This window comes from Streptomyces filipinensis, from assembly GCF_014649495.1.
In the GTDB taxonomy this organism is placed as follows: Bacteria; Actinomycetota; Actinomycetes; order Streptomycetales; family Streptomycetaceae; genus Streptomyces; species Streptomyces filipinensis.
The window spans coordinates 515,303-572,572 of the sequence record NZ_BMTD01000003.1 but is presented as its reverse complement, the minus strand read 5'-3'; the positions used below and the strand labels follow the sequence as shown (position 1 = coordinate 572,572).

General features: G+C 73.2%; 39 protein-coding genes (1 of these 39 running past the window's edge). 17 read left to right on the top strand and 22 right to left on the bottom strand.

Features of this window, described 5'->3' with window-relative positions:
- The 5 genes from IE244_RS10890 to IE244_RS10870 all read right to left on the bottom strand — a co-directional run.
- On the bottom strand, window positions 1-3,770 hold a 3,770-nt coding region (locus IE244_RS10890; RefSeq protein WP_191872874.1), incomplete at its 3' end, for a non-ribosomal peptide synthetase.
- A gap of 119 nt (window positions 3,771-3,889) precedes the next feature.
- Window positions 3,890-5,146 carry a glutamate synthase-related protein gene (locus IE244_RS10885; RefSeq protein ID WP_191872872.1) on the bottom strand — a complete coding sequence of 419 codons (1,257 nt, stop codon included), beginning with the start codon at window positions 5,144-5,146 and terminating at the stop codon, window positions 3,890-3,892.
- On the bottom strand, window positions 5,143-6,132 hold the full coding sequence (locus tag IE244_RS10880) for an asparagine synthetase A (protein WP_191872870.1): 990 nt from the start codon (window positions 6,130-6,132) through the stop codon (window positions 5,143-5,145). The genes IE244_RS10885 and IE244_RS10880 overlap by 4 nt, the downstream gene beginning before the upstream one ends.
- Window positions 6,129-7,409, bottom strand: coding sequence for a methylaspartate mutase (locus tag IE244_RS10875; RefSeq protein WP_444545076.1), 1,281 nt, complete (start codon window positions 7,407-7,409; stop codon window positions 6,129-6,131). Before IE244_RS10875 ends, IE244_RS10880 begins: the two co-directional genes overlap by 4 nt.
- Window positions 7,406-7,855 (bottom strand): cobalamin B12-binding domain-containing protein, encoded by a 450-nt coding sequence (locus IE244_RS10870; protein WP_229854042.1) that lies wholly within the window; start codon window positions 7,853-7,855, stop codon window positions 7,406-7,408. Before IE244_RS10870 ends, IE244_RS10875 begins: the two co-directional genes overlap by 4 nt.
- A gap of 231 nt (window positions 7,856-8,086) precedes the next feature.
- Here IE244_RS10870 and IE244_RS10865 point away from each other — a divergent pair, with 231 nt between their 5' ends.
- Both IE244_RS10865 and IE244_RS10860 read left to right on the top strand, forming a co-directional pair.
- Complete coding sequence (locus IE244_RS10865) at window positions 8,087-8,380, top strand: hypothetical protein (protein WP_191872868.1); 294 nt, start codon at window positions 8,087-8,089, stop codon at window positions 8,378-8,380.
- Window positions 8,381-8,418: 38 nt separating this feature from the next.
- On the top strand, window positions 8,419-8,631 hold the full coding sequence (locus IE244_RS10860) for an MbtH family protein (RefSeq protein ID WP_191872866.1): 213 nt from the start codon (window positions 8,419-8,421) through the stop codon (window positions 8,629-8,631).
- A gap of 57 nt (window positions 8,632-8,688) precedes the next feature.
- On the opposite strand, the gene IE244_RS10855 is transcribed toward IE244_RS10860, so the two are convergent.
- Together IE244_RS10855 and IE244_RS10850 are read right to left on the bottom strand one after the other, a co-directional pair.
- Complete coding sequence (locus tag IE244_RS10855) at window positions 8,689-9,615, bottom strand: ornithine carbamoyltransferase (RefSeq protein ID WP_191872864.1); 927 nt, start codon at window positions 9,613-9,615, stop codon at window positions 8,689-8,691.
- A gap of 158 nt (window positions 9,616-9,773) precedes the next feature.
- Window positions 9,774-11,120 carry an AAA family ATPase gene (locus tag IE244_RS10850; RefSeq protein WP_191872862.1) on the bottom strand — a complete coding sequence of 449 codons (1,347 nt, stop codon included), beginning with the start codon at window positions 11,118-11,120 and terminating at the stop codon, window positions 9,774-9,776.
- A gap of 255 nt (window positions 11,121-11,375) precedes the next feature.
- On the opposite strand from IE244_RS10850, the gene IE244_RS10845 reads away from it, so the two are divergent.
- Window positions 11,376-14,345 (top strand): AfsR/SARP family transcriptional regulator, encoded by a 2,970-nt coding sequence (locus IE244_RS10845; protein ID WP_191872860.1) that lies wholly within the window; start codon window positions 11,376-11,378, stop codon window positions 14,343-14,345.
- Window positions 14,346-14,493: 148 nt separating this feature from the next.
- Here IE244_RS10845 and IE244_RS10840 read toward each other — a convergent pair whose 3' ends face one another.
- Together IE244_RS10840 and IE244_RS10835 are read right to left on the bottom strand one after the other, a co-directional pair.
- Window positions 14,494-14,706, bottom strand: coding sequence for a hypothetical protein (locus IE244_RS10840; RefSeq protein WP_031169032.1), 213 nt, complete (start codon window positions 14,704-14,706; stop codon window positions 14,494-14,496).
- A gap of 166 nt (window positions 14,707-14,872) precedes the next feature.
- Complete coding sequence (locus IE244_RS10835; RefSeq protein WP_191872858.1) at window positions 14,873-15,229, bottom strand: hypothetical protein; 357 nt, start codon at window positions 15,227-15,229, stop codon at window positions 14,873-14,875.
- Between the two features lie 221 nt (window positions 15,230-15,450).
- On the opposite strand from IE244_RS10835, the gene IE244_RS10830 reads away from it, so the two are divergent.
- From IE244_RS10830 to IE244_RS10800, 7 genes are read left to right on the top strand one after another with little or no spacing between them, the layout of a single operon-like run.
- A complete protein-coding gene (locus IE244_RS10830) occupies window positions 15,451-16,830 on the top strand; it encodes an MFS transporter (protein ID WP_191872856.1) in 1,380 nt (459 codons plus the stop codon).
- Window positions 16,814-20,371 carry a non-ribosomal peptide synthetase gene (locus IE244_RS10825; RefSeq protein WP_191872854.1) on the top strand — a complete coding sequence of 1,186 codons (3,558 nt, stop codon included), beginning with the start codon at window positions 16,814-16,816 and terminating at the stop codon, window positions 20,369-20,371. The genes IE244_RS10830 and IE244_RS10825 overlap by 17 nt, the downstream gene beginning before the upstream one ends.
- On the top strand, window positions 20,356-21,411 hold the full coding sequence (locus tag IE244_RS10820) for a MupA/Atu3671 family FMN-dependent luciferase-like monooxygenase (RefSeq protein ID WP_191872853.1): 1,056 nt from the start codon (window positions 20,356-20,358) through the stop codon (window positions 21,409-21,411). Before IE244_RS10825 ends, IE244_RS10820 begins: the two co-directional genes overlap by 16 nt.
- A complete protein-coding gene (locus IE244_RS10815; protein ID WP_191872851.1) occupies window positions 21,408-26,141 on the top strand; it encodes a non-ribosomal peptide synthetase in 4,734 nt (1,577 codons plus the stop codon). Before IE244_RS10820 ends, IE244_RS10815 begins: the two co-directional genes overlap by 4 nt.
- On the top strand, window positions 26,138-29,977 hold the full coding sequence (locus IE244_RS10810; protein WP_191872849.1) for a non-ribosomal peptide synthetase: 3,840 nt from the start codon (window positions 26,138-26,140) through the stop codon (window positions 29,975-29,977). Before IE244_RS10815 ends, IE244_RS10810 begins: the two co-directional genes overlap by 4 nt.
- A 3-nt stretch (window positions 29,978-29,980) precedes the next feature.
- Window positions 29,981-33,223 (top strand): non-ribosomal peptide synthetase, encoded by a 3,243-nt coding sequence (locus tag IE244_RS10805; RefSeq protein ID WP_191872847.1) that lies wholly within the window; start codon window positions 29,981-29,983, stop codon window positions 33,221-33,223.
- Window positions 33,220-35,346 (top strand): beta-ketoacyl synthase N-terminal-like domain-containing protein, encoded by a 2,127-nt coding sequence (locus IE244_RS10800; RefSeq protein WP_191872845.1) that lies wholly within the window; start codon window positions 33,220-33,222, stop codon window positions 35,344-35,346. The genes IE244_RS10805 and IE244_RS10800 overlap by 4 nt, the downstream gene beginning before the upstream one ends.
- Before the next feature lie 66 nt (window positions 35,347-35,412).
- Here IE244_RS10800 and IE244_RS10795 read toward each other — a convergent pair whose 3' ends face one another.
- The 4 genes from IE244_RS10795 to IE244_RS10780 all read right to left on the bottom strand — a co-directional run bounded on the left by IE244_RS10795 (window position 35,413) and on the right by IE244_RS10780 (window position 37,455).
- On the bottom strand, window positions 35,413-36,150 hold the full coding sequence (locus tag IE244_RS10795; RefSeq protein WP_191872843.1) for a thioesterase II family protein: 738 nt from the start codon (window positions 36,148-36,150) through the stop codon (window positions 35,413-35,415).
- Between the two features lie 177 nt (window positions 36,151-36,327).
- Window positions 36,328-36,813 carry a hypothetical protein gene (locus IE244_RS10790; protein WP_229854041.1) on the bottom strand — a complete coding sequence of 162 codons (486 nt, stop codon included), beginning with the start codon at window positions 36,811-36,813 and terminating at the stop codon, window positions 36,328-36,330.
- Between the two features lie 10 nt (window positions 36,814-36,823).
- Window positions 36,824-37,066: a hypothetical protein gene (locus IE244_RS10785; RefSeq protein ID WP_191872841.1), complete on the bottom strand. Its 243-nt coding sequence runs from the start codon at window positions 37,064-37,066 to the stop codon at window positions 36,824-36,826.
- 104 nt (window positions 37,067-37,170) lie between these two features.
- Window positions 37,171-37,455, bottom strand: coding sequence for a hypothetical protein (locus IE244_RS10780; protein ID WP_191872936.1), 285 nt, complete (start codon window positions 37,453-37,455; stop codon window positions 37,171-37,173).
- Between IE244_RS10780 and IE244_RS10775 the strand changes: the two genes are divergently transcribed.
- Window positions 37,397-38,692: a phosphatase PAP2 family protein gene (locus tag IE244_RS10775; protein ID WP_191872840.1), complete on the top strand. Its 1,296-nt coding sequence runs from the start codon at window positions 37,397-37,399 to the stop codon at window positions 38,690-38,692. The two genes, IE244_RS10780 and IE244_RS10775, sit on opposite strands and share 59 nt — an antisense overlap.
- Before the next feature lie 79 nt (window positions 38,693-38,771).
- Window positions 38,772-39,137 carry a hypothetical protein gene (locus IE244_RS10770; protein ID WP_191872838.1) on the top strand — a complete coding sequence of 122 codons (366 nt, stop codon included), beginning with the start codon at window positions 38,772-38,774 and terminating at the stop codon, window positions 39,135-39,137.
- Window positions 39,138-39,185: 48 nt separating this feature from the next.
- Here IE244_RS10770 and IE244_RS10765 read toward each other — a convergent pair whose 3' ends face one another.
- Together IE244_RS10765 and IE244_RS10760 are read right to left on the bottom strand one after the other, a co-directional pair.
- Window positions 39,186-43,568 (bottom strand): caspase, EACC1-associated type, encoded by a 4,383-nt coding sequence (locus IE244_RS10765; protein ID WP_191872836.1) that lies wholly within the window; start codon window positions 43,566-43,568, stop codon window positions 39,186-39,188.
- Window positions 43,565-43,936: an effector-associated constant component EACC1 gene (locus tag IE244_RS10760; RefSeq protein ID WP_191872834.1), complete on the bottom strand. Its 372-nt coding sequence runs from the start codon at window positions 43,934-43,936 to the stop codon at window positions 43,565-43,567. Before IE244_RS10760 ends, IE244_RS10765 begins: the two co-directional genes overlap by 4 nt.
- Window positions 43,937-44,148: 212 nt before the next feature.
- Here IE244_RS10760 and IE244_RS10755 point away from each other — a divergent pair, with 212 nt between their 5' ends.
- Entirely contained in the window at window positions 44,149-44,967 is an 819-nt protein-coding gene (locus tag IE244_RS10755) for an SDR family NAD(P)-dependent oxidoreductase (RefSeq protein WP_191872832.1), read from the top strand.
- 43 nt (window positions 44,968-45,010) lie between these two features.
- Here the strand turns inward: IE244_RS10755 and IE244_RS10750 are convergent, their stop codons facing one another.
- The 6 genes from IE244_RS10750 to IE244_RS10725 form a co-directional block, all read right to left on the bottom strand.
- Entirely contained in the window at window positions 45,011-46,171 is a 1,161-nt protein-coding gene (locus IE244_RS10750; protein WP_191872830.1) for an MAB_1171c family putative transporter, read from the bottom strand.
- Window positions 46,158-46,679, bottom strand: a complete 522-nt coding sequence (locus tag IE244_RS10745; RefSeq protein ID WP_191872828.1) for a regulator component — start codon at window positions 46,677-46,679, stop codon at window positions 46,158-46,160. The genes IE244_RS10750 and IE244_RS10745 overlap by 14 nt, the downstream gene beginning before the upstream one ends.
- A 165-nt stretch (window positions 46,680-46,844) precedes the next feature.
- Window positions 46,845-47,849, bottom strand: a complete 1,005-nt coding sequence (gene meaB / locus IE244_RS10740; protein ID WP_191872826.1) for a methylmalonyl Co-A mutase-associated GTPase MeaB — start codon at window positions 47,847-47,849, stop codon at window positions 46,845-46,847.
- 7 nt (window positions 47,850-47,856) lie between these two features.
- Window positions 47,857-50,031 carry a methylmalonyl-CoA mutase gene (gene scpA, locus IE244_RS10735; protein ID WP_191872824.1) on the bottom strand — a complete coding sequence of 725 codons (2,175 nt, stop codon included), beginning with the start codon at window positions 50,029-50,031 and terminating at the stop codon, window positions 47,857-47,859.
- The gene (locus IE244_RS10730; protein ID WP_191872822.1) at window positions 50,031-51,830 is read right to left on the bottom strand and encodes a methylmalonyl-CoA mutase family protein; all 1,800 of its coding nucleotides are present in this window, start codon (window positions 51,828-51,830) and stop codon (window positions 50,031-50,033) included. Before IE244_RS10730 ends, scpA begins: the two co-directional genes overlap by 1 nt.
- An 85-nt stretch (window positions 51,831-51,915) precedes the next feature.
- Window positions 51,916-52,425, bottom strand: coding sequence for a MarR family winged helix-turn-helix transcriptional regulator (locus IE244_RS10725; RefSeq protein ID WP_191872820.1), 510 nt, complete (start codon window positions 52,423-52,425; stop codon window positions 51,916-51,918).
- A gap of 112 nt (window positions 52,426-52,537) precedes the next feature.
- Between IE244_RS10725 and IE244_RS10720 the strand changes: the two genes are divergently transcribed.
- On the top strand, window positions 52,538-53,053 hold the full coding sequence (locus tag IE244_RS10720; RefSeq protein WP_191872818.1) for a YceI family protein: 516 nt from the start codon (window positions 52,538-52,540) through the stop codon (window positions 53,051-53,053).
- A 27-nt stretch (window positions 53,054-53,080) separates the two neighbouring features.
- Here IE244_RS10720 and IE244_RS10715 read toward each other — a convergent pair whose 3' ends face one another.
- On the bottom strand, window positions 53,081-54,790 hold the full coding sequence (locus tag IE244_RS10715; protein ID WP_191872928.1) for a hypothetical protein: 1,710 nt from the start codon (window positions 54,788-54,790) through the stop codon (window positions 53,081-53,083).
- A 279-nt stretch (window positions 54,791-55,069) separates the two neighbouring features.
- On the opposite strand from IE244_RS10715, the gene IE244_RS10710 reads away from it, so the two are divergent.
- From IE244_RS10710 to IE244_RS10700, 3 genes are all read left to right on the top strand, one after another.
- On the top strand, window positions 55,070-55,459 hold the full coding sequence (locus IE244_RS10710; RefSeq protein WP_031169080.1) for a cell division protein SepF: 390 nt from the start codon (window positions 55,070-55,072) through the stop codon (window positions 55,457-55,459).
- 298 nt (window positions 55,460-55,757) lie between these two features.
- Entirely contained in the window at window positions 55,758-56,960 is a 1,203-nt protein-coding gene (locus IE244_RS10705; RefSeq protein ID WP_191872816.1) for an AAA family ATPase, read from the top strand.
- A protein-coding gene (locus tag IE244_RS10700; RefSeq protein WP_191872815.1) for a nucleotide pyrophosphohydrolase crosses the window boundary here: on the top strand, window positions 56,957-57,270 show its 5' portion. The gene runs 55 nt beyond the window's last position; 314 of the gene's 369 nt are visible here — the first part of the coding sequence; the start codon lies at window positions 56,957-56,959; its stop codon lies beyond the right edge, outside the window. The genes IE244_RS10705 and IE244_RS10700 overlap by 4 nt, the downstream gene beginning before the upstream one ends.

The following is a 57,270-nucleotide window of genomic DNA, read 5'->3' as shown; positions in this document are numbered from 1 at the left end:
AGGTCGGCGACGTTGCGGTGGGTGACCGCGACGCCCTTCGGGATGCCGGTCGAGCCGGACGTGAACATCGCGTACACCGGCTGGTCCGGGTGGACCCGCACCGCCGGGTCGCTCGCGTCCGTGCCGGTGCCGTCCAGGCCGGCCACGTCGAAGAGCCGTGCGCCGGGCGGGAGCTGGAGGCCCGCGAGGTCGGTGTCCGTGAGGAAGAAGCCGATGCTCGACTGGGCCACGATCAGCTGGACGCGGTCCACGGGGTAGCGGGTGTCGAGCGGGACGTACACCGCGCCCGTCTTCACCACGGCGAGGGTGGTGACGACCGCGTTCACCGACCGTTCCTGGAAGAGGGCGACCCGGCTGCCGGCGCCGACGCCCTCGGCGATCAGCCGGTGGGCGAGCCGGTTCGCCCGCTCGTCGAGTTCCCGGTACGTCAGCTCCTGATCGCCGTGGACGACGGCCACGGCGTCCGGGGTCCGGGCCGCCTGCGCCGCGAACAGCTCGCCGAGCCCCGCGTCGGCGCCCTCGGTGACCGTTCCCGCCCACCGCTCCAGCAGCAGCTCCTGCTCGCCGCCGGACAGCAACTCCAGTTCCGCGACCGGCAGGTCGGGAGCCGCGGCCGCCGCCCGCAGCAGCCGTACGAGACGGTCCGCTGTCGCCTCGATGGTGCCCGCGTCGTAGAGGTCGGTGGCGTACTCGACGGTGATGTCCAGGCCGCCGGGTGCGCCGTCCGCGCCCCGGTGCTCGGCGAAGGAGAAGGTCAGGTCGAACTTGGCGGCCTGCAGCCAGGTGAACTCGGCGTGGGCGTCGAGACCCTCGGCGACCAGGGTCGGGGTGGCCGCGTCGGTCAGGGTCAGCATGACCTGGAACAGGGGGTGCCGGGACGCGGACCGCTCCGGGTTGAGGACCTCCACCAGCCGGTCGAAGGGCAGGTCCTGGTGGGCCCAGGCGGCCAGGTCGGTCTCCCGGACCCGGGTCAGCAGCTCGCGGAAGGTCGGGCTGCCGCTCAGGTCGGTGCGCAGGACGAGGGTGTTGACGAAGAAGCCGACCAGGTCGTCGAGCTTCTGGTCCGTGCGGCCCGCGATCGGGGAGCCGAGCGGGATGTCGTGGCCGCCGCCGGACCGCGACAGCAGGGTCGACACCGCCGCCTGCGCCACCATGAACACCGACGCCCCGGCCTCGCGGGCCAGCCCGGCCAGCGTCGCGTGCACCGCGGGCGGGCAGTGCACGGTGTGCGTGGCGCCCCGGTAGGAGGCGACGGCGGGCCGCGGCCGGACAGCCGGCAGGGTGGCCTCCTCCGGCAGATCGGCCAGGGCCGAGCGCCAGAAGGCGAGTTGGTCCTCCTCGCACCCCTCCAGCAGCTTCTCCTGCCACAGCGTGTAGTCGGCGTACTGCACCGGCAGCGGCTCCCAGGCCGGACGCTGACCGCGCGCACGGGTCGTGTAGGCGGTGCTCAGATCCCGCATCAGGGGCTGGTAGGACCAGCCGTCCGACACGATGTGGTGCATCACCACGAGCAGTACGTGCTCCCGCTCGTCCAGACTGAACAGAGCGGCCCGCACCGGGAGTTCGCCGCCGAGGTCGAAGGTCCGCGCCGCCTCGGCCGCCAGCAGGCCCGGCACCGTCGCCTCGCTCGCCGCCGTGACCGGCAGCTGCACGCGGACCGCGTCCGCGGGCAGCACCCGCTGGTGGGTCCGGCCGCCCTCGGTGCCGAAGAGCGTGCGCAGGCTCTCGTGCCGGCCCACCACGTCGGTGAACGCCGTTTCCAGCGCCCGCACGTCGAGTTCGCCCGTGATCCGCACGGTCAGCGGGATGTTGTACGTCGCCGAGGGGCCCTCCAGCTGGTCCAGGAACCACAGCCGCTGCTGGGCCGCCGACAGCGGAAGCAGCCGGGGCCGCTCCTCGGCGGCCGTCAGCTCGGGGCGCCCGGAGCCGCCGCCCTCGGTGGCGATGTACTCGGCGAGCAGGGCCACCGTCGGGTGCTTGAAGAACTCCCGCAGGGTGAGCTGGACACCGAGCGTGGTGCGGACGCGGCTGACCAGGCGGGTGGCGAGCAGGGAGTGGCCGCCGACGGCGAAGAAGTCGTCGTCGATGCCGACCGAGGGCAGCCCCAGCGCGTGCGCGAACAGGCCGCTCAGCACCTCCTCGACGCCGTTGCGCGGCGCCCGTCCGTTCGCCTTCGTCCCGGCGCCGGGCGCGGGCAGGGCACGCCGGTCCAGCTTGCCGTTGGGGGTCAGCGGCAGTGTGCCGAGCGGGACGATCGCCGACGGGACCATGTACTCGACCAGCTCCTGGCCGGCGTACCGCAGCAGCTCGGCGGTGTCGACGACACCCTCGACGGCCGGGACGACGTACCCCACCAGGCGCTTGTCGCCGGGGCGGTCCTCGCGGACGATCACCGCGGCCTGGTTCACGGACGGGTGGCCGGTCAGCACCGTCTCGATCTCGCCCGGCTCGATGCGGTTGCCGCGCAGCTTGATCTGCTGGTCGGCGCGGCCCTGGAAGACGATCTCGCCGTGCTCGTTCCAGGCGGCTAGGTCGCCGGTGCGGTACATGCGGCTGCCGGCCGGGCCGTACGGGTCGGCGGTGAAGCGCTCGGCGGTGGTGCCCGGGCGGCGGCTGTAGCCCTGCGCCAGGTGCGGGCCGGCGACATAGAGTTCCCCGGTCTCGCCGGGCGCCGTGTGGCACAGGTCGGCGTCCAGGACGTACATCGCGGTGTTGGCCATCGGGATGCCCAGGTGGAGGCGGTCCAGGGCGCGCACGTCGGGGGTGAAGGCCTGGTAGCTGCAGAAGACGGTGGCCTCGGTCGGACCGTAGACGTGCACGACCGTGGTGGCCGGGCAGTGGTCGAGGACCTTCTGCAGGGCGGTCGCCGACAGCACGTCGCCACCGGTCCAGATCTCCCGCAGCCGGGCCAGTCCCTCGATGGCCTCGCCGGCCATCGCGTCGAAGAGGGCGGTCGTGAAGTAGGCGGCGGTGACGTCGTACCGGGCGACGGCCTCGGCCAGCTCACCGATGTCGATCTTCGGGGAGGACAGCACGACGGCCAGCCCGCCGCGCAGCAGCGGCACCCACAGCTCGTACGTCGAGGAGTCGAAGGCCAGCGGCGAGTAGGCGAGGACCCGCTCGTGGGCCATGGTGCCGAAACCGGGGTCCAGGGCCAGCTCCACCACGTTGCGGTGGGTGTTGACGACACCCTTGGGGGTGCCGGTGGAGCCGGAGGTGAACATCACGTACAGCGCCTGGTCGGGGTGGACCTCGACCCAGGGCGCGGGAGCGGGGTCGTACGCGATCACGCTCGCGTCGCTCACCCGCAGCACGGGAAGCTCCCCCGCGAAGGAGGTCTCCTCCTCGGCCTGGCGGTCCGTCACCAGCAGCACGGCGGAGGTGTTGTCGAGGATCCAGCTCTGCCGCTCGGAGCGCTGGCGCGGGTCCAGCGGGACGTACACGCCGCCGGACTTGAGGACGGCCAGCACGGTGACGACATAGGCGAGGGACCGGTCGAAGAGCAGGCCGACCGCGTCCGCGGGGCCCACACCGGCGTCGATCAGCCGGTGCGCCAGGGCGTCGGAGGCCCCGTCCAGCTCCCGGTAGGTGAGCCGGCGCTCCCCGCTCACCAGGGCGACCGCGTCCGGGGTGCGGGCGGCCTGCGCGGTGAACAGCTCGTGCAGGGCACCGGCGGGGAGGTCCACCGCCGTGTCGTTGTACGCGGCGATGTGCGCGGGCACGCCGTCGGCGCCCGTGGAGAGAGCCGGTTCGGCTTGCTGCTGGGACATCTCGACACCTTCTCGGGAAGCTCGGTTGGCTGGTCTCGCGGCGGGCCGGGAGACCGACGGGAGCCACGACGTGTACGAAAACGGTGGAGCTTGTTAAGTCAGGGGAATCTCAAGGGCGTTCAGGAGGGCGGCAGCAGGACGTCCTTCGCGTCCAGCGCGTCCACCCGGTACTTGCCGAGCGCGCTGATCAGCAGCCGCAGCTCCAGCGCGATGCTCTCGACGAGCCGGACGAGACCGTCTCCGGCGTCCTCGTCGACCGCGAGCAGGGCGGCCCGGCCGAGTCCGACGGCGTGGGCGCCGAGCGCCAGCGCCTTGACGGCCCGGGTGCCCTCCCACATGCGCCCGCTGGCCAGCAGGCAGTTACCGGTGCGGCCGATCCGGGTCAGGCACTCGCCGAGGGGGAGTCCGACCTGGCCGAGGAACCCGCTGGGGGCCCAGGCCGTGCCGCCCTCGGCGCCGTCGACCGTGACGGAGTCCGCGCCGGCCGCCCACGCGGTGGCCGCCGCGAGCGCGACATCGCGGCCGGGGTGCAGCTTCACCCACACCTTCACCCGCGGGAAGTTGTTGCGCATCAGCCGGATCTGCTGGCGCAGGATCTCCTCGGTGAAGGTGCCGGGGCTGCTGATCCGCAGCACGCGCTCGTCCCCGGCGCCGAACACCTCGTCGGTGGCGTACTGCTCGGCGACCCTCCCGGCGGCCTCGCGGCCCAGGACGGTCAGCCCGCCCAGACCCGGTTTGGCGCCCTGGCCGACCTTCAGCTCGAAGGCCAGCCGGCCGGAGGCCAGCAGGGGTTCGCAGACCGGGTCGCTGTAGACGAGGTTCCACACCTCGGCGTCCGCGTCCTCGGTGGACTGCTGGACGACGACACCGCCGAACTCCTCGTTGCCGCCGGCCGCGGCGGCCTGCGTGTACGCGGCGATCCGGCCCAGCAGCGGCGAGACCTCGGCCTCGGCCGCGGCCCGGTAGCCGTTGACCGGGACGACGTTCTCGCCGATGACCATGGGGATGCCCAGCCGCCCCGCCTGCCGGCCCGCCGCCTCACCGAGGTCGCGGCTGGCGACCTGGGTGGAGCCGAACGCCGACACGTACAGCGGCAGCCGGGAGGCGAACCCGCCGACCGCGGCGTCCAGTTCGACGTCCGTGTACAGCGGTTCGCGGGCCAGCTCGATCAGCTTCTTCAGCCGCTCCGGCATGAACACCGGCGGCACGATCCGGGCCCGCTCCAGCAGGTCGTACGGGTCCTGCCCGGCCGGGACGGCGCCGAGCAGGCCGCTGCCGTAACCCTCCAGGGCGGGGAAGGCGGCGGCCGCGCCGTGCCGGGCCCGGTGCCGCACCTGCTCCTCGGGGAAGCCGGTGGCGCTCAGTACGGTGCTCATGCCGACACCACTCCCGGGACCTTCGGGTAGGCGCTGGCCTCCCACACCGCGGTGCGGCCGGTGACGTAGCGGGTGAAGCGCTCCAGGCCGATGCCGAAGCCGGAGCTGGCGGGGATGCCGCGCCGGGCCAGGTCCAGGTACCAGCCGTACTTGGCCGGGTTCTCGCCCGTCTCCCGCATCCGGGTCACCAGGGCCGCGTAGTCGTGCTCGCGCTCGCTGCCGCTGGCCAGCTCGCCGTACCCCTCGGGCGCGATCAGGTCGAAGTTGCGCAGCACGCCGGGCTGACCGGGGTCCTCGCGGTCGTAGAAGCCGCGCGAGCCCTTCGGGTAGTCGACCACGAAGAACGGCCGGCTGCTCTTCGCGGAGATGATCTCCTCGCCCTGCCAGTCGATCTCGGCACCCGGATCCTGCGGGTGACCCAGCGCCACCAGGTCGGCGGTCGCCTCCTTGTGGGTCGTCCGGCCGAAGACGCCCTGCACCACCTCGCGGAACGCGTCCGTGTCCCGGCCGAGCAGCTCCAGGTCGCCCGGCAGTTCCCGGACCACCTCGTCGACGACGTACGCCACCAGCTGCTCGGCGACCTCCATCGCGTCCTCGCGGCGGGCGTCGCGTATCTCCACGTCGATCTGGTGGAACTCGGCGAGATGACGGTGCGTGACCGCTGTCTCCAACGGCTCCAGACGGACGTTCGGTGCGATGTAGAAGATCTTGTCGAAGGCGAGCAGGGATGCCTGCTTGTACAGGATCGCGCTGGTCATCAGCTTGTACTTGTGGCCGTAGAAATCGACGTCGACCTGCTTGGAACCGCGGATGCCCGGGTCGGTGACCGGACCGATCACCGGCGGCAGCAGCTCCTGGAAGCCGCGCCCGGTCAGGAACGCGCGGGTCGCGGCCAGCATCCGGGACTGGATGCGCAGGGTGGCGCGGGTGTTCTCCCGCAGCAGGTGCTCGTCGGGCGAGGACGGGAACGCGGGCGTGCTGGTCATGCTGCTACCTCCTGGGTCTGAGGGGTGTCATGGCGGCGCTGCACGAACGACAGCGCGTCGTACAGGCCCATCGCCGTGAGCCGGCGGCCGCGCCGTGAGACGTGGCCGATGGGCATCGCCCCGATCTCCGACCACACGAGCCGGCCGTCGCGGTCGATGGCGCTCCTGGTGCGGCCCGCGTTGTCGGGATGCAGGCAGTAGGGGACGTCGAGCAGACCGCGGGCGAACGCCTTCAGCAGCGCCCGGCCGAGATCCGCGTCCAGGTCGAGTACGGCGTCCACGAGGGCGCGGGCCTCCGCGTAGACGGGGTTGTCGGCGAGGTCGGCGCGCGGTGGGGGTGCCGCGACGTGCCGGGCGGCCGCCCGGGACGCGACACGCAGCGCCTCGGCGTTCTCCGCCACCGTCGGGATCCGGTGCGACTCGGCCGTCGTCTTCACGATCAGCCGCGCCGCGCCCGTCTCCACGGCCAGCTCGGCGGAGCGCTCAAGGAGGTCGAGGGCGCCGCGCCGGGTGCGGGGGTACAGGCCCATGTAGGTGTACAGGACGATGTGCCAGTCGGTGTCGGGCAGCAGTTCGCCGGCCAGCCGGCGCAGCGCGTGCACCGCCTCACGGTCCTGGGCGGGGCTGGTCTGCTGGGCGTAGCTGAGCGAGATGCTGCGCAGGCCCGCCCGGTGGAAGAACAGTGCCTCCAGCGCGCTGATCGCCACCAGCAGTCCTGGCGGACACAACTGGCCGAGCATGCAGCCGCCGAACGTCTCCAGGTGCGGCTCCGCGCCGGACGCCCGCAGCGCCGCCAGCGCCTCGCAGCTCTCCCGCCAGTTGCGCACCGAGTCCAGCAGCGGCGTGCGCCCGTACGGCAGGCAGTACGACACCGGCCCGCCCTCGGTGGCGTCCAGGCCGAGCAGGGCCAGCGCGGCGACGATGCCCTGGGGGCGGGCCGAGCCGTGCCGCACCTGCACCGGGAAGGAGGCGTCGCGTACGCCGTCCAGCACCCAGGACGCGGTGTGCGGGCTGTAGGAGGTGATCGGGAAGCCGTTGAGCGGGACCTGGTCGTGCAGCGCCCGCACCGCCGAGGGTTCGTCGCCCACCCGCGTGTAGCTGTCGATGGTGAGGGTGCCGACGACCGCGTCCGCCGCCCCCTTGGTGGCCAGCAGGCCGGCCCGCATGAGCGCCGGGTCCGAGAACCCCATCCGCGGCTGCACCACGAGCGCCCCGCGGGCCTGCGCCTCGGCGACGAACCGGCCGAAGGAGCGCGGGCGCCGGTGCAGCGCGTTCACCGTGTCACCGCCAGGGAGCCCACGAAGGACGTGAAGGCGGCGAAGCCGGGCTCGTCGCCGGTCCCGTCCTGGAACACCGCGTCGAAGCCGGCCCGCATCAGCTCGCCGGCCTGCTCCCGCTCACCGCCGCCGACGCCGAGCTTGCCGCCGATGACGGCCGGCAGGCCCGCCAGCTCCCAGCGGGACCTGACCGCCTCGATGAGCGGCCGGGCGTCGTTGAAGCCGTGCCCGTTGACACTGCTGACGACCAGCAGGTCCGGCTCGAACTTGCAGCAGGATTCCACGATTTCGTCCTGGGGAACGCACGGACCCAGGTTGACGACCTTGTGCCCGAGGTCTTCGAGCAACAGCTGGATGAATACCAGATTCCAGGTGTGCGCATCGGACGGCAGTCCGGTAACGACGACGTCCAGCGGCCCGGATCGAGGGCGATCCGCCCATTCCACAGGCTTCATTGTTCGTTTCGTCCACATCATGGGATGACAGGGGAGAAAGAGGTTCCGGCGATCCCGGAACTCCCTTTCGGACAACACCGTAGATTCACGCCACGGCCGTATCCGGCGCCCGGGGCGGCAACCGACAGGCAGCCGGGCAGCAGTTGGCGACCGGCTGCCGCCGCCGGCCTCCACGGGCCCCGACACTGGGGTGCACGAGACACCCGAGTGAGGAGCGAGGACATGACGGACACGCTGGAGGACGTGCTGGACCGGGCGCGCGAGGGCATCGACCGGAGCGAGGCCCTGGGGGAGGCCCAAGTCGCCGTGCTGGAAGCGGCGTTGAGTCTCGTGCGGGCGGGCCGGCCGCCGGTCGCCCAGGCCCCGTCGGAGCGTGCGGCGCTGCTGCGCGAGGCGCTCGCCTCGGTCCGCGCGGCCACCGTCGCCACCGGGATCGCGGTCACCCGCGCGCACCGCAGCCCGGTTGCCGCCCAACTGCCCGGCCTCCTGCCCGGCAAGGCGGCCACGCGGATCTAGCGTTTTCCCCACAACCCGACTTCACAGAGGTGGACATCATGGCAACGAACCCGTTCGAGGACGCCGAGGGCCGCTACGTGGTGCTGGTCAACGACGAGGGGCAGCACTCCCTCTGGCCCGCCCGTATCGAGCACCCGGCCGGCTGGGAACTCGTGAAGGAAGAGAGCGGAAAGCAGGAATGCATGGAATTCATCGAGGCCAACTGGACGGACATGCGCCCGCGTTCCGTGGTCGCCGCGCTGGCAGGCTGAAACGACACAAGGGCCGGGCGGGCTGGAGAATTCCAGCCCGCCCGGCCCTTTTCCTGTTCAGTTCCCGGGCGAGACCACGCACCACTCCAGCACCGCCATCGCGGCCGTCATCTTGTGGTACGCCTGCCGCCAGGCGACGCTGCGCGGCCCGTCCAGCACCTCGTCCGTGACCTCCTGACCGCGCACCGCGGGCAGGTCGTGCAGGAACACGGCGTCCGGGCCGCCGAACCGGTCGAGGAAGGCGTCGTCGATCTGGAAGCCCTCGAAGTCCTTCAGCCAGTCCGGGTTGGCCTTGGCCACGCCCATCGTCTGCCAGCGGCTGGTGTACACCGCGTCGACCGGCCCCTCGACCTCGTCCGGATGCGTGACCTGCGTGACCGCGGCCTTGCCGCCGGCGAGCTCGTCGGCGAGGTCGAGCTTGTCCTTCGGTACCTCGTAGCCGCTCGGGCACAGCAGGGTCAGCCGCAGCCCCGGGCTGAGCGCCGTGGCCAGCGCCAGGGCGGCGCCGGAGCTGTTGCCCTCGCCGACGGCGAGGAGATGCAGCCCGTCCAGCGAGCCGAACCGCTCGGTGAGCGTGGCCAGGTCCGCGATCGCCTGGGTGGGGTGCTCGTCCAGGCTCAGCGCGTTGACGACGGCCAGATCCGGGCTGCTGCCGAGCCGTCGTATCTCCTCCACGTCCTCGTTGGTGCGCACCACCAGGGCGTCCAGGTACTGCCCGAGCACTCGCGAGGTGTCCTCGACGGTCTCGCCGGTGGACAGCTGCAGCTCGTTCGGACCGTACGTGATGACGTCGGCGCCCAGCCGGGTCGCCGCGCTCCAGAACGACGTACGGGTACGGGTCGAGGACTTGCGGAAGTACACGCCGACCTGCTTGCCGGCGAGCGACCTGCGGTCGACACCCTCGCGGCCGAAGAACACGGCCCGCCGCACGATCCGGTCGAGCTCGGCGGGCGTCAGGTCGGCGAGGGAGATGAGGTTGCGCATGGGTGGGGTGCCTTTCGTGGAAAGGGTGGCCGGGGAGTGAAGCGGGATCGGGTGTCGCGTAGACGGGATCGGGTGTCGCGCCGGCCGGTTGTTCCGCCGGTTCGGTGTCGCGGCCGGGTGTGGTGCCGGTCCGGGGGCGCGCCCCGGGGGCGGGTGCCTCAGTCGGAGGCGCCGACCAGGTCCGCGGTCGGTCGTCGCGCGGCCATCAGCTCGCGGACCAGGTTCAGCACCGTGAACCCCACGGGCCCGCCCGGCTCCGCCGGGTGCTGGCGGATCAGGCCCCGCAACAGCAGGTCGTGCACGTCCCGGGCGGTCTCGCTCAGCGGCCTGCCGCCCGCGCGGGCGGCGGCGTCCACCGTCCACGGCTCGGGAAGGGCCGCCAGGGTGGTGAGCAGGGCGGCCGCACGGGCGTCCAGTTCGGCCAGTGCGGCGCCCAACTGCTCGCTGAGCGTGGCGCCGGGGTCCGAGGTCGCCGGCGTGACGCCGTCGACGAGGAGCAGCGGGGTCGAGCGGGCGATCTCCAGGAGCTGGTCCGGTGAGTAGAGCAGCAGCCAGGAGGCGGCGGCCTCCAGGGCCTGCGGTATGCCGTCCAGGCGGTGGCAGATGTGCGCGACGGCGGTCGTGACGGTGTCGGTGGGCAGCAGGTCGGGACGCATGTGGCTGACGTACGACAGCATCAGCTCGACGGCGGGCCGGCCCGCGACCAGTGAGTCGCCGGGCAGCGTGGACCCGGCGGTGTGCGGAGCGGGTGCCGGCAGGGGGCCCAGCGGCAGCAGACGACCGGCCGGGGGCCGGGTCACCCGCCGCGAGGTGACGATGATCTTCAGCCGTTCGCAGGCGCGCAGCAGGTTCAGCAGGACGGGCACCGCGGGCGCCGAGTCGTCGAGGCCGTCCAGCACGATCAGGGTCGGCTTGGACCCGATGACCGAGGTCAGCTCCTCGAAGCGGTCGCCGTCGCGGATCAGCGAGCGGACCCACTCGGCCAGCGGCGCCTGCGGCCCCTGCTCCGGGCCGGCGTCGGGGCCGTGGGCCATGGGGACCCACAGCACCGGCATCCGGTCCCGGGTGTGCAGCACGGTCGCGGCCTCCTGGGCCAGCCGGGACTTGCCCACTCCGGCCAGGCCCACCAGGGTCAGCAGCCGGTCGTGCCGGTTGTCCAGCCGTTCCGTCAGCGCCTCCAGTTCGGCGCGACGGCCGGTCAGCGGGCGCAGCGGAGTGGGCGGGGCGGCCAGTTCGGCGCTGTAGAGGGACTGCAGGACCCGGCCCGCCGCATGGGCGTCGGCCGCCAATTCCAGCTCGACGCGCCGGGCGTCGCTCATGCGCATGGCATCGGCCAGCAATCTGAGAGTTTCTTTACGAGGGTTTCGTACGCGCCCCTGCTCCAGGTCCCGGATGGCGCGCACGCTCACTGTGGCAAGCCCGGCGAGCTGCGTCTGGGTGAGCCCCGCCCGCCGCCGTGCATTCTGCAGCAGCACATCGAGACCGGGTGTGGACTCGGAGTTCATCGGTGTCTCCTTAATCCTCAGATTCTTGGCTGAATGCCAGGTAGGCGACCCGAGGCGATGAGGTGCCTGCCAACGAGGAAGAGACTCGACGAAGTGCTTCCCGAACGATTCCCCGTTCAGTACCGCAGCGTTCCGCATGCCGTTACGATCTCCTCCGGCGCGAAGCGGACTGCTTTAGGGGAGCGCGACCCAGGGGGGAGGCTGTCGGTGACGGCGGCGTCAGGAGATCAGCTTCGGTTCAATATCCTCGGCCCGATGGAAGGATGGTCGAATGGTGTTCGGCTGAAACTCGGCGGAGTCATTCAGGAGCGAGTTCTGGCCACCTTGCTGCTGGAGCCGGGGAAGGTCCTCCCGGTCTCCCGGCTGGTCGAGGCCGCCTGGGACGAGGACCCGCCGGCGACCGCGTCCCACCAGGTCCGCAAGGCGGTCGCCGACCTGCGAAGACGGATACCGGGCGGCGCCGGCGTGCTGCTCACGGAGGGCCCCGGCTACCGGGTCGTCATCGACGAGACCCAGAATGACCTGTCCGAATTCGGAATGCTGATACGCACGGCGAAAACGGCCGTGGCCGAAAGTCGACTCTCCGATGCGGCCGAAATTCTGCGCGGAGCCCTGGCGTTGTGGCGCGGCCCGGTGCTGTCCGGTATCGGGGGACCGGTCATCGAGGCGGCCGCCACCAGCATCGAGGAACGCCGGCTGGCCGTGTGGGAAGAGCATCTCGGCCTCCGCCTCACCCTCGGCGAGTCCGGCGAGCTCATCCCGGACCTCAGGGAGCTGGTCGCCCAGCACCCGCTGCGCGAGACCCTGCGCGGCCAGCTGATGCTCGCCCTGTACCGCTCCGGACGGCAGGCCGAGGCCCTGGAGGAGTACGGCAAGGTCCGCGAACTCCTCGTCGAGGAACTCGGCGTCGACCCGGGCCCGCACCTGACCCGGCTGTACGAAGGCATCCTGCGCGAGAGCCCGGAACTGGCCGGTCCGGAGCCCGCCGCTCCGGCGCCCGTTCCCGCCCCGCTCCCGGCCGAGCCGCCCTGCACCCTGCCCTACGACCTCGCCGACTTCACCGGCCGCGAGGTCGAGATGGCCGAACTGCTGCGCTGCGCGACGCAGAAAGGGGAGCAGGGGCCGAAAATCGTGGCTCTGGACGGCATGGGCGGCAGCGGCAAGACCTCGCTCGCGGTGCGCGCCGCCTACCAGCTCGTCCCCGAGTACCCGGACGGCCAGCTCCATATCGACCTGCGCGGCTACACCCCGGGTGACCAGCCGGTCTCCGCCGGCACCGCGCTGGACAGCCTGCTGCGGGCGATCGGCATCCCCGGCGACCGCATCCCCGACGACACGGCCGGCCGCACCGCCCTGTGGCGGGCCACGCTCAGCGGCAAGCGGCTGCTCATCCTGCTCGACAACGCGGCCGACGCCGCCGGTATCCGTCCGCTGCTGCCCACCACCTCCGGCTGCCTGGTCCTGCTCACCAGCCGGGGCCGTCTCGTCGACCTGGACGGTGCGCACTGGATCTCCCTGGGCGTGATGTCCCCGCGCGAGAGCGCCGCCCTGGTCGCCGAGACCCTCGGCGCCGGACGCGTCGCCGCCGAGCCCGAGGCCGCCGCCGAACTGGCCCGGCTGTGCGACCACCTCCCGCTCGCCCTGCGCATCGCCACCGCCCGGCTGCGCAACCGGCCCCGCTGGACCCTGCAGTACCTGGCCGAACGGCTACGGGACGAGACCCGCCGGCTGGACGAGCTCAGCTCCGGCGCCCGCAGCGTCTCGGCCACCCTGCGCCTGTCGTACCAGGCCCTGGACGAGGAGAGCCGCACGGCCTTCCGGATCCTCTCCCTGCACCCGGGCGGTGACATCAACGTCCACGCGGCGGCCGCGCTGCTCGGCTCCGGCATCTGGGACGCCGAGGACGTGCTGGAACGCCTGCTGGACGTGCATCTCGTGCAGCAGCCGGAGATCGGGCTGTACTCCTTCCACGACCTGGTGCGCAGCTTCGCCCAGAGTCTCTTCGACGCCGCCGACCAGGACGGCCGCGAGGCGGCGGCCGCCGTGGAACGACTGCTCTGCTACTACCTCACGGCGACCGAGGTGGCCTGCGACGTCCTCTACCCCGGCCGCCGCCACCGCCCCACCGGCATCGAGAAGTCCACGGCCGATCTGCCCTCCCTCGGTGACGCCGAGCAGGCCCAGACCTGGTTCACCCGCGAACAGGACGCGCTGCTCGCCGCGGTCACCCTGGCCGAACGCCGGGGCCTGGACCGGTATGTCGTCTGCCTGAGCCGCAACCTCGTCTTCCAGCTCAACGCGCGAGGGCAGCTGGAGGAGTTCGGGGCGCTGGGGCGGGCCTCGGTCGCCGCCGCGAAGCGCCTCGGCGATCTCGCCCTGCTGGGCATGAGCCTGTCGAACCTCGGCGTGGCGTGCTGGCGTCTGGGCCGCTTCGAGGAGGGACTGGAGGCGGCGAGGGAGGGCCGGGACGTCGCGGCGCAGCTCGGCGACCGGCACACCGAGGCGCACAGCGAGGGCACCCTCGGCCAGTTCAACAGCCTGCTCGGCAACTTCCCCGAGGCGCTGGTCCATCTGGAGCGGGCCACCGCCTACGAGCGGGAACTGGGCATCGCCCGGGCGGAGGCCGACAGCCTCACCCTGCTCAGCACGCTCTACGAGCAGTGGGGACGCTACGAGGAGGCCAGGGCGGCGGCCCAGCGCGCGGTCGAACTGCAGGGCGGCCTGGGCAAGTTCGAGAACCAGTTCTCCGCCTTCACCGACCTCGCCTTCGCGCAGGCCGGCCTCGGCGAGTACGAGTCGGCCGCCCGCAGTCTGGAACGGGCCCGCACCCTCGTGGACGACGGCGCGGATCCGGGGAACGTGGCGCTGACCCTGGCCCTGTCGGCCGACGTCGACCAGCACCTGGGCCGGCCCGTGCGCTCTCCCGACCTGGCCGAGCAGGCCCTCGAACTGGTGGCGTCCAACGCCTCGCCGCTGCGCCGGGCCAAGGTGGAGAACATCGTGGGCCGGCTGCGCCGGCGGCAGGGGGAGCGGCGGGCCGCTCGCGAACTGCACGCCGACGCCCATGAACTGGCCTCGGCGATGAGCTACCGCATCGAGGAGGCGTACGCGCTGTGCGGGCTGGCGGACGCCGAGGACGACGCCGCGGCCGCGGCCCGGCACCGGGCCGCGGCGGAGGAACTGTTCGCGCGCATGGGGGTGGCGGAGGACCGGCGCCGCCGCTGAACGGGCCGAGAACAGGCGCTGAAAGGTTTCTTCGCCGGGAGCGGCCCAGGGGGAGAAGCAGGAGCAGGACAGCCGGGGGAACGCGCAGTGCCCCGCCCGGAGATCCGGACGGGGCACTGTCGCGAGACGTGCAGCCTGGGGCGTGGGCTCAGCGCGCGGCGATGACCGTGGGGTTCTGGTTGTCGGCCAGGACGACCGTGGTGGTGCCGGTCGGGTTCTGGTTGTCCGCGAGGACGGTGGTGACGCCGGTGGGGTTCTGGTTGTCCGCCTGGAACATGCCCGGCTGGACGGTGTGGCCGCCGTAGCCGAGGACCAGGGTGGCGGCGATCAGACCGATGAACCCAGCGACCTTGCGTCCCATTGTCTGCCCCTTTTGTGGTGTCTGTGCGTTTCGCGGTGTTTTCCGCTTCCTGACGCCACTGACTTTCCTGGGGGCCGTTCCCGGTGGGTTCCTCGTGCGTTACCGCCCTGCGGGAACGCATGGGGAACGGCCCCGGGAACACCCGGGGCACGTCTTTGACCTGCGGTTACCTACTCAGACTGCACGCCACCACCCGGGGCCCCGCAGGGGTCAGTACCACCTGGGTGCGGGCCGGTCCCGACTCATGGCCGGCCAGGTCGAGCAACGAGCGCACCAGCGAGCGCATGGCGGCCCGCTCGGCCTCGCCGGAGGGGAGCGGGGCGATCCGGGCCACGTTGTGCATCCCGTCCACCGTCTCCGTGTCGACGCTGAACCGGGGGCCGTCGACGGGGCCCTGGAGGGTGTACGGCGGCACCTGGCCGTCGGTGGCCGCCCGCTCCGCCCAGCGCTCCACGGAGGACAGGTCCTGGAGCGCGTGCGCCAGTCCCGTGCCGTCCGGCGAATGGTCCCGCGGATCCTTCACGGCAGTACTCCTTCTGCGGGTTGTGCAGACAACGACCTTGGGACCGTGACGCGGACGGCTCCCGATCCCGTCCCGATCCGTTCCCGTCCTGATCCTTTTCAGACGTTCGCGATGGGAACGCGTCGGTAATCGGCCCCCGCATCATGGCGGCCATTCGACAGCGGACCCGGCCCCACGAGCCCGGTGCCCTGACCGCACGCGACCGTCCTGGGGGCAGTGCAGTGACAGCAACTCCAACCGATCCGAGCCCCGGCCGCTTCACCGGCCTCGGGCCGCTCATGCTGGTCTGGTCGGGCCAGGCCGTCTCGCTCGTCGGCAGTGCGGCGGTCCGGTTCGCCTTCGTCGTCGACGTCTGGTCCAGCGGGGAGCGGGCGAGCGCCGTCACCGCGCTCTCGCTGTGCGCGCTGCTCCCACAGGCGCTCCTCAGCCCCATTGCGGGCGCAATTGTCGACCGTATGCGAAAGCGGTCCGCGCTCCAGCTGGCGGACGCTGGCGGCCTCCTCGTCGTGGGCTGCCTGGCACTGCTGCACTATCTCGGCCTGCTGCACTCCTGGCAGATCTACGTCGCCACCGCCCTGCTCGGCGCCTGCGCGGCCTTCCAGCTCCCGGCCCTGGCCTCGGCCGTGCCGCTGCTCGTCCGCAAGGACCAGCTCGGCCGCGCCAACGGCCTGCTGAGCGGCGCCAAGAGCGCGGCGAGCATCGGCGGCCCGGCCCTGGGCGGCATCCTGCTCACCCTCTTCGGGATAGGCCCGACCCTCCTGGCGGACCTGGCGAGTTACGTGCTCGCCCTGATCGGCGTACGACTGGTGCGGCTGACCGGAGACCGGCCCGCGCCGCCCACCGGGCCGCGCCGCGGCATCACCGCGGAGGCCGGGGAGGGCCTGCGCTATCTGTTCCGCACGCCCGGCCTGCGGGACCTGATCGTCAACTTCTGTGTCGTCAATCTGGTGATGGTCTTCGGCTTCGCCCTGATCCAGCCCATGGTCCTGCTGCGGGCCGACAGCGCCGCGCTCGCCACGGTCAACACCGCCATCGGCGTCGGCGGGGTCGCCGGCGGCCTGCTGATGGCCGCGTGGGGCGGGCCGCGCGACCGGGGCCGCGGCATGATGCTCGGCGTCATCGGGATGTGCCTGTCCGCGCTGGTGGGCATGGCGTTCGCCGGCGGGGTCGTCGGCTGGTCGGTGGCCGTGCTGATCGGCGCCCTGCTGATGACGGTCGTCAACTCCCAGATGAACGCCGTCGTGCAGACCAAGGTCCCCCAGGAGTGGCAGGGCCGCGTCTTCGGCGCGGTGATGTGCCTCGGCTACATCTCCGTCCCGCTGGCCACCGCCCTGTCCGGCCCGCTCGCCGACCACGTCTTCGAGCCGCAGGCCGCCCACGGCACGGGCCTGTTCACCGTCCTCGGCCCGCTCTTCGGCGACCGGCCCGGCAGCGGGATGGCCGGGATGTTCTTCCTCGCCGGCCTGGCGGGCATCGGGGTCTCCCTGTGGGGGCTGGCGAGCCGGAACATCCGGGAGATCGACCTGGTGATGCCGGACGCGGACGACGACGCGCAGGGCGTTCGGGAACACGAAGGGGTCCGCGATGAAGTGCGTGCATGAACTCATCGAGCACCAGGCGCGGTCGGCACCCGACGCCCTCGCCCTGATCGACGGCGGCGACCGCCTGACGTACGCCGAGCTCGACGCGCGCGCCGCCCGGTGGGCCGCACTGCTCGCCCGGCACGGCGTACGGCACGGCGACACGGTCGGCGTACACCTGGAGCGGTCCACCGAGCTGGTCGTGACCGTCCTCGGCGTCCTCAAGGCCGGCGCCTCCTATCTGATCCTCGACCCCGGCTTCCCGGCGGCGCGCCTCGGCGCGATGGCGACGGACGCGGCCGTCAGCGCCGTGGTCGCACCCCGCGGCGCGCACCTCACCGGCGTCGAGGCCCCCGTGGTCCACCCCGAGGACGCCCAGAGCGCGACGCCGCTGCCGCACGGCACGGTCGCGGTAGGCCCCGCCGACCGCGCCTGCGTGATGTTCACCTCCGGCTCCACCGGCCGCCCCAAGGGCGTCGCCGCCCCGCACGAGGCGATCACGGCCACCCTCACCGGCCAGGACTTCGCCTCCTTCGGCCGGGGTGCGGTCTGGCTCCAGTGCGCGCCCCTGTCCTGGGACGCGTTCGCCCTCGAACTGTGGGGTCCCCTCGTGAACGGCGGCACCTGTGTGCTGCACCCCCCGGGCCGCCCCGAACCCCTCGTGATGGCACGCCTGATCGCCGGGCACGGCGTCACGTCCATGTACCTGTCGGCATCCCTGTTCAACGTCGTCGTCGACGAGTACCCGGACGCCCTCGACGGACTGCGCGAACTCCTCGTGGGCGGCGAGGCACTGTCGCCCCCGCACGTCGCCCGCGCCCTCGCCCGCCGGCCCGGCCTGAGACTGAGCAACGGCTACGGCCCCGTCGAGTGCATGGTCTTCCTCACCACCCACCCGGTCACCCCCGAGGACCTGCGCACCGGCGGGCCCCTCCCGATCGGCCGCCCGCTCGCCGGAAAGCGCCTGTACGTCCTCGACGAGCGGCTGCGGCCCGTCCCCGACGGCGGTACGGGCGAGCTGTACGCGGCCGGCGCGGGCCTGGCCCGGGAGTACACCGGCCAACCCGCCCTCACCGCCGAACGGTTCGTCGCCGCCCCCTCGGGCGAACGCCTCTACCGCACCGGCGACCTGGTCCGCCGCCGCCTCGACGGCGTCCTGGAGCACCTGGGCCGCGCCGACAGCCAGATCAAGATCCGGGGCTTCCGGGTGGAGCCCGGCGAGATCGAGACGGTCCTGGCCGGACACCCGGGTGTCGACCGGGCCGCCGTGATCGCCCACGCGCACCCGGCGGGGGACCGGCAGCTGACCGCGTACGTCGTCACCCGCGGGGCGCCGGCGCCCACGGCCCGCGAACTGCGCGACCACGCCCGCACGGTCCTGCCCGACCACCTGGTACCGGCCGCCTTCGTGACCCTGGACGCCCTGCCCCTCACCCCGAGCGGCAAACTGGACCGGGCGGCGCTGCCGGAGCCGGCCCCCGCCGCCGCGCGGACCGGCGACACGGCCGAGGCGGCCGGTGGCACGGCCGAGGCGGCCGGTGGCACGGCCGACGGCACCGCACGCACCCTCTGCGACCTGTTCTCCCAGGTCCTGTCGACCCCGTTCGCCCCCGACGACGACTTCTTCCGGCTCGGCGGCAACTCCCTGCTCGCCGCCCGTCTGGCGGGCCGCATCCGCTCCGTGCTGGGTGTCGAGCTCGACATCCGTACGCTCTTCGAGGCGCCCACCCCGGCCCGGCTCGCCCCGCTCGTCGACCGCGCCCCCGCGGCCGCACCGCCGCCCGAGCCCGCCACCGCGTCGGGCCCGCTGCCCGTGTCCGACGCCCAGCAACGCCTGTGGTTCCTCGACCGGACCGGTGCGGGTGCCGCCTACAACCTGCCCATGCTGGTCCGGCTGCGCGGCACGGTCGACCCGGACGCCCTCGCCGACGCACTGGCCGACGTGGCCGACCGGCACGAGGTGCTGCGGACGCTCTTCGGGGAGACCGACGGCGTCCCCGTGCGGCGGGTGGTGCGAGGAACGGGGGCGAAGCCACCCTTCGCCCATGAGTACGTCGGGGGACGGGAGCTGGAGTCCCGCATCGAGGAGGCGGCGCGGCGCCGCTTCGAGCTGGGCACCGAACTGCCCGTCCGGGCCGCGCTGTTCACCCTCCGCGAGCGGCCCGACGAGCACGCGCTGCTCGTGCTGGTGCACCACATCGCCGGTGACGGCTGGTCGCTGCGGCCGCTGTTCCGCGATCTGTCACAGGCCTACGCCGCCCGTGTCCAGGGCCGTCCGGCCGGCTTCGGGCCGCTCGCCGTCCCGTACGCCGAGCACGCCCGCCGCCGCCTCGACCGGCTGGGCTCGCCGGCCGACCCCGGGTCCCTGGCGGCGGTACAACTCGCCTACTGGAGACAGCGGTTGGCGGGACTGGACGCCGACGGCCCCCTGCTGCCGCGCCGCCCTGAGGCGCCGGCCGTGCCCGGCCCGGCCGCCGCGGTCGTCGTACGGCGGCTGGATCCGGCGGCACACACCCGGCTCGTCGACTCCGCGCGACGCCAGGGCGCCACCCTCTTCATGGCCCTGCACGCCGCCCTGGTCACCGTGCTGCTGCGGACCGGCGCCGGCCCCGACACGGCGGTCGGCGCGCCCGTGGCCGCGCGGGCGTCGGACCGTGACGTCGAGGACGTCGTCGGGTTCTTCGTGAACCTGCTCGTCCTGCGCGCCGACGCCTCCGGCGACCCCACCGCGGCCGAACTGCTGGCCCGCGTCCGGGACACCGACCTCGGGGCCTTCGCCCACCAGGACGTACCGTTCGAGGAGGTCGTCGGCGCGCTGGGCCCCGCCCGCAGGCCCGGCCGGCAGCCGTTCACCGAGGTGGTCCTCGCGCTGCAGAACAACGCACGCGCCGAGGTCGCGCTGCCCGGCGCGGAGACCGGCGTGGAGCTCGTGCGCACCGGGTCCGCCCGGTTCGAGCTGCTCGTCGACGTGTCCGAGACGACCGCCCCCGACGGCACGCCCGGCGGCCTCACCCTCACCTTCGAGTACCGGGCCGAGGCACTGGAGGAGTCCTTCGTCGGCTGGCTGGCCGAGGCACTCCCGCAGGCCCTGGAGGCCGCCGCGGCCGCCCCGGACACCCGCCTGTCCGCGCTCGCCCTGCCCGAACCGCCCCGTCGGGCGGGCGCCGCCGACCGCCTCGCGGCACCGGCCCGCACCACCGCGCCGGCCGTCGGCACCCCCGCCGAGGAGCGCGTCGCCGCCGTCTGGCGCGACGTCCTCGGCCTGCCCCGGATCGGCCGCCACGACGACTTCTTCGCGCTCGGCGGCAACTCGCTGCGCGCCGTACGGGTCGCCGCCCGCCTCAGCACCCCCGAGCGGCCGGTGACCGCCGCGCAGCTCTTCGCCACCCCCACCGTCGCCGCCCTCGCCGCCGGACTGGAGGAAGCCGCGGCCCGCCCGCAGCCCGCCATGGCACCCATCCCGCGCAGGCCGCGCGTACCGAACCGAGCCCAGACGCCCCAGACGACCGCACCCCATCGCGGAAGCAGGAAGCAGGAGGACAGGCAGTGGACCTCAGCGTGATGTTCTTCGGTGCGGACAGCACCGCCAGCGGACAGGTGCGGCACGAGCGCACCTACCAGGACATCCTCACCGTCGCCCGTACCGCCGACCGCCTCGGCTTCCACGCCGTGTGGACGCCCGAGCGCCACTTCCAGCAGGTCGGGCAGGTGTTCTCCAGCCCGCCCGTGCTCAGCGCGGCGCTCGCCATGGCCACCGAACGGATCGGGATCCGCGCCGGCAGCGTCGTACTGCCGCTGCACCACCCGCTGAAGGTCGCGGAGGACTGGGCGGTCGTGGACAACCTCTCGCACGGCCGGGTGGGCCTGTCGGTCGCCACCGGCTGGCACTCCGCCGACTTCGCGCTCGCGCCCGGCAACTACGCCGACCGCCGTGCCCGCACCCTGGACACCGTTCCCGTGCTGCGCGCGCTGTGGGCGGGGGAGAGCGCCGAGTTCCCCGACGGCACGGGCAAGCCGGTCAGCGTGCTGCCGCAGCCGCGGCCCGTGCAGGAGTCGCTGCCGCTGTGGATCACCACGTCCGGCAACCCCCAGACATGGGAGGCGGCCGGCCGGCTGCGCTGCGGGGTACTCGGCGCGACCGTCGGGCAGAGCCGCGACGACCTCGCCGACCGCATCGCCCGCTACCGCGCCGCCTGCGCGGCCGCCCCCGACCAGCGGGGCACCGACGCGCACGGCCGCGTGACGCTCATGGCGCACACCTACGTCGGCGCCGACGACGCCGAGGTACGGCGCCTCGCCGCCGCCCCGCTGAAGACGTACCTCGCCTCCTACCTCCGCCAGACCGCCGCCAACCGCACCGCCGACGCCGGCACCGCCGCGCTCACCGAGGAGAAGACCGCGCTGCTCGCGGAGTTCGCGTTCGAGCGCTACCTGAGCTGGGGCAGCCTGCTGGGCTCGCCCGGCCACTGCGCCAAGATGCTCGCCGACCTGGCGGAACTGGGCGTGGACGAGGTCGCCTGCTTCGTCGACTTCGGCCTCGGCCTCGACGACGTCCTCACGAGCCTGAACCGGCTGGCCGAACTGAAAGAGAGCCTGTCATGACCGCCCCCGTCCGTCCGGGACCGCGGCCCGCCGCCTCCCTCGCCGACCGCTTCAGCGCGCTCGGCGGCGAGCAGCGCGTGCAGCTGCTGCGCAAGCTGGTGGAGAGCGGCCGCGTGCGGGACGTGCCCGCCGTGGTCCCGCCGAGGGACCCCGCCCGGCCGGTCCGGCTCAGCCCCGCGCAGCAGGACCTGTGGGCGTACGAGTCGCTGTATCCCGGCACCCCCGCCCTCAACCTGTGCTGTGCCTATCACTTCGAAGACCCCGTGGACCCCGCCCACCTGGAGGCCGCGCTCACCCTCGTCCAGGAGCACCACGACATCCTGCGCACCCGGGTCACCGAGACCCCCGGCGGTGAACTCCGCGTCGACTTCCCCGACCGCGGCCCCTTCGTCCTGGAGCGCGACGACCTGCGCGGCACCGGTACCAGCGTCCACCAGGCCTTCGACGCCTTCCGCCGACGCCCGTTCGACCTGGACGGGGGCAGCCTGGTGCGCGGCCGCTTCGTCCGCGTCGACGACCGCCGTACGACACTGATGCTCAGCGTGCACCACGTCATCGCCGACTGGTGGTCCTTCGACGTCCTCCAGAACGAGTTCGCCGAGGCCTACCTGGCCATCCGTGAGGGCACCCGGCCCCGGCTGACCCGCCCCGACATCCAGTACGCCGACTTCTCCGCCTGGCAGGGCGAGCTGGAGGACGCCGGTGTCTTCGGCGAGCGCCTCGCCTTCTGGCGCCGCTACCTGGCCGATCCGCCCGCCCCGCTCACCGCCCCCGGCCACGGATCCACCGCCGAGGACCCCGACCGTGACCCCGACGGCATCGTCCACATCGGCTTCGACCTCGACCCGCCGGCCGCCGCCGCCGTCCGCGCCCTCGCCCGCCGCTCGGGCACCACCGTCTACGGCGTCCTGATGGCCGCGTTCGCCGTCCTCGCCCACCGGGTCACCGGCGCCGAGGACATGGTGCTGGGCACCCCCGTCGCCAACCGGTCCGCCAAGGGCCTGGAACGGGTCATCGGCTACGTCATGAACGCCGTCCCCACCCGCTGGCGCGTCCACCCCGACCGCTCCTTCGCCGACCTCCTCGCCGTGTTCGCGGCGGACTTCCCCGACCTCGTCGCCAACGCCGACCTGCCGGTCGGCCGGATCGTCGCGGCCGCCGCACCCGAGCGCAAGCTCGGCCGGTCCCCGCTGTTCCAGTGGGTCTTCATGCACCTCACCCAGCAGCCGAGCGTCTCCGCGGTACGCGAGTTCGCCGAACCGGAACGCATCCACACCGGCGGCGAGCACGACCTCGTCGGCGTGGTGAAGGACAGCGGCGACGCGATGATCGGCAGTTTCGAGATCCGTACGGACACGTTCTCACCACAGGCGGTGGCGCGGTGGGCCGAGTGCTACGTCGAGCTGCTGCGGCAGGTCACGGCGGACCCGGCGGTGCGGGTGGGCGACCTCGGCATCGTGCCGTCGGGCCTGCGTGAACGCCTGCTCGGCCTGGCGTCCGGCGCCGCCGCGGCGGCACCGGTCCCGCTGCCCGAGCTGGTGGCCCGCCAGGCCGCCCGCACCCCGGACGCGCCCGCACTCGACACCGGTGCGCGGACCCTGTCGTACGGCGAACTCACGGACCGCGTCGACCGGCTGGCCGGCACCCTGGCCAGGCTCGGGGCCGGCCCCGGACGCATCGTGGCGCTCCTGCGCGGCCGCGGCACGGACTGGCCGGTGACGGCGCTGGCCGTCCAGCGGACGGGCGCCGCGTATCTGCCCCTCGATCCCGAGCACCCCGCGGAACGCCTGCGGCGCACGCTGGCCGACGCGGACCCCGTGCTGGTCGTCGCGGACGACGCGCCGCCGGCGGCCGGCGACGTACCGGTACTGGTACCGGGCCCGGAGGCGTACGAGGGCGAGCCGTTCACCGGCCCCTACCCGGACCCGTCCACCCCCGCTTACGTCATCCACACCTCCGGCTCCACCGGCACCCCCAAGGGCGTCGTCCTCCCGCACTCGGGACTGGCCGCGCTCGCACGGTCCCTGGCGGACGGGCTGGACCTGGGCCCCGGGGACCGGGTGCTCCAGCTGGGCCCCCCGACCTTCGACATATCGGTCGCCGACCTGTGCATGGCCTTCGGCGCCGGCGCGACACTGGTACTGCCGCCCGCCGGGATGCTGGTGGGCGAGGACCTGGGACGGGTGCTGGCGCGGCGGCGGGTGTCCGCGGTCATGACGACACCGTCCGTCCTGGCCACCGTACCGGCCGGCAGCTACCCGGACCTGAGGGTGCTCGCCGTCGGCGCGGAGGCCTGCCCGCCGGAGCTGGTGGCGCGCTGGGCGGTGGACGGCCGCCGCTTCCACAACGCGTACGGCCCCACCGAGGCGACGGTCGCCGTCACGCTCTCCGAGCCGCTCGGCCACGAGCGCGGGCAGACGCGCCCGCCCCTGGGCCGTCCCCTCGCCGGCGCGCACGTACGCCTGCTCGACGACCGGCTCCGCCCGGTCCCCCCGGGCACGCAGGGCGAGCTGTACCTCTCCGGCCCCCTGGCCCACGGCTACCTGCACCGTCCCGCGCAGACGGCCGACCGCTTCACCGCCGACCCCTACGGCCCCCCGGGCTCCCGCATGTACCGCACCGGCGACCTCGCCTGGCAGGACGACGACGGCACCCTCCACTACCTGGGCCGCACCGACGACCAGGTGAAACTGCGCGGCCTGCGCGCGGAACCCGCCGAGATCGCGGCCGTCCTCGCCGAACACCCCGCCGTCCGTGGGGCGGTGGCCCTCGTCCGGGAGGGCAGGGCCGGCCGCCCGCAGCTGGTCGGATACGTCGTCCCGGTCCCCGGCCACACCCCGGACCCGGACGCCCTGCTCACCCACGCGGCCGAACGTCTGCCCGCCGGACTGGTCCCGGCCGACGTGGTCGTCCTCGGCGCGTTCCCGCTGACCTCCAACGGAAAGATCGACAAGGCCGCCCTGCCCGCCCCGGCCCCCCGCGGCCCGGCCGCCCCGCCCGCCGTCCCCCGCGCCACCTCCACCGCCGAACAGACCCTGTGCGCCCTGTACGCCGAGGTCCTCGGCACCGAACCGGTGGACGTGGACGTCGACTTCTTCCGGCTCGGCGGCGACAGCATCATGGCCATCCAGCTCGCCGCCCGGGCCGCGGCGGCCGGCCTGCTCCTCGCCCCGAGGGACGTCTTCACCGCCCGCACCCCGGCCCGCCTGGCCCTGACGGCCCGCCCGGCCGCCCCCGAGCAGCCGACCGGACCCGACCTGGCCGAGGGCCGCTTCCCGCTCACCCCGATCATGCGCTGGTGGCGCGAACAGGGCGGCCCCCTGGGCACGTTCATCCAGTCGATGGCGTTCCCCGTGCCGCACGGCGTCGACGAGGACCGCGTCCGCGCCGCCGTCACGGCCCTGGCCGACCGTCACGCCGCCCTGCGCATGCGACTGGTCCGGCACGACGCGTCCGCCGACTGGGAACTGGAGGCGGGCCCCGCCACCGCACGCGCTGAGCGGATCGCCGTCCCCGCCGGCACCGACCCGGCAGACCTCGCCGAAGCGGCGGCGCGCTCCGCCGTACTGGATCCGGAGCGGGGGGAGATGCTGCGGGCGGTCTGGTTCGACGCCGGGCCCGACCGGCCGGGTCTGCTGCTGCTCCTGGTGCATCACCTGGCCGTCGACGGAGTGTCCTGGCGGGTGCTGGGGCAGGAGCTGGCACGGCTGCTGGCGGACGGCGGCGAACCCCCGGCGGACCCGGGCGCCTCGTTCGCCCGGTGGGCGCGGCTGCTGCCCGCCGAGGCGGACCGGATGACCGACGAACTGGACTGGTGGACGGGCCGGTTGAGCACCGCCGGGCAGGCCCGGCTGCTGATCGGGGAGGACGACTGGGCGAGCCGGTCGGCCGGTTCCGCCGGCGCCCCCCGCCGCGCCGCCGTCACCGTCGACGTGGACGCCGATCTGACCCGGTCCGCCCTCGTCACCCTCCCCGGCGCCTTCCACTGCGGCGCCGACGCCGTTCTGCTCACCGCCCTGGTCCGTGCGGCCGTCCGCCGGCGCGGCACCGGCACCGACCTCCTGCTCCACCTGGAGGGACATGGACGCGAGGCACTGTCGGCACCCGTGGACGTCTCGCGCACCGTCGGCTGGTTCGTCACCCAGTACCCGGTCCGTCTGGACCTCGGCACGGACACCGGACCCGCGGCGCTCAAGCAGGTGAAGGAGCAACTGCGGGCGGTGCCGTCCGCGGGACTCGGCTGGGGCCTGCTGCGCTACCTCCACCCCGAGGCCGGCCCGGCCCTGGCCGCGCTGCCCGCTCCCGACGTCCGCTTCGCCTACCTGGGCCGGTTCGCCGGGGACGACGCGGCCGGCGGACGGCTGCTCGACTCCGGGCCGGACGCGGTGCCGGTCGCCCACGCCCTGGAGATCGACGTACTGGCCCGGGGCACGGAGGGCGCACCGCGGCTGGAGGCGACCTTCTCGTACGCGCAGGGCGTGCTCGCCGAGGACGACGTACGCGAGCTGGCCCGGCTGTGGACCGAGGAGCTCGCCGCGCTCGTGGCGGACACGGCGGACGGCTCGGCCGCCGGCCACACCCCGTCCGACTTCCCGCTGGTCGCCCTGACCGTGGATCAGCTCGCCGAGCTGGAGGACGGACTGGAGTTCGAGGACGACGTGGAGTCCGAGGAGTACATCGACGGCTTCGCCGGCTTCGGCGGCTTCGACGGTGAGGTGGCCGTCCGATGAGCGGAAACGTCCAGGACGTCCTGCCGCTGTCCCCGGCCCAGGAAGGACTCCTCTTCCACACCCTGCGGGACACGACGGGACCCGACCCCTACCTGGTCCAGGCCCGGTTCCGGATCGGCCCCGGCACCGACCCGCAGCGGACACGGGCCGCGGTGACGGAACTGCTGCGGCGCCACCCCAATCTGCGCGCCTGCTTCCGCCACGAACGCCTCGACCGGCCCGTGCAGATCATCCCGCGCGCGGTGCGGGTGCCGTGGCGGGAGGCCGACCTCACCGGCCTCGGTCCGGACGAGCGGGCCGTACGGATGCGGATGCTGCTGGACGCGGACGCGTCCCGGCGCTTCGACCCCGCGCGGCCCCCTCTCGTGCGGGCCACCCTCGCCCGCCACGACACGGGCGCCGAACTGCTCCTGTCCTTCCACCACATCCTGCTCGACGGCTGGTCCATGCCGGTCCTGGAGGCGGACCTGGCCGCCCTGGTCGCGGGCCGCCCGCTGCCGCCCACCGCTTCCTACCGCGACTACCTGGCGTGGCTGGCGCGGCAGGACCGGCACAAGGCGGAGACAGCCTGGGCCGAGGCCCTGGAGGGCCTCGAACCGCCCGTACCGCTCACGCTCCCGGCCACGGCCGACGACTCCCCCTGCGACCGCGCCCTGATCCGCCTGCCCGCCGGCCTGACCGCCACCCTCACCCGGCGCGCGGCGGAGGCCGGCGTCACCCTCAACACCCTCGTCCAGACCGCCTGGGCCCTCGTCCTGGCCCGCACCACCGGCGGCCGGGACGTGGTCTTCGGCGCGGTCGTCTCCGGCCGTCCGCACGACCTGCCCGGCGTCGAGAGCATGGTGGGCCTGTTCGTCAACACGCTCCCGGTACGGGTCCGGCTGCGGGCCGGCGAGACCGTCACCGAGCTGCTGGTCCGCCTCCAGGAGGAGCAGTCCCGGCTCGCCGCCCACCAGCACGCACGGCTCGCCGACATCCAACAGGCGGCTGGTGTGGGGGAGTTGTTCGACTCCGTCCTCGCCTTCGAGAACTTCCCGCAGCGCGGCGAGGACGACACCGACCCGGACGAACCGGCCCTCCTCCAGGTCACGGACGCCACCCACTACCCGGTGACCCTGGCCGTCACCGCCGGTGAGCGGCTGACGCTGTCGGTCGGCTGCCGCCGGGGCCTGTCGGCGTCCGCGACGGCCGGGCGAACGGCCCATGCCCTGGCCCGGCTGGCGGACGGCCTCGACCGGATCGCGGACCGCATCGACGTGCTGCCGCCCGCGGAGCACCAGGGGCTGATCGACCTCGCCACCGGCCCGGTCCGTCCCCCGGCCCGGCCGGCCACCGTCACCGGCCGGTTCGCCGAGCAGGTCGCGCGTACCCCGGACGCCCCGGCCGTCGAGTCGGACGACGGCGTCCTCACCTACGCCGGCCTGGACGCCGCCTCCGACGCCCTGGCCGCCCGTCTGATCCGGGCGGGCACGGCCCCCGGCGACACGGTCGCCCTGCTGGTGCCCCGCTCCCCGGCCGTGGTCGTGGCCCAGCTGGCCGTCCTCAAGGCGGGCGCCTGCTGGCTCCCGCTGGACCCGGCCCAGCCCGCCGAACGCCTGGCCCGGCTGACGAAGGCGGCGGGGATCCGGCTGGCGTTGACCGCCGGGACGGCAACCGAACCACCCGGTGCCGTACAGGCGCTGGACGTCCACGCGCCCGGCGCGGCCATCACCTCGCCCCTCCCGGAACCCCACCCCGGCTCACCCGCCTGCGTCCTCCACACCTCCGGCTCCACCGGCGAACCCAAGGGCGTCGTCGTCCCGCACCGCGGCATCGTCGAACTCGCCGCCGACGCCCGCTTCCAGGGCGACGGCCACCGCCGTGTGCTGCTGCACGCCCCGTACACCTTCGACTCGTCGACGTACGAGGTGTGGATCCCGCTCCTGAACGGCGGGACGGTCGTCGTCGCCCCACCCGGCCCCGTCACCCCCGGCCTCCTGCGCCGCGTGATACCCGAACGGAGGATCACCGCGCTGCTCCTCACCCCCGAACTCCTGCGCACGGTCGCCGAGATCGCACCGGAGTCGGCGGCCGGACTGACGGAGATCTGGGCGGGCGGCGATGTGCTCGACCCCGCGACCGTGGCCCGCGTCCTGGCCCACTGCCCGGGCACCACCGTCGTCAACGGCTACGGCCCCACCGAGGCGACCGTCTTCGCCACCGCCCACACCACCGACGGCGGCCCCGGCGTGATCCCCCTCGGCCGCCCGCTGGACAACACCCGCGCCTACGTCCTGGACGGCCTCCTGCGCCCGGTGCCCGAGGGAGGCACCGGCGAGCTCTACCTGGCCGGCACCGGCCTGGCGCACGGCTACCTCGCACGACCCGGACAGACGGCCGAGCGGTTCGTCGCCGACCCGTACGGGCCGCCGGGCGGCCGTATGTACCGCACCGGCGACCTGGCCCGCTGGACCGGCGACCGCGTCCTCGACTTCCGCGGCCGTGCCGACGACCAGATCAAGGTGCGCGGCGTCCGTATCGAACCGGCCGAGGTGGAGTCCGCGCTCGCGGCCTGCCCCGGGGTACGGCGGGCCGTCGTCGCCGCACGCCCGGACGCCACCGGCGGCAAGCGGCTGGCGGCCTGGCTCCTGCCGGACGAGGCCACCGGCGACGACTGGCCCGCCCTCCTGGCCAGGGCCAAGGAGGCCGCCGCCCGACGGCTCCCCGCCCACCTCGTCCCCTCCGTATGGGCCCGCATCGACCACGTACCGCTCACCCGGCACGGCAAGACGGACCGGGCCGCACTGCCCGAGCCGACGGGCGCCGCGCTCGGCGGCCGCCGCACCCGCGCCCCGCGCGACGACCGCGAACGGCGGCTGTGCGCGCTGTTCGCAGAGGTGCTCGGCGTGCCCGACGTCCACCCGGACACCGACTTCTTCACGGCCGGCGGCCACTCCCTGACCGCGCTGCGGCTGGCGTCGAAGGCCCGGGTGCCGCTGGCCACCCTGTTCGCGGCCCCGACCCCCGCCCTGCTCGCCGCCCGCACCGTCCCCACTCCCGACACCGACCTGTCCCCCCTCCTCACCCTCCGCCCAGGCGGTGGCCGCATCCCCCTCTTCTGCGTCCACCCGGCCCTCGGACTCGGCTGGTCCTTCGCCGCCCTCCTCCCGCACCTCCACCCGGACCGCCCGGTGCACGCCCTGCAGAGCCCAGCGCTCACCGACGGGGCGAGCGGGCTCCCGGCGAGCGTCGACGCGTTGGCCGAGGCGTACACCGAGCGCATCCGCGCCCGCGTGCCGAACGGCCCGTACGCCCTGCTGGGCCACTCCTTCGGCGGCTGTGTCGCCCACGAGATCGCCTCACGCCTGCGCGCGGCCGGGCAGGAGGTGCGGCTGCTGGCCGTGCTGGACGCGATGCCCCAGCCGCCCGGTACGCCCCGGCTGCCGGCGGACGTGGTCGAGCGGGAGTCGTTGCGGATCCTGCTCGACAGCCACGCGCCGGGCCGGCCCGCACCACCGGGCCGGTGGGGCCGCGCCGAGGCGTTCGCCGCGGTCCGTGCCGCCGACGGCCCGCTCGCCGCTCTCGGCGACGGGGTCCTGCACGCGATCACCGATGCGCAGGCCCACCACATCCACCTCTCCCGCGCCTGGCGCCCGTCCCCTTACGACGGCCCCGTCACCCTCTTCTCCGCGACCCGCCAGTCCCACGCCGCCACCGCCGAGAAGGCGGCCGCCTGGCGACCCTCGACCGCCGCCCTCGACGTGCACGAACTCGCCTGCACGCACGACGGAGTACTGCAGCCGGACCCGGCGACACGCGTCGCCGCGGTCCTCGAAACCACCCTCCGGGGAGAGTGACCGATGACCACCGACACCCTTGCCCTCGTCCCGCCGGCCACCGACGAGGAGTACGCGTTCCCCGTCTCCGACGCGCAGGGCCGGCTGCTCGTCCTCGACCAGCTGAACCCGGGCACCGCGCAGTACAACGTGCCCGCGGCCTTCGCCGTGACCGGCCCCTTCGACGCCGCCGCGTTCGGGCGCGCCCTGGACACGCTGGTCGCCCGGCACGAGTCACTGCGCACCGTCTTCCGCACCGCCCCGGACGGCACCCAGACCCAGCTCGTGCGGGCCGCCGGCGGCGCCGCGCTCACCGTCGAGGACGCGGTCCCCGCCGACCGGGTGGACACGCTGCTCCGGCAGGAGGCCGCCCGCCCCTTCGACGTGGCCACCGGACCGCTGCTGCGCTGCACGGTGTACGCCGTCGACGACGGTACCCACCGCGTGCTGCTCGTCGCCCACCACCTGGTCTGCGACGGCTGGTCGCTGGGCGTCATGCTGGACGAACTGGGCGCCGCCTACCGGGACGAAGCCGCCGGACGGCCGCACAGTCCACCCGGGCAACCCCTGCAGTTCCCGGACTTCGCGGTCTGGCAGCGCGAACGCCAGGCGGCGGGGGAGTTCGACACGGCCGTGAGGCACTGGGTGGAGGCGCTGCGCGGCGCGCCCACCACCCTGGAGGTGCCCACGGACCGTCCGCGGCCCGCCGTGCGCTCCGCCGACGGCGGCTGTGCCCGCTTCCCGCTCCCGGCCGCCACGCGTGCCCGCCTCGCCGAGGCGGCCGGCGCCTGCGGGGCGACGCCCTTCATGGCCCTGTTCGCCGCCTACGCCGCCTTCCTCGCCCGGCTCTCCGGCCGCGACGACCTCGTCATCGGCTACCCGGTGTCCGGCCGCGAGCACCCCGACCTCCAGCACACCGTCGGCATGCTGGCCAACACCCTCGCCCTGCGCGTCGACGTGAGCGGTGACCCCTCCTTCCACGAGCTGACCACCCGCGTCCGTACCGCCCTGCGGGCCGCCGCCCCGTACCAGGAAGCCCCGTTCGAGGCGGTGGTGGACGCCCTCGCCCCGGTCCGTGAGACCGGCCACGACCCCGTGGTCCAGGTCGTCTTCTCCTACGACGACGACACCGCCCTCACCCTGGACCTCGCCGGCACCGACACCCGACGCCTCGAACTCACCCTGGACACCGCGAAGTTCGACTTCCATCTGCACGTGGAGCGCTGGGGGGACGAGCTGGCCGCCCAGTTCATCCACCGCGGCGACCTGTTCGAGGCGGCGACCGTGCGCCGCTGGACCCGCACCTTCACGGTCCTGCTGGACGGCCTCCTCGCCGACCCGCACGCCCCGCTCTCCAGCCTCGCCCCGGTCGCGGAGGACGAGCGCCGGCTGCTCGTCGCACAGAACGACCGTCTCGGCGAGGCCGCCCCCGGCGACCGGCTGGTCCCCGACCTGATCGCCGGCGTCGCGGCGGCCCGCCCGGACGCCACCGCGCTCGTCCACGGCACACAACGCCTCAGCTACCGGCACCTGCTGGAGCGGGCCGACGCACTGGCGGCCCGGATGCGCGCCGTCGGCGTAGGCCCCGGCAGCCGGGTCGGACTGCTCCTGCCCCGCTCGGCGGAGCAGGGCATCGCCGCGCTCGCGGTGCTGCGGGCGGGCGGCGCCTACGTGCCCCTCGACCGCGCCCACCCCGACGACCGCCTGCGCTACATGCTCGACTGCTCCGGCGCCGGCCTGCTGCTGACCGCCGAGGCCACCGCCGAGCGGGCCGCGGAACTCGGCGTGCCCTGCCTGCGCGTCGACCGCGCCGACCCGGCCGAACCGCGGCCCGTCACCGACGGCCCGGCACCCGGCGCCCGCGACCTCGCCTACGTCCTGTTCACCTCGGGCTCCACCGGCCGCCCCAAGGGCGTGGCCGTCGAGCACCGCTCCCTGGTCAACCTGACCACGGCCGTGCGCCACTCCTTCCCGGTGACGGCCGCCGACCGGGTGCTGCAGTTCGTGGCGTTCGGCTTCGACGTCGCCGTCTCCGACCTGTTCTTCCCCTGGGTCGCCGGCGCCGAGCTGCACGTCCCGACCGAGGAGGAACGGCTCGGCGAGGCCCTGCTGCACCGGCTGCGCGACTCCCGCATCACCTACGTGTTCCTGCCGCCGTCCGCCGCCATGCTGCTGCCCGACATCAAGGGACAGCTGCCCCACCTGCGCACCATCGCGGTCGGCGGCGAGGCCTGCCCCGCCGAACTCGTGGAGCGGCTGCACGAACCCGGCCGGCGGATCGTGAACGCCTACGGCCCGAGCGAGGTGTCCGTCTACTCCCACACGGCCGACCTGACCCCGGGCGACCCGGTGGTGCTCGGCCGCTCGGTCGCGGGCAGCCGCTTCTACGTCCTGGACGAGCGGCTGCGGCCCGTCCCCGTCGGCGTCACCGGCGAGATCTACATCACCGGCGCCGGACTCGCCCGCGGCTACATCGAACAACCCGGCCTGACCGCCGAGCGGTTCGTCGCCGACCCGTACGGCGCACCCGGCACCCGCATGTACCGCAGCGGCGACCTCGGCCGCGTCGACGCGCACGGGGCGCTGACCTATCTCGGACGCAGCGACTTCCAGGTCAAGCTGCGCGGGGTGCGCATCGAACTGGGCGAGATCGAGTCGCTGCTGGCCGCCCACCCGGACGTGCGGATCGCGGCGGTGACCGTGCGCGGCACCGGCGACGAACAGCGGCTCATCGGCTACGTGGTGTGCCGCGACGAGACCGCCCCGCCCGCCGCCGACGCCCTGCGCGCCCACCTCGCCGAGCGGCTGCCGGCCTTCATGCTCCCCGAGCTGTTCGTCCGCCTCGCGGAACTGCCGCTCAGCGGCAACGGCAAGGTCGACCGCTCCCGGCTCCCCGAGCCGGACGTCACCCGCCGCGTGCCGGACGCGAGTGCGGCGGCCGCCGGGACCGCGACCGAGCAGCTGGTCGCCGACATCTGGGCACGCGTCCTGGTCATGAACCGGGTCGGCGTCCACGACAACTTCTTCGAAATGGGCGGCAACTCGGTCCGCCTGCTGCGTGTGCTGGCCGCCCTGCGCGAAGCCGGTGCGGACGGCGGGATCACCCTGGTCGACCTGTTCCGCCACCCCACCGTCGCCTCCCTCGCCGCCCGCCTCGACCAGGCACGAGAGGCGGAACCCGACGACTCCGCCGCCCGCGGCCGTGAACGACACCACCGGCGCACCGCCGCCCGACGACTCCGCTCCCGGAAAGGCACACTCCGATGACCGACACCGCAGCCGCCGAGGCCCTCGACTCCGCCATCGCCGTCATCGGCATGAGCGGCCGCTTCCCCGGCGCCCCCGACCTCGGCACGTACTGGAAGAACCTCCTCGGCGGGGTCACCTCCATCACCGACTTCACCGAGGAGGAACTCCTCGCCGACGGCGCGGACCCGGACGAGATCCGCGGTCGCGACTACGTGCCGGCCAAGGGCGTCCTCGCCGACGCCGACCGGTTCGAGGCCGGCCTCTTCGGCTTCAACCGCACCGAGGCCGCCGTCCTCGACCCCCAGCACCGGCTGCTCCTGCAGACCGCCTGGTCCGCCCTGGAGGACGCCGGCCACGATCCCCTCGGCGCACCGCGCCGCACCGGCGTCTACGTCGGCGGTGGTGTCACCGAGCACATGCTGGCCGCCCAGACCGACCCCGGGCTGGCCGCGCGGATCGGCGCCCTGCAGGTGCGCATCCTCACCGACCGCGAGTTCCTCGGCCCCTGGATCTCCTACCGCCTCGGCCTCGACGGCCCGAGCCTCACCGTCCAGACCGCCTGCTCCACCTCCCTGACCGCGATCCACCTCGCCTGCCAGGCCCTGCTCCTCGGCGACTGCGACACGGCGCTCGCCGGCGGGGTCGCCGTCGACACCGTCCGCAGCCGCGGATACGTCCACTACCAGGGCGGGATCTTCTCGTCCGACGGCCGCTGCCGCCCCTTCGACGAGGCGTCCGGCGGCACCGTGCCCGGAAACGGCGTCGGCGTGGTCGTACTGCGCCGCCTCGCCGACGCGCTCGCCGACGGCGACCCCGTCCGCGCGGTCATCCGCGGCAGCGCCGTCACCAACGACGGCTCCGCCCGCGTCGGCTTCACCGCCCCCGGCGTCGACCAGCAGACCGCCGCCATCGTGGAGGCCTGGACGACGGCGGGCCTGGACCCGGCCGACGCCCAGTACCTGGAGGCGCACGGCACGGCCACCGAGCTCGGCGACCGTATCGAGGCGACCGCCGCGACCGCCGCGTTCAAGGGCGCCCTCGGCACCAACTCCATCGGACTGGGTTCGGTGAAGGCGAACATCGGCCACCTGGACGCGGCCGCGGGCGTGGCCGGGGTCATCAAGACCGTCCTGATGCTGGAGCACGCCGTCATCGCCCCGACCGCCGGAGCCGGCCGTCCGCACCCCGAACTCGCCCTGGACGACTCGCCGTTCCACGTCGTCACCGAGGCCGAACCGTGGCCCGAGCCCGAGTACGGCCCCCGCCGGGCCGGCGTCAGCTCGGTCGGCATCGGAGGCACCAACGTCCATGTCGTCCTGGAACAGGCACCGCCCCGCTCCCGGGGCGCCGAATCGCCGGATCCGCAGGTGCTGCTTCTGTCCGCGCACACCGAGGACGCCCTCAAGGCCCTCGCCGGCCGCCTGGCCACCGCCCTGCGCGCCCCGGATGCCCCCACCCTCGCCGACACCGCCCACACCCTCCGCTTCGGTCGCACCCCCCTGGCCGTCCGCGCCTACGTCCTGGCCGCCGACCGGGAGGAGGCCGCGATCGGCCTCGCCGAACTCGCGGAAGGCCGCATGGCGGTGGCCCCGGCCGTCGCGGAGGAGCTGCGGGCGATCGGGGAGGCGTGGCTGCGGGACGAGCTGCTGCCGTGGCCGGGGCAGGGCCGCCGGGTCTCGCTGCCGACCTACCCGTTCGGCGGCGAGAGCTACGGGGCGCTCGCCCTGGGGGCGGCCTCGGCGTCCCGGGAACAGGAGTCCCGGCGAGCGGATTCCATGGCCCCGGATCCCCAGGCCCCGGCCTCTCAGGCCCCGGGTGCTCAGCTGCCGGATGCTCCGGGACCGGATGCTCAGGGACCGGAGGCGGGCGATGGCCTGGACGCGTCCGTCCGCGCCCTGCTCGTCGAGACGCTGGGCCTGAACGACGCCGGCGATCTGGGCATGACGTACTTCGCCGCCGGCGGTGACTCCCTCGCCGCCGTCCATCTGGTCGGCTGCCTGCGCGACGACTTCGGCATCGACGTGCCGCTCACCCTGTTCCTGGAAGAGCTGACGCTCGACGAGCTGGCCCGGCGGATCGTCGAGTCCCGGGAACCCGACGACGCGCTGGACGCGCTGCTCAGCGAGTTCGAGAACGCGTGAGGACATGAGCGCGTGAGCGCATGGGAAAGGGGGCCGGTGGTCGTCACCGGCCCCCTTTCCCCTTCCTCACGCGTGTGCGAAGAGCGACGTCAGCACCTCCGTCACGTACGGCAGATGGTCGTCCAGGTAGAAGTGCCCGCCGGGCAGCACATGCGTCGTGAACGCCCCCTCCGCCTCCTGCTGCCAGGCCGGCACCTCGGCCACCGGCACCCGCGGATCGGCATCCCCCGTCAGCGCCACCACCGGGCAGCGCAGCCGGGGGCCGGGGCGGTAGGAGTAGGCGGACAGCATCGCGTAGTCCGCGCGCAGGACGGGCAGCGCCAGCTCCAGCAGCATCGGGTCGACCAGCAGACTGTCGTCCGTACCGGCCAGCAGCCGCAGCTCCGCCAGCAGGTCGTCGTCCGAGGGCACCCCCGTCCACCGCGTCACGAGCGGCAGCGAGGGCCCTCCGCGACCCGACACGAACAGCGCGGCGGGCGTCCGGCCCCGCGCCTGGAGCGCTCTGGCCGTCTCGAACGCCATGAGCGCGCCCATGCTGTGTCCGAACAACGCGAGCGGCCGGCCCGCCGGATCCGCGGGCAGCGCGTCCAGGACGGCGTCCACGACCTGGTCGATCCGCTCGGCGAACGGCTCCGTGAGGCGGTCGTGCCGGCCCGGGTACTGCACCACCGAGGGCTCCAGCGGGCCGGCGACCGCGGCCGACAGGGCGTGGTAGGCGGCGGCCGCGCCGCCCGCGTGCGGGAAGCACAGCAGGCGGGCGGGGGCGTCGGGGGCGTGGTGGAAGCGCCGTATCCACTCGTCCATGGGAGTCCCTCTCTGTCCTGAACGACATGCTGAGTCAAAAGGTGAAGCACACGCTGAAAACGATGAGGCACACGCACACGCGCGTGCCGAAGTACGCGCCGGCGCAGGGAAACGGGCCGGGCCCCGTGCCGGTTCGCCCGGCCCGGGGCCCTGTCCAGTCCGTCCGCGCCGGCCGGCTCACTGCGCCGCGGCCATCCAGCTCTCCAACTGCTCCAAGGTCGTCTCGGGGTCGGCGACGAGCACGTTCAGCTCGTCGTCGTGCGGGTTGAGGGTGACGACGGCGGGGCAGCGGTGGCAGCCCTCGACGCCGACCTGGTTCCACCACTTGCAGTGCGGACGCAGGTGGCACCGTGGTACGGCCCCGGATCCGGCCTCGGACTTCGCCGGCACGGTCCGGATGCGCTCGATCAGACCGCACGCCTCGCCCACCCGGTTCGCGCAGTCCGACACGCAGTGCGAGGCGAACCGCAGCACCCGATGGGGGGCGATGCCCTCCGGGACGCTGCCCAGGACCTCGGCAGCCGGCACCGGATCGGCGAGATAGACGACCTCGCCCTGGTCCCCGGAGCGGACGCCGAGGACCACGCTCTCCGGGCGGCTCGCGTCGCCGGAGGGACACCAGTTGAGGGGCTGACGCCCCGCGGAACCGTCCACGGTGCTCACCTCCGCACCCCTAGCAGTTGGGCCGGTTGATGCCCGACGCCTCGCTGAGGGCGACCAGGCCGCCGGTGACGCCGTTGCTGACGACGCCGTGCTCCTTCTCGGCCGCGACCGCCTTGGCGATGCTCGCCGCCAGCTGCTCCTGCGAGGTGATCCGCTCGGTCCGGCCGGCCGCCGCCGCGGGCGCGGCCGACGCCGTGACGATCCCGGTGACCAGCGCCGCGGCCGCGGCCGCCGTACGAAGACCCTTGTTCATCTGTGCCCCTTCCCAACTCTCCCAAGTCGCTTTGCAGGTACGCGACTTGACGGTAGGGGCGACGCGGGTCCGGAACCGGCGGTCGGGGCGGCAGCTTCGCGGACTCATCGAGCCGCGGTCACCACCCGCTGCCGGACGAGCCGGCGGCTGGCTGACCGTATCGCTCCGATAGCATATTCGAACTTGTGATGATTACCCTCATCGCTTTCCTTCATCTCGCCCATATCGAATAAATCGGCTGAACGATTGATATCTAGAGCGTCGCGGGTGTTCTCGCGAATCAACGGCAGAGCTGCTGCGCCGTCCGCCGCCTGGCGGCAACGGCGAGTGATGCTGTGGACGGCGGCGGGTGCGGCGGCTCTCGGAATCCTCGTCGCGATGGAGATCACCGCACGCCGCTACGGTCAGCCGGGGCCGATCACCGACCAGCTGAAAGAGCTGCTGTGGGCCCCGAAGCCCGGGCCGGTGTACGGCGGCCTGGCGCTGATGATGGTGGTGCTCACCCGGCGGCAACGGTTCCTCGCGGCCGGTGCCGCGATCGGCGTCGACGCCGTCTTCGTGCTGGTGCGGTGGGCGGCCGGCATCCGGGCGACCGAAGGCCATCTCTTCGGCAACGGCGCGCTGTGGGTGATGCTGGGGTGCGCGGTCATCGCCGTCACCCGTCGCACCGGCGCCGAACGCGTCCTGCTCCTGAAGGGCGCCGGGCTGGGCCTGCTGCTCGTGGCCGGCCGCAAGATCGGCGACACCTGGCTGGTCATCACCTCCAAGGCCCGCCCGGCGGTGCTCGACCAGTACGTGGCCACCGCCGATCACGCGCTGGGCAACCCGTCGTGGCTGGTGGGCCGGATGGTCAGGGCCACCAGCCCGATCGGCACGCACGTTCTCCACCTGGTCTACGCGCAGCTCGCGGTGGCCGCGGTCGTCGTCGCGCTCTACCAGCTGCGCGACGTGGCGGCCGAGCGCCGCTTCCCGAGCCATCACCTGGTGCGCACCTTCCTGGTGATCGGCCTCCTCGGGCCGGGCATCTACATGCTCTTCCCGATGGTCGGACCGGTCTTCGCCTACGGCCCGGGCGCCTCCGGCACCGGCGGCGTGCACTGGGCGGTGGCCAACCTGTGGCCGGACACCCCGCCGCCGGTCCACACCCCGCACCCGATGACGTACGACGGGATCACCCCACGCAACTGCATGCCCAGCCTCCACACGGCGTGGGCCACCGCGATATTCGTCCATTCCCGCAGAGCCCCGCGGATCCTGCGGTACGCGGGAACCTTCTGGCTGATCGCCACGCTCACCGCGACGCTCGGATTCGGCTACCACTACGGCGCGGATCTCGTCGCCGGCGTGGTCTTCGCGCTCACCATCGAGGCGGCACTGCGCTCGCTCGACCGTGGCTGGGACCGGCCGGGAATCCAGCTGGTCGCCTACGGTACGACGGTCTTCGCCGTGCTCCTGGTGGCGTACCGCTGGCTGCCGATGGAGATGGCCGGACAGCCGTGGGTGTTCGGGCCCCTGCTCATTCTGGCCATGACCTCGGTGATCTACGGCTATCTGCGGACCACCCGGCCATGGGAACCGGCACCCGCACCGACGCGACGACCGGAACCCCAGCCCGAACTCGTCTGAGTCATGCAGAACAGTGTCTATCCTGATCAAGCGCGTAGGCGGCCCGGCCGAGAACGGCCGTACCGGGGGAAGGATCAGGATGGACTCGTTCTGGTGGGTGTTGATCGTCTTCGGGACGGGCGGCTTCGGGTGGGCCGCCGACACCGTCCGTACGGCGCTGAAGAACCGGCATGAGCGGAAGCTGGAACTGATGGAGGCGGCGAAGCAGGAGCGCCTCGCCCTGGAAGCCGCCCACCGCACGCCGGAACCCGTGTGCGGCTGCACACACCACCTGGCCAAGCACGACAAACAGGGCCGCTGCCACGAACGCGTCGAGGTGCCCACGGCCTGGGACGAGAACAAGAAGCCGCTGCGCTTCGAGGCGGGGCAGTGCAACTGCCAGCAGTACGTCGGCCCGCAGCCACTGTCCCAGGTGTACGCCGAGGACCTGACGGACCGCATCTGAGCGACCATGGGGGTCCAGGCGTCGCTCCCGCCATGCGGCCCGCGCTTCTCAGCCCCGCTTCTCCTCGGCCGACGGCTCCACCGGAAACGCTTCGGTGCTCAGGGCCACGGCGTCGTGCAGTCTGTAGCCGAACTCTTCCAGCCGGGCGATGACGGCTCGGGCGGACCGGTTCGTGGCTTTGGCGGCTCGCAGGATGTGCCCGGGTTCGACCGGCTGCGCGTAGTCGAGCCAGGGCGCCTCGCCGTCCAGATCACGGCTGATGATGCGGGCGTCGTCCGGTTCCGGTTGCGGTACACGGGTGGCGGCGCGGAGTCCGAACTGCGCGAGACGGGAGGAGACGTGGTCGACCGTGCGCCCGGTGACGGAGGCGGCCCGCACGATCTGGGCGGGGTGAACGCTTGCATCGCGGTCCAGCCACGGCGCGCTTTCGGTGCAGTTCTGGCTGAGGATGCGCAGATCGCCGGGCTCCTGGCGCGGTACAGGAAACGGGCCCACGCGGTGGCCGAGTTCGGCCAGACGGCTGATGACGTGCTCGGGGGTATGACCGGTCGCGGCCGCGGTCAGGATGATGTGTGCCGGGTGTACGGGTTCGCCGGGATCGAGCCAGGGGCTGCGACCTGTGGCGTCCCTGCTCAGGACGCGGAGGTCGTCGGGTTCGAGTACGGGCACGGATGTGGTGGGGATCGAGAAGCCGAACTGCCTCAGGCGTGCGGCGACCTCCTCGGCGGACAACCCCGTCCTGTCGGCGGCCAGCACCAGGTGCGCGTTGCTGACCTGGGATTCCAGGTCGAGCCAGGGCCGCCGCGCGTCCAGGTCGAGACTGAGGATGAGCTGGTCGTCGGGCTCCGGCCGGGGCATCGGGTCGGTGGCCGCGCGGTAACCGAGTTCGGTCAGACGACTGATGATGTGCTCGGGGGTGTGCCCGGTCTCCGCCGCGACTTCGAGGATGTGAGCCGGGTGCACGGGCTTGCTCGGGTCCAGCCAGGACGGGTCTCCCGCCACACCCTCTGTGATGATGCGGAGATCGTCGCGTTCGAGTCGGGTCACCGAGGTGACAGGGGTCGAGAAGCCGAGTCGTTCCAGGCGAGCGGTGACCTCTTCGAAGGACCGGCCGGTCTTGGCGGCAGCCTGGGCTATCAGTCCGATGCTCACCCCCGCGGCATGCCACATCGCCGACCCCCTCCAGGGCGCGACCACCCTCGATGTGTCCCACTGCGGAGCCAGCACGTAGATGTCGGACGGTACGGGGAGGGCCGCGGTCGGGGGTCTGGTGGCGACGAACCCGGGAAAGAAGCCCGCGTCGACCAGAGCCTCCCTCCGGAACGCGTCGACCGCCGGCAGGGTGCCGACGGGACTTGACCACGGGTCGTGTCCGGGGATGGCCAGGAAGCCGTCCGGCGGGTAGTACCCGCATTTCGTGATGTCCACCTCTTGGCCCGCGATCCGCCACGGTGTGAAGCCGACGCGCACCGCCTCGGCGAAGATCTCGTCGGCGAGCCCCGGACTCTCTTCGAGGACGCGCTGCAGCCAGTCGTGCCGGAGGACGGCGTCCTTGGCGTCGAGCAGGCTGGGGATCTCGTGGCGCAGCAGCCGTTCGATCTCAGCGGTGTCCGGATCGATGATCCGCCGCCGGTCCACTGTCAGGGTGGGTGTCTGCTTGCCGGACAGATTCACCACGGCCCCGAACCGGTGCTCCCCGGCCCACAGGCCGTCGGCCAGCACCGCGCCGTTGGTGCTGCACCACCACACCGCGGGAGTCGAAGTCGCCACCGTGACGGCATCCTGGTCGCGAACGGCGTCCGTGTCGTGGGGATCGGGGGCGCCCAGCGGCGCACTGCGGCCGAGGACGTCCGCATCCCACATCTGGCACTCCCCCCGGTCGTCACTCGCCGTGACGTCGAATTCGGAGATCCACAGGATGCGGCGCAGTACGTCGACGCAGGAGGTGAGGTCGGACGACCGAAGCCGGAGGCGAACGCTGGTGTAGGCGTCGGGACAGCGTTCCAGGCGCTGGATGCGGAACAGGGAACCGGGACCGGCGATCTCGATGCGCAGATGCTCGCCCGGCAAGCCGTCCGGGGTGAGACGGCAGGTGGTGACGGTGATGTCGTCCGCCAGCATGAAGTAGCTGAGCACCCCGACGCCGAACTGGCTGTTGGGGTGCATGGCGATGCCGCACTCGTCCCAGCGGGCCTTCTCCTCGATGTACTCCGGCATGTCCGCGAAGCTCATGCCCGCATGTGAGAAGACGTCCCGGAGCTCCACCTCCCCCATGCCGATGCCGTTGTCACGGCACTCCAGATACGGGCCCTTTGCGTCGACACCCTGGCTGAAGGTGATCGTGCCCTGGTACGGCATTCGCTGGCCGCGGGTGAGGCTCAGGTACGTGGTCCGTGCTTCGCGGTATCGGCAGGCGTCGAGTGCGTTCTGGTACAGCTCCCGGATGGCGAGCGCGGGGTCTCCGTAGAGCTGCTCGCCCATGAGCAGTTCCTGGATGCGGTCGTCCGCCAGCCGGAACCGCAGTTCGGTCGACTCGTAGGCCCTGCGACCGCTCACGTCGACCGCCGGGGTCACCTGCTCGGCGGTGACGTGCAGGGGGAGGTTGCGCAGCAGAGCCGGCCGTTCTCCGTCGCCGCTGCTGATGTCGATCCGAGCCAACAGCGTGTCGAGTGCGGCGGCGTGCTGGCGCAGGCCGAGGTCGAGGGCGAGATGGTGGCACGTCGCTCTCAGGACCCGGGTCCGCCCGTTCGCCCCCCATCTGAGCCGGTCGAGTGTGCCGTGAAGATCCGGGAGATCGACGGCGTACCCGATGCCTATGTGATCCACCAGCACCTCCGGCAGGGCGATCGGGTCGATCGCGAAGAGGTGGGCGACACGCAGCAGTTCTGCGAGCTGGTCCGCCCTGACCCGCTGGGCGGTCTCCGCCACTCCCACACTGCGGGGCAGCGCATCGGCCCGCTCGGCCAGTCCGGAGAGCTGGGGCGCGCGCAGCAGCCGGGATATCAGCGGGGGATCGAGGACATCCTCGACGAGCCTCCTCTCCCGGGGGGAGCTTTCCGCCAGGGGCACGGCAAGACGGTCGAGCAGGGTTTCCGCGGCGGCGGGGTCGTAGAGTCTCGGTTCCAGGACGAGCCAGCGGTGAAAGAGCCACCACCCGATGGCCTCGGAGGCCCGGCGGTCGTTGTTCCGCAGCGCACGTCGTACCAGCCGGGGTTGGTTCCGCAGGAAGATCTCGTAACTCCGCCGGGCCGGTGCGGTGCTCTGGGCCTCGGCCAGCTCCGTCGGCCCGATCGAGCTGTAGCGGCTCGCGTTCTGCCTCCAGAACGCGGCGTGCAGGTAGGGGTGCGTGACGAGGAGGAAGACCTCGGCGGCGGACAGCTCCAGATCCTCCGGACGCAGGCTGCTGTCGAGCAGGAGGCTGTCGGTCCACTCGGCCACCCTGTCGGTGAAGGACAGGGAGTGCCACGGATCACCGTTGAGCCCCGCCCCGGCCCGTGTCGTCGCGGTGGCGGCCCGGGCGACGAGTGCGATGGCGGTGTCGCGCAGCAGGGACAGACCGCGTTCGTCGGCGGCGTAGTTCCACAGCGGGTGGTCGCGCGTCGCCGCCACCCAGGCGTGCTCTTCCGGCAGTGCCGCCGCCCCGGACTGCGGATCCCCTTCCGGCGGGCCCGTGTACGCCCGGTTCCGGGCGAGCACGATCTGGTGGCCGAGGTCGCGGGTGCTCATCCTGGGCTGGGGAACCCGGAGGCCGTCGATCGTCCTGCCGTGCAGCCTGGTGTGCAGGGCGTTGAAGACATCGGTCATGGTGAGGTCGGGGAGATGTTCACCCCGGCGCCCGCCGGTCAGCTCGCCGCTGAGACCCTCGCGCAACAGTCTGGTCAACTCCATGCTGAAGACGCTTCCGTCCGGCAGGCAGAGCGAGCGCTCGGTCCCGGCGGCCGAGGTCAGGACGCAGGCCCCGGTGATCTCCGTGTCCAGCTGCGTCGGGGTCTGCTCGTCCGACATGGACAGCGCCCGGCCGCTGAAGCAGCAGTCGATGATGACTACTTTGCGCTGTGCGGCGGAGCCCGAGACGAGGTCGCGGATGTCGCTGTACTTGACGGAGTGGTAGGGGCGCTGTCCGCTGGAGTTCCTGGTGGCGAGGAGGAACGAGCGGTCGCGGCCACCGAAGTGACCGTGTCCCGCGTAGTAGACCAGCAGCAGATCGGTTGCCTCGTGCGTGGCCTCGTGCAGGGCGTCCAGCATCTGCTGCTGCGTCCCGTCGGGGGGTACGACGGTGCAGTCCCGTTCCGCCAGCCCACCGACGTCGTCGCTGGTGAGTAGCTCCCGCAGAGCGGGAACGTTGTGCCGCACACCGTCCAGCCCGGGCAGTTCACGGAAGTCGTGGACGCCGAAGACGACGGCCCGCGACCGGCCGGCGTCCGACGTCACTCGTCCGCTCCCGCGGTGTCGGTGTCGTTCAGGCGGCGCAGCAGGTCCGCCAGTTCGTCGGCGCCGAGGTGGCCGATGCTCACCGTGCTGTTCCCGTGCACCAGGCGGTGCACACCCGTTTCGTCACCGGCCGGCCCGGGTCGCTCGTCGCGCTTGACCGATCGCCAGGCAACGTACGCCAGAGTGAAGTTCGCCACGTCCACCGCGTTGCCCAGGATGACGTCCAGTGCTTCGAGAACGCCCATCGTGGGTCCGCGGCCTGTGACCGTGGCGACCTCCAGCCGGGCCGCGCCGGGGTCAGCCGCCAGCCATGACTGGAGATCTACGAGTGACTCCTCGTCGCCGTCCGCCAGAATTCGGAACCTCATCCCCGGCCCCCGTCCCGTGACTGTGCATCAGTTCTCGTGAGCTTAGCCACGACAGCGCCTGCCGGGAGGAGATTGGGGCGATCCGTCCCCTCAGCTCTCCCGGACGACGGCGGGGGGGGGTGTCTCAACTTCGTCGGTGACGAATCCCCAGGCCGGTGCCCCCGTCTACGATCGAAGCCGTTTTGTGATCTCGGACAGAGGATCGAAGGACAGTGACGGACAAGCGAGTTGTCATCGTGACCGGCGCGGGCTCGGGCATCGGCGAAGCCACCGCACGGCTGCTGTGCGAGGGCGGACACCACGTGGTCGCCTCCGGGCGGCGGGTCGAACCGCTGCGGCGGCTCGAGAAGGAGACCGGGGCACTGGCGTGTCCGTCCGACGCGGGCGACGCGGCCGCCGTCGACGCTCTGGTGGGCGCGGCCCTCGACGCCTACGGGCGCGTCGACGGGCTGGTGCTCAACGCGGGCATCGGACGCGGCGGAACCGCCGGGGACATGTCGCTGGAGGACTGGGACGAGGTCATGCGCACCAACGTCACCGGTCCCATGCTCCTTCTGCGCGCGGCGATGCCGCACCTGGCGCGGGCGCGCGGCGCGGTCGTCGGCGTCGCGTCGGTCTCCGCGCTGCGCAACGGCCCGAGCAACGCCCCGTACGCCACCTCGAAGGCCGCCCTGCTGCAGCTGTGCCGTTCCGTCGCCGTCGACTACGGGCGGCAGGGGGTGCGCGCCAACGTGGTGTGCCCCAGCTGGATCAGGACCGAGATGGCCGACCGGCGCATGGCACGTTTCGCCCAGGAGGCGGGGCTGGGGGACGGCGGGGCGGAGTCCGCCTACGAGCAGGCGACCAGGCTGCTGCCCATGGGCCGGCCGGGCGAACCGCGTGAGGTCGCCGAGGCGATCAGCTGGCTGCTCTCTCCGGCGGCGTCCTTCGTCAACGGCGCGGTGCTCACCGTGGACGGCGGGGCCACGGTCATCGACCCCGGCACCGTCGCGTTCGACTTCGACGTCACGCCGCGCGGCACCGGAGCCTGACACCCGCCACGGAACCGGCCCGCCTTTCCGGTGCCTGTGCCCGTCAGGGGCGCCGGGGGCGGAGCGGGCCGGGCGCGGCGGGCAGCGGGCCGGTGGGGGAGGGCCACATCCCGGCGATGGCCAGGAGCGTGGCCTGGCTGCCGCGTTCCACACCGGGCAGCGGGCACGGGTCGGACGGCGCCGCCCCGCTGAGCTTGGCCCGCCGGGCCTCGCCCAGCGCCCCGGCGAGCGCCGCGGCGGCAAGGTGATCGCCCCGCATCCCCGTACGCCTGGCCTGCCGGTGTGCCGTCTCGTAGGCCTCCGGCCGGACGTACTGCTGCAGTTCCAGCAGCGCGTCGTACGTCTCGATGATCTGCCGGTGCGCCTGCAGCGCCCACGAGGAGCGTGGCCGCAGCACCGCCTGCAGCCGGGTCCGCTGCGGGTCGGCGAGGGCCACCTGGGGGACCGCGGCCACGAGATCGCGCCACAGTGGCCACAGTCGCCAGACGGTCCGCAGCGCCGTCATGGACCGGGCGAGGGCGGTCGCGGTCGGCGCCAGCAGCGAGGCCGCGCGGAACAGGCCGTGCACGCTGATGACCACGGACAGCCAGGGCATCAGGTCCTGGTCGGGCACGTAGAGGTGGTAGAGGTAGCCGGCCCAGAAGACCAGGGCCAGGACGCTGCCCATCGCGAACAGCCGGAGCGACCACACGAGGTCCCGGTCGGCCGTCCGCAGGCTGTACGGCCAGCAGACGACGACCGCGGCGGCGTCGCCGGCCAGATGGGCGACGACGAGGATCAACCAGTACAGGGACGAGGCGGTGGCCGGCCCCTGGGGCGAGGCCGGGGCGGTCGTCCGGGCGTCACCGAGCAGGTTCAGGGCGAGCAGCGAGCCCAGCGCCGTCACCAGCCCCGCGATCACGGTGAGGCGCTGGTGCCGGGCCCGGGTGGAGTCGACGATGAACAGGAGTACCAGTCCCGCGCTCAGCACACCGATCAGGTTCCGGGTCAGCGAGACCGTCTGCGTGCCGACGCCGGCGTGCGCGAGCCAGGCCAGCACCTTCGGCTGGAAGAGGGTGATGGCGATGGTCGCGGCGAACACCGTGAGCCACAGTCCCCGCTGGTTCGGCAGACGCAGCGCGGACCCCGCCCGCCAGACCAGGGCGATCCACAGGGTGACGACGCTGCAGACCCCGACCTGGTTCGCCAGCTCAGTCGCGGTCAACGGCCGTCACTCCCAGGAAGGCACCGAGGCGGCCCAGGGGCCCGGCCGGGCGACCTGGTTTCCCGGCGCTCTGTATCAGGCTGGCGATCATCTCGGCTTCTTGTTCCTCGCTGGTCGTGTAACTGGTCCGGGCCATGAGCCGCTTGACGACATGCGGCTGGAGATCGCCGACCAGCGGACCGGCCAGGTCGTCGGCTCGGTCGGTGACGCCCCGGTGGTGATCGCAGAGCACATGGCCGATCTCGTGGAGGATGATGTGCTCGCGGTGCAGGGGCGCGGTCCGGGCTTCGTAGAAGACGTAGTCGGCCTTGTCGGTGGCCATCCACAGCCCGCAGACCCCGATCTCCGCGACATGCTCGGGCAGTTCCTGCAGGACGAGCGGGCGGCCCCTCAGCTCCTCCACCCGCGCGCGGATCGCCTCGAAGGGCAGGGAACGCGGCACACCGAGATCCCGCAGGATCGCCATGCACCTGCGCTGCAACGCGACGTACTCACCCGTCGTCCTCACTTACTGTCTTGACCTCCTCCCGATGAAGACAGTTCGTGACAGTCACGTCGCGCTCGTGGCCCGGACGCGCGCGGATCTCCTCGGCGGTCCAAGCTAACCGACCGTCCGCCGCTCAGACCAACCCCGGCCCGCCCGATGCCCCGCCTTTGGCTCAAACCCGGCGCTTCAGGTTCCCGCCGGGGGAGTCGTACGGTCCTCGAACGCCTCCAGGATGCGTTCCGCGGCCCGTGTCGCGGTCAACCGGCCCTCCCGGACCAGCCGTTCGAGGCCGGGCGCGGCCTCGCGCACCGCCGGGTCGGCGTGCAGCCGGCCGAGCAGTTCGTCACGGACCATTGCCCACGTCCAGCCGACCTGCTGGTCGCGTCGCTTGGCCGCCAGCCGCCCGGTGGAGTCGAGCAGCGTACGGTGCCGCTCCAGCCGCTCCCAGACCGTGTCCAGGCCGGTCGACTCGCGGGCGCTGCAGTGCAGCACCGGCGGCGTCCAGAACGTGTCCTTGCCGTGCATCAGCCGCAGCGCGCCCGCCAGTTCCCGTGCCGCCGCCCGCGCGTCCCGTTCGTGCGGACCGTCCGCCTTGTTGACGGCGATCACGTCGGCCAGCTCCAGGACGCCCTTCTTGATGCCCTGCAGCTGGTCGCCGGTGCGGGCCAGTGTCAGCAGCAGGAAGGAGTCCACCATGTCGGCGACCGCGGTCTCCGACTGGCCCACGCCGACGGTCTCGACGAGGATCACGTCGTAGCCTGCCGCCTCCATCACCACCATGGACTCCCGGGTGGCCTTCGCGACCCCGCCCAGCGTGCCCGCGCTGGGGGAGGGCCGGACGAAGGCCGCCGGGTCGACCGCCAGGCGTTCCATGCGGGTCTTGTCGCCGAGGATCGAGCCGCCGGTGCGGGTCGAGGACGGGTCCACGGCGAGGACCGCGACCCGGTGGCCCAGCGAGGTCAGCAGGGTGCCGAACGCGTCGATGAACGTCGACTTGCCCACCCCTGGCACCCCGCTCACGCCGATCCGCCGCGCCCGGCCGCTGTGCGGCAGCAGCTCGGTGAGCAACTCCTGCGCCAGCGCCCGGTGCTGCGGCCGGGTGGACTCGACGAGCGTGATGGCACGGGCCACCAGGGCCCGCTTCCCGTCGAGCACACCCTTCACATAGGTGTCGAGATCGATCGCAGCCATCGCGGCTCTACAGCTCGTGGCCGAGGTCGGCCGACAGCCGCTTCACCAGGTCGTAGGCCGCGTCCGGGATGACCGTGCCCGGCAGGAACACCTCCGCCGCGCCCATCTCCCGCAGCGTCGGCACGTCCTGCGGCGGGATCACCCCACCGACCACGATCATGATGTCCTCGCGGCCCTCCTCGGCGAGCTTCTCGCGCAGCGCCGGTACGAGCGTCAGGTGCCCGGCCGCCAGCGAGGACACGCCGACCACGTGCACGTCCGCCTCGACCGCCTGCCGGGCGACCTCCTCCGGCGTCTGGAACAGCGGGCCGACGTCGACGTCGAAGCCGAGGTCGGCGAAGCCGGTGGCGATCACCTTCTGGCCGCGGTCGTGGCCGTCCTGGCCCATCTTGGCGACCAGGATGCGCGGCCGGCGCCCCTCGGCCTCCTCGAAGGCGTCCACCAGGGCACGGGTGCGGTCCACGGACGGGGACTGGCCTGTTTCGTTGCGGTACACGCCGGAGATCGTACGGATCTGGCTCGCGTGCCGGCCGTACACCTTCTCCAGGGCGTCGGAGATCTCGCCGACGGTCGCCTTGGCGCGGGCCGCGCGCACGGCCAGCTCCAGCAGGTTCTCCGTGCCGTCGGCCGCCCGCGTGAGCGCGTCCAGGGCGTCCTGGCACACCTGCTCGTCCCGCTCCGCGCGCAGCCGCCGCAGCTTCTCGATCTGCTGGGCGCGCACGGACGAGTTGTCGACCTTCAGGACCTCGATCTGCTCGTCGTTCTCGACGCGGTACTTGTTCACGCCGATCACCGGCTGCCGGCCGGAGTCGATCCGGGCCTGCGTCCGCGCCGCCGCCTCCTCCACGCGCAGCTTCGGGATGCCGGCGTCGATGGCCTGCGCCATGCCGCCCGCCTGCTCGACCTCCTGGATGTGCGCCCAGGCCTTGCGGGCGAGGTCGTACGTCAGCCGCTCCACGTACGCGCTGCCGCCCCACGGGTCGATGACCCGGGTGGTGCCCGACTCCTGCTGGATGAGCAGCTGGGTGTTGCGCGCGATGCGCGCCGAGAAGTCGGTCGGCAGGGCCAGGGCCTCGTCGAGGGCGTTGGTGTGCAGCGACTGGGTGTGGCCCTGGGTCGCCGCCATCGCCTCCACGGCCGTACGCGTGACGTTGTTGAACACGTCCTGCGCGGTCAGCGACCAGCCCGAGGTCTGCGAATGGGTGCGCAGGGACAGGGACTTGCTGTTCTTCGGCTCGAACTGGGCGACCAGCTTGGCCCACAGCAGCCGGGCCGCCCTGAGCTTCGCGACCTCCATGAAGAAGTTCATGCCGATCGCCCAGAAGAACGACAGCCGGGGCGCGAACGCGTCCACGTCCAGGCCCGCCTCCCGGCCCGCCCGGATGTACTCCACGCCGTCCGCGAGCGTGTACGCCAGCTCCAGGTCGGCCGTCGCACCCGCCTCCTGGATGTGGTAGCCGGAGATGGAGATGGAGTTGTAGCGGGGCATCTTCTGCGAGGTGTACGCGAAGATGTCCGAGATGATCCGCATCGACGGCTTCGGCGGATAGATGTAGGTGTTGCGGACCATGAACTCCTTCAGAATGTCGTTCTGAATGGTCCCGGCCAGCTTCTCGGGCGGTACGCCCTGCTCCTCCGCCGCCACGATGTACAGCGCCAGCACCGGCAGCACGGCACCGTTCATCGTCATCGACACGGTCATCCTGTCCAGCGGGATCCCGTCGAACAGCTGCCGCATGTCGTAGATCGAGTCGATCGCCACGCCCGCCATGCCGACGTCACCGGTCACCCGGGGGTGGTCGCTGTCGTAACCCCGGTGGGTGGGCAGGTCGAAGGCGACCGACAGGCCCTTCTGTCCCGCCGCCAGGTTGCGCCGGTAGAAGGCGTTGGACTCCTCGGCGGTGGAGAAGCCCGCGTACTGGCGGATGGTCCAGGGCTGGTTGACGTACATCGTCGGGTAGGGGCCGCGCAGATACGGCGTCATGCCCGGGTAGGTGCCCAGGAAGTCCAGGCCCTCCAGGTCACGGCCGGTGTACAGCGGCTTGACCCCGATGCCCTCCGGGGTCTCCCACAGCGGCTCCGCGCTTCCGGTCGCCCGCTCGACGGCCGCACGCCACTGATCGGCACTGCCGTCGGCGGCCGGCGTCCCCAGCTCGATGCCGGAGAAGTCGGGGATTCCCATCAGGACACTCCCATGCGGTCGAGGGTCGCGGACAGCACGGCGACGGCGTCGCAGCCCGCGAAGACGTACGAGTCGATGCCGGCGTGCTCGCCGCGGCCCGCCAGGAACAGATGCCGGGCGCCGGCCGCGCGCAGCGACTCGGCCACCTGCGCGCCCTGTTCGGCGTAGAGGGCGTCGCTGGAGCACAGCACGGCCTCGGTGGCGCCGCTGTCCTCGAAGCGGCCCTCGGTGACCGGCTCGATGCCACCCGCCTGGAAGAGGTTGGCGGCGAACGTCGCGCGCGCGGTGTACGCGGCGGCCGAGCCGATCGTCGCGAGGAAGACGCGCGGGCGGGCGCCGGTCGCGGCCAGGTGGGCGTCGGAGCGGGCGCGCAGCTCCTCGTACGCCTCGTCGCGGCGCACGCGCGGCAGCCCGCCGGACGGCGGCTCGGGCGCGGGCTCGCGCTCTACCGGCTTCTCGGCGAGGAGCGGGAACTCGCTGACACCGGTGACGGGTTCGCGCCGACGGGCGAGCTTCTTGGAGCGCTCGGCCCAGGTCGTCGCGAGATCGGTGCGCAGCCGCCCGGAGCGCAGCACCGCCGCCTGGCCGCCGTCGCGCTCGATCGACCGGAAGTACTCCCAGGCCGCCCGGGCGAGTTCGTCGGTCAGCCGCTCCACGTACCAGGAGCCGCCCGCCGGGTCGATGACCCGGGCCAGGTGGGACTCCTCGATGAGGATCGTGGAGGTGTTGCGGGCGATCCGGCGGGAGAACGCGTCGGGCAGGCCGAGCGCGTGGTCGAAGGGCAGCACGGTCACGGAGTCGGCGCCGCCGACCCCGGCGGCCAGTGTCGCGACCGTCGTGCGGAGCATGTTCACCCACGGGTCGCGGCGGGCCATCATCACCGGCGAGGTCACCGCGTGCTGCACCTGGGCGCCGGGGGCGCCGCAGACCTCGGCGACCCGGGCCCACAGCCGGCGCGCGGCACGCAGCTTGGCGATGGTGAGGAACTGGTCGGCGGTGGCCGCGTAACGGAACTCCAGCTGCCCCGCGGCCTGCTCGACGTCCAGCCCCGCCTCGGTGAGCTCCCGCAGATAGGCCACCCCGGTGGCGAGCGAGGCGCCCAGCTCCTGCGCGGCCGAGCCGCCCGCCTCGTGGTACGGCAGCGCGTCCACGGTCAGCGCGCGCAGGCCCGGGTACTGTCCGGCGCACCGCGCGGCGAGGGCGGTGTACGGGGCGAGGTCCAGCCGGGTGCCGGTGCGGGCCTCGTAGCCCAGCGGGTCGCCGCCCAGATTGCCGCGTACGGCCCCGGCGTCGACGCCGTTGTCCGCGTACAGCCGCAGCAGCGCCTCGGCGGCCCGCTCGGTGTCCCGGCCCGCGTCCAGGACGACCGGGGCCAGGTCGAGGTACACGCCCTCCAGCGCCCGGCCCAGCCCGTCGACCGGGATGCCGCCCTCGCCCAGCACGAGCCACAGCGAGGTGCCGCCGTTCTCCAGGTCGGCCAGGGGGGCGCCCTCGGTGAGGGCGGTGTGCCGCTGCCGTACGTCCCAGCCGCCCGCGGTGTTGCCCTCCGGGCGGCTGCCACGCACGTACGGGGCGAAGCCGGGCAGGCCGGGGTCGGGCGCGTCGTCGCGCGGGGTGTAGAGGGGCCGGGTACGCAGCCCGTCCTCCAGCGTCGTGGACAGAGCGTCCTCAGCTGCCGCGCCCGAGACTTCCTTGCCCGACTTGCGCAGCACACCCTCCACCAGGTGTTGCCACTGCTCGTGTGTCGCGTCAGGGAACTCGGCGGCCAGTGAGAGCCCGTCGTCAGGCAGGACCGTCATGGCTCGGATGCTAGGGCAGCGCGCTCAAGTGAGAGCACCGTGGGGGCTGTGAGGTTTCTCCACTTGCGCGTGTGATCTGCGCCGCTCAGCCGCCGGAGGGCGCCTCGTCCGGGTCCGGCGGCTCCGGTACGAGGGCGCACATGGCCGCGCGCTGGTCGGGTCCCATGGAGTCGGTGAGGGCCTGGCGGACGGTGTCGGCGAGCAGGGCGGAGGTCTCGCCCAGCAGGTCGCGGGCCTGCTCGGTGAGGGCGACCTCTACGCCGCGCTTGTCGCCGCACACGGACCTGCGGGTGACGAGGCCGGACCGCTGGAGGCAGGCGATCTGGTAGGTCAGCCGGGTCTTGGGGCGGCCGAGGAGGTCGGCGACCTGGGTCATGCGCAGTCCGGTCCCGGGCTGCTCCGCCAGCAGGCACAGGATCAGGAACTCGTCGTGGGAGACGTCGAGGTTCTCCTTCACGACCGACCGCAGCCGCTGCTCCACGGCGCCCGTGGCGGCCAGCAGGACCATCCACGCGCGCAGTTCGGCGGGCAGCAGCCCGCTTCCCGCGGCGGGGCATGCGGGCGGGGCGGCGGGGTGCGCGTCGGAGGCGGACATGAGCCGATCCTACCTGTGGTCCATTTTTGGACGAGTTGGTTGTCCAAATTTGGATGAGGCGCTAGCGTGCAGTCATCCAAATTTGAACCATCAAGATCCTGGGAGTACGACCATGACCGTCACCGTCGAGACAGGCACCTGGCAGCTCGACCCGGCCGCGTCCACCGTGGGCCTGCGGCACAAGACCTTCTGGGGCCTGGTCACCGTGAAGGGCGCCTTCGCCACCGTCGCCGGCTCGGGCGAGGTCGGGCCCGACGGCTCGGCCACCGGCACCGTGACCCTGGACGCCGCCTCCCTGGACACCGGGCACACCAAGCGGGACAACCACCTGCGCTCGGCCGACTTCCTCGACACCGACAACCACCCGGAGATCACCTTCGCCGTGCGCGGCGCCGACCGCCTCGACGGCGACCAGGCGCGGATCACCGGGCAGCTGACCGTGCGGGGCGTCTCCCGGCCCCTGTCCGTCACGGCACGCCTGAGCGACGCCACCGCCGACGCGCTCACTCTGGAGACGGAGTTCAGCGTGGACCGCGACCAGTTCGGCATGGGCTGGAACCAGCTGGGGATGATGCGCGGCCTGACCGCCGTGACGGCCAGGCTGCGCTTCACCCGCGCGCAGGCGTGAGCCGCCCGCTCGGTCCTCGACCGGCTCTCAGCCCTTGAGGCCCAGCTCGGCCCGGCGGACGTCCTTGGTGGAGAGCGTCTGAGGGGTCGCCGTGAAGGCGCGCAGCCGGATGTGGGTGTACTTCTGCACGGGCAGCGGGAAGCCGCCCTTCGGCGCCCGCAGTTCGACGGTCGCCGTGCCGTGGGCGGGGATCGTGGCCGGGCCGTGCGCCAGCGACCAGTACCGGTTCATGCCCTGTCCCGTGGTGAGCATGTAGTGCGGGGTCAGCGCGTCGCCGCCCGTGTTGACCACCCGCACCGTCATCGCCGACAGGGTGCGCGCCGATCCGTTGCGGACCGCCGTGATGTCCATCCGCAGCGGTGGCCTGCCCGTCACCGCGAGGGCCGCGCTCGCCAGCGCGGGCATGATCAGCAGGACCACCGCGCCGACCAGGGCCGGCCGGCGGCGCGGCCCGGTCAGCCACCGGGGCCGCGGCTGCCAGGCGTTCCTGAACTCCGACAGGGGCACGGTGATCGCCGCCGCCAGCCACAGCGGCGTGTACATCAGGTAGTAGCCGTCCTGGGACCGGGTCGCCAGGTAGAAGGCGCACCAGGGCAGCACGGTCGCGGCCGGGCCGAGCCGCCGCACGAACAGCACGAACAGCGCCAGCAGGGCCGCGGCGAGCAGCATGCTCGCGTGGCCGTACCAGTCGAGCCGGTCGCTGCCGTGGGTGAAGTACAGCGAGATGTCGACCAGGCCCTGGCCGTGCAGCACCGCGCCCTGGGTCAGCGGCAGGGCGATGCCCCGGAGCCACGGGCCCGGCTCGCTCACGATGAAGTACGCGTTGATCAGCAGCCAGGTGACGACCGCGATCGCGGCGATCCGCAGCACCACCCGCGTGGCCTCCCGGCCGCCGAGTTCACCGCGGCGCACGGCGTAGATCCCGGCCAGCAGGAACGGGGTGACGAACCAGGGAAGTTGCTGTGCGGCGCACGCGGCCCCGATGCACGCGGCCCGGGCGATCCCGGCGGGACCCAGCCGGCCCCCGGCGCCGAACCGCGGCCAGCACACCGTCACCGGGACCAGGAGGACCAGGCCGACGATCGCAGGGTAGCCCTGACGGGCGTACATCGGCAGGAAACTGAAGCCCAGGCAGACCATCGTGGCCGCCGACCGCCACGGCGTCGGCAGCATCCGCCACAGCACCGCCGCGCCCACGATCAGGACGACCGTCACCGCCAGCGTCGCCGGTGCCCCGGTGTGGCCGAGCCACAGGAAGGGCGCGGTGACGAGCGGCACCAGCGGGGGGTAGCCGTACGTGTAGTCGTACCCGCCGGTCGTCGTCGCCGTCAGGGCGACGCCCTTGATGTGGAAGAGCCATGGCCAGGGCTGGTCGTAGACCTGGTGGCCGCCGACGATCTCCTTCGCGGCCTGCGTGGTCAGGACCGCCTCGTCGCCGCCGGCGTGGTTGAGCGCCCAGGCGCACAGGGTCAGGACGATCGCCGTCACCAGCACCACCAGGTCCAGGCGGGCCAGTGAACGCGTCCGGCGGACCGTGAGGGCGAGCACGCCGGTGACCAGGATCGAGGCGTAACAGACGGAGATCGCGGCCGTGAGGACCAGGTTGTGTGTCGCGGCCTGCGTCCACACCGAACGCGTGCCGATGAACAGGCTGACGTCGGCGAGCAGCGTCAGCACACGGTGCCACTGCGCGGGCGGTCCGAGGACCTCCGCGCGGGCGACCGGGACGGCGGACACCGCCGACTGCGTCCGCCGGCCGGGTGTCACCTGCTGTGTTTCTGCCAAGTGCACGTGACCGGACGCTAACGGCGGCCGGTGAGCAGGGCGTGGCCGCATGTGAAGAGTCCGGTATGAGGGAGGTAAGAAGCGGGCGTAAGCGTACATGTGCCGCGCGTCGTTCCTGGCGTCAGGGCAGCGTAGCTGTCGCGCAGTGTGTCGTTGTTGGGCCGAACGGGTGACTTGGCGTAAGAATTGGCTGGTGCAGGCATTGAGTGCGAGTCAGGTCAGGGGGAGCCGGTGAGCCGCTACGACGTCACCGATGAACAGTGGGAAGGGCTCGCCCAGGTGGTGCCGCTGCGGGGCCGGGACGCCTGGCCCTCCGCGGTGAACCACCGCTCGCTGCCGGACGACGAGACCGAGACCCGGCGCCGCTTCGTGGTCCTGCGGGTCAACGTCTTCGCGGACGCCCGGGAGGTCGCCGAGACCCTGATGGCCGGTGCGCCGGTCCTGCTCGACCTGACCAGTGCGGAGAGCGAGGTCGCCAAGCGGGTCCTCGACTTCAGCACGGGCGTGGTCTTCGGGCTGGGCAGCGGAATGCACCGCGTGGACCGCAATGTGTTCCTCCTCACCCCGCCGGGCACGGAGGTCAGCGGGCTGATGGAGGGTGTCGGCGTGACGGGCACCTGAGGGCGCCTGCGGCGGCCGGGCGGGGTGCGTCCAGCTGAACGCGGTTCCCAGCACGGCTGTCCGGGTGCGTCCGGCTGGACGCGGGTCCCCGTGTGGCTGGGCGGGCGCTTGCGGTGGTCGCAGCGGGCGAGCGGATGCCTTTGGCGGTCAGCGCGGTCGGGTGGGTGTCTCCGGCGGTCCGCCGGCGTCACCCGACCGGGGGGTCTCGGTGCCGTTTGGTTCGGTTCGGTCGCCCGATCGTAGGAAGGTGTCGGGCGGGAAACGGTTCGGCAGGTGGCTCGGGTCCTACCGTCCGGGCATGGCCGTGCCCTCCGTGTCCGCCGTGCCGGCGGCCGACGCGTCCACCGTGACCGTCCCCGCGCAGTCCCGCGAGTCCCGCGTGTCCACCGATGTACGAGCCCGGGTCACCGAGCTGCGGCTGTCGGCCTTCGCCGGGCATCGACGGGCCGGGTTTCCGCTGGGGCCCGTCACCCTGTTCGCGGGGCCCAGCGGCGCGGGGAAGACGACCGCGCTCGCGGCGTACGAGGCGCTCGCCCGGCTCGCCGGCGGAGCCTCGCTCCGCGACGCGTTCCCGGACCCGGTCGCCTGTGTCCCGCAGCGGGCGCGCCCCGACGCCGGAGGGCGGCGGGGCTTCCGGATCGGGTGTACGGCCGACGGCGCCGAGGGACCGGTCCGGCTCGACATCGCCGTACAGGCCGAGCCGGACCTGCGGATCGCGGGGGAGCGGCTGACCTCGGGCGGGGTGGTCCTGCTGGAGACCGCACTGCGCGACCCCGGGCGCCGTACGGTCCAGGCCGCCTGGCACACCGCGGGCTCCGCCCCGGTGACCCGCGCCCCGCTCCCCGACGACCGCCTCGGCACCGCCCTGCTGCCGCTGCGCGTGGCCGGCAAGACGGTCGGGCAGCGGCATGTGCTCGCCGCGGCCGAGCAGATGGTGGTCGCCCTGCGGTCCGTCTTCCCCTGCGATCCCCGCCCGGAGTGCATGCGCACCCCCGTCCCCCTCGGCTCCGGCCGGCTGCTGCCCGGCTGCGACAACCTCGCCGACGTGCTGTGGCGCACCCGCGCGGAGTGCGCGCGCCGGCACGGCCGGCTGGTCGAGGCGCTGGGCGCGGGCTGCGCCGGCCCGGTGACCGACCTGGTCGCCGAACCGCTGCCGGACGGCACGGTACGGGCGCTGCTCGACAGCGGCGCCGGCCCGCGCACCGACCTCGCCCGGCTCGGCGACGGCGGTCTGCGCTATCTCGCGCTGACGCTGGTCCTGCTGACCGGGCCCGGCGTCCTGGACGTGGACGCGCCCGGCGAGGTGCCCGACGCCCTGCGCACCCTCACCGTCCTCGCCGACGGCTTCGACCGCTGCCTCGACCCGGCCCAGCGCCGGGAACTGCTGCGGACGGCGGTCCGGATGGGCGAGCGCGGGCACATCCGGTGCGTGGGTGCGGTGAGCGACGTCTCGTGGGCGGCCGGGACCGAGGGTGTCACGGTGGTACACCTGGACGCGTGACCGAACCCCTCGACCTGGCCCGACTCCAGCGCAGGCTCGCCGAGTTCGCGGCCGCGCGGAACTGGCAGCCCTACCACATCCCCAAGAACCTCGCCGCCGCCCTCTCGGTGGAGGCCTCCGAACTGGTCGAGATCTTCCAGTGGCTGACCCCGGAGGAGTCGGCCCGGGTGATGGCCGACCCCGGCACCGCGCACCGCGTGACGGACGAGGTCGCCGATGTCCTCGCCTATCTCCTGCAGTTCTGCGATGTGCTCGGCATCGACCCGCTGGCCGCTCTGGCCGCCAAGATCGACCGCAACGAACAGCGCTT

Bases quoted from the DNA above. Each gene is read 5' to 3' on its own strand.
- IE244_RS10885 (WP_191872872.1), bottom strand. From the start codon at position 5,146: ATGAGCACCGTACTGAGCGCCACCGGCTTCCCCGAGGAGCAGGTGCGG.
- IE244_RS10880 (WP_191872870.1), bottom strand. From the start codon at position 6,132: ATGACCAGCACGCCCGCGTTCCCGTCCTCGCCCGACGAGCACCTGCTG.
- IE244_RS10865 (WP_191872868.1), top strand. From the start codon at position 8,087: ATGACGGACACGCTGGAGGACGTGCTGGACCGGGCGCGCGAGGGCATC.
- IE244_RS10860 (WP_191872866.1), top strand. From the start codon at position 8,419: ATGGCAACGAACCCGTTCGAGGACGCCGAGGGCCGCTACGTGGTGCTG.
- IE244_RS10855 (WP_191872864.1), bottom strand. From the start codon at position 9,615: ATGCGCAACCTCATCTCCCTCGCCGACCTGACGCCCGCCGAGCTCGAC.
- IE244_RS10850 (WP_191872862.1), bottom strand. From the start codon at position 11,120: ATGAACTCCGAGTCCACACCCGGTCTCGATGTGCTGCTGCAGAATGCA.
- IE244_RS10845 (WP_191872860.1), top strand. From the start codon at position 11,376: ATGGAAGGATGGTCGAATGGTGTTCGGCTGAAACTCGGCGGAGTCATT.
- IE244_RS10840 (WP_031169032.1), bottom strand. From the start codon at position 14,706: ATGGGACGCAAGGTCGCTGGGTTCATCGGTCTGATCGCCGCCACCCTG.
- IE244_RS10825 (WP_191872854.1), top strand. From the start codon at position 16,814: ATGAAGTGCGTGCATGAACTCATCGAGCACCAGGCGCGGTCGGCACCC.
- IE244_RS10815 (WP_191872851.1), top strand. From the start codon at position 21,408: ATGACCGCCCCCGTCCGTCCGGGACCGCGGCCCGCCGCCTCCCTCGCC.
- IE244_RS10810 (WP_191872849.1), top strand. From the start codon at position 26,138: ATGAGCGGAAACGTCCAGGACGTCCTGCCGCTGTCCCCGGCCCAGGAA.
- IE244_RS10805 (WP_191872847.1), top strand. From the start codon at position 29,981: ATGACCACCGACACCCTTGCCCTCGTCCCGCCGGCCACCGACGAGGAG.
- IE244_RS10800 (WP_191872845.1), top strand. From the start codon at position 33,220: ATGACCGACACCGCAGCCGCCGAGGCCCTCGACTCCGCCATCGCCGTC.
- IE244_RS10795 (WP_191872843.1), bottom strand. From the start codon at position 36,150: ATGGACGAGTGGATACGGCGCTTCCACCACGCCCCCGACGCCCCCGCC.
- IE244_RS10785 (WP_191872841.1), bottom strand. From the start codon at position 37,066: ATGAACAAGGGTCTTCGTACGGCGGCCGCGGCCGCGGCGCTGGTCACC.
- IE244_RS10775 (WP_191872840.1), top strand. From the start codon at position 37,397: ATGCTGTGGACGGCGGCGGGTGCGGCGGCTCTCGGAATCCTCGTCGCG.
- IE244_RS10770 (WP_191872838.1), top strand. From the start codon at position 38,772: ATGGACTCGTTCTGGTGGGTGTTGATCGTCTTCGGGACGGGCGGCTTC.
- IE244_RS10760 (WP_191872834.1), bottom strand. From the start codon at position 43,936: ATGAGGTTCCGAATTCTGGCGGACGGCGACGAGGAGTCACTCGTAGAT.
- meaB (WP_191872826.1), bottom strand. From the start codon at position 47,849: ATGGCTGCGATCGATCTCGACACCTATGTGAAGGGTGTGCTCGACGGG.
- scpA (WP_191872824.1), bottom strand. From the start codon at position 50,031: ATGGGAATCCCCGACTTCTCCGGCATCGAGCTGGGGACGCCGGCCGCC.
- IE244_RS10730 (WP_191872822.1), bottom strand. From the start codon at position 51,830: ATGACGGTCCTGCCTGACGACGGGCTCTCACTGGCCGCCGAGTTCCCT.
- IE244_RS10725 (WP_191872820.1), bottom strand. From the start codon at position 52,425: ATGTCCGCCTCCGACGCGCACCCCGCCGCCCCGCCCGCATGCCCCGCC.
- IE244_RS10720 (WP_191872818.1), top strand. From the start codon at position 52,538: ATGACCGTCACCGTCGAGACAGGCACCTGGCAGCTCGACCCGGCCGCG.
- IE244_RS10705 (WP_191872816.1), top strand. From the start codon at position 55,758: ATGGCCGTGCCCTCCGTGTCCGCCGTGCCGGCGGCCGACGCGTCCACC.